Annotated in this window: 45 protein-coding genes, 1 tRNA gene and 5 pseudogenes (1 of these 51 running past the window's edge); 19 read left to right on the top strand and 32 right to left on the bottom strand. The window is 68.5% G+C overall.

Translation table 11 applies throughout. From position 1 onward, the window contains the following. Window positions 1–385: the 5' end (the start) of an LLM class F420-dependent oxidoreductase gene (locus AB0B76_RS31540; RefSeq protein ID WP_360382297.1), read on the bottom strand. The gene continues 665 nt to the left of window position 1, outside the view; only the first 385 of its 1,050 coding nucleotides appear in the window; the start codon lies at window positions 383–385; the stop codon falls past the left edge of the window. Window positions 386–502: 117 nt separating this feature from the next. On the opposite strand from AB0B76_RS31540, the gene AB0B76_RS31535 reads away from it, so the two are divergent. The 6 genes from AB0B76_RS31535 (at window position 503) to AB0B76_RS31510 (ending at window position 4,242) form a co-directional block, all read left to right on the top strand. Further along, entirely contained in the window at window positions 503–1,474 is a 972-nt protein-coding gene (locus tag AB0B76_RS31535) for an aldo/keto reductase (RefSeq protein ID WP_360382296.1), read from the top strand. Window positions 1,475–1,486: 12 nt separating this feature from the next. Continuing rightward, window positions 1,487–2,434 (top strand): hypothetical protein, encoded by a 948-nt coding sequence (locus tag AB0B76_RS31530; protein WP_360382295.1) that lies wholly within the window; start codon window positions 1,487–1,489, stop codon window positions 2,432–2,434. Between the two features lie 12 nt (window positions 2,435–2,446). Next, on the top strand, window positions 2,447–2,638 hold the full coding sequence (locus tag AB0B76_RS31525; protein WP_360382294.1) for a DUF5703 family protein: 192 nt from the start codon (window positions 2,447–2,449) through the stop codon (window positions 2,636–2,638). 103 nt (window positions 2,639–2,741) lie between these two features. After that, entirely contained in the window at window positions 2,742–3,296 is a 555-nt protein-coding gene (locus tag AB0B76_RS31520) for a hypothetical protein (protein ID WP_360382292.1), read from the top strand. Beyond that, on the top strand, window positions 3,293–4,072 hold the full coding sequence (locus AB0B76_RS31515; RefSeq protein WP_360382290.1) for a GGDEF domain-containing phosphodiesterase: 780 nt from the start codon (window positions 3,293–3,295) through the stop codon (window positions 4,070–4,072). Before AB0B76_RS31520 ends, AB0B76_RS31515 begins: the two co-directional genes overlap by 4 nt. Then, complete coding sequence (locus AB0B76_RS31510; protein WP_360382289.1) at window positions 4,054–4,242, top strand: EAL domain-containing protein; 189 nt, start codon at window positions 4,054–4,056, stop codon at window positions 4,240–4,242. Before AB0B76_RS31515 ends, AB0B76_RS31510 begins: the two co-directional genes overlap by 19 nt. A 23-nt stretch (window positions 4,243–4,265) precedes the next feature. On the opposite strand, the gene AB0B76_RS31505 is transcribed toward AB0B76_RS31510, so the two are convergent. Then, complete coding sequence (locus tag AB0B76_RS31505; RefSeq protein ID WP_360382287.1) at window positions 4,266–6,086, bottom strand: Hsp70 family protein; 1,821 nt, start codon at window positions 6,084–6,086, stop codon at window positions 4,266–4,268. 158 nt (window positions 6,087–6,244) lie between these two features. Between AB0B76_RS31505 and AB0B76_RS31500 the strand changes: the two genes are divergently transcribed. Further along, complete coding sequence (locus AB0B76_RS31500; protein WP_360382285.1) at window positions 6,245–7,378, top strand: cellulose binding domain-containing protein; 1,134 nt, start codon at window positions 6,245–6,247, stop codon at window positions 7,376–7,378. A gap of 6 nt (window positions 7,379–7,384) precedes the next feature. On the opposite strand, the pseudogene AB0B76_RS31495 reads toward AB0B76_RS31500, so the two are convergent. From AB0B76_RS31495 to AB0B76_RS31465, 7 genes and pseudogenes are all read right to left on the bottom strand, one after another. Then, window positions 7,385–7,528, bottom strand: a pseudogene (locus AB0B76_RS31495) (DUF3140 domain-containing protein); the annotation flags it as partial. A gap of 38 nt (window positions 7,529–7,566) precedes the next feature. Beyond that, window positions 7,567–8,355, bottom strand: coding sequence for a hypothetical protein (locus AB0B76_RS31490; protein ID WP_360382283.1), 789 nt, complete (start codon window positions 8,353–8,355; stop codon window positions 7,567–7,569). After that, a complete protein-coding gene (locus AB0B76_RS31485; RefSeq protein WP_360382282.1) occupies window positions 8,352–8,852 on the bottom strand; it encodes a SigE family RNA polymerase sigma factor in 501 nt (166 codons plus the stop codon). The genes AB0B76_RS31490 and AB0B76_RS31485 overlap by 4 nt, the downstream gene beginning before the upstream one ends. Further along, window positions 8,807–9,229, bottom strand: a pseudogene (locus AB0B76_RS31480) (FAD-binding protein); the annotation flags it as partial. The gene AB0B76_RS31485 and the pseudogene AB0B76_RS31480, both read right to left, overlap by 46 nt. 372 nt (window positions 9,230–9,601) lie before the next feature. Then, window positions 9,602–10,291 (bottom strand): hypothetical protein, encoded by a 690-nt coding sequence (locus AB0B76_RS31475; RefSeq protein WP_360382280.1) that lies wholly within the window; start codon window positions 10,289–10,291, stop codon window positions 9,602–9,604. A 31-nt stretch (window positions 10,292–10,322) separates the two neighbouring features. Next, entirely contained in the window at window positions 10,323–11,624 is a 1,302-nt protein-coding gene (locus AB0B76_RS31470; protein ID WP_360382278.1) for a M20/M25/M40 family metallo-hydrolase, read from the bottom strand. 85 nt (window positions 11,625–11,709) lie between these two features. Continuing rightward, window positions 11,710–12,555 carry an SGNH/GDSL hydrolase family protein gene (locus AB0B76_RS31465; protein ID WP_360382276.1) on the bottom strand — a complete coding sequence of 282 codons (846 nt, stop codon included), beginning with the start codon at window positions 12,553–12,555 and terminating at the stop codon, window positions 11,710–11,712. A 91-nt stretch (window positions 12,556–12,646) separates the two neighbouring features. On the opposite strand from AB0B76_RS31465, the gene AB0B76_RS31460 reads away from it, so the two are divergent. Then, window positions 12,647–13,234: a hemerythrin domain-containing protein gene (locus AB0B76_RS31460; protein WP_360382274.1), complete on the top strand. Its 588-nt coding sequence runs from the start codon at window positions 12,647–12,649 to the stop codon at window positions 13,232–13,234. Window positions 13,235–13,417: 183 nt separating this feature from the next. Beyond that, window positions 13,418–13,502 (top strand) — tRNA-Leu (locus AB0B76_RS31455). Here AB0B76_RS31455 and AB0B76_RS31450 read toward each other — a convergent pair. Then, window positions 13,467–15,155, bottom strand: a complete 1,689-nt coding sequence (locus tag AB0B76_RS31450; protein WP_360382273.1) for a recombinase family protein — start codon at window positions 15,153–15,155, stop codon at window positions 13,467–13,469. The genes AB0B76_RS31455 and AB0B76_RS31450 overlap by 36 nt on opposite strands. A gap of 409 nt (window positions 15,156–15,564) precedes the next feature. Here AB0B76_RS31450 and AB0B76_RS31445 point away from each other — a divergent pair, with 409 nt between their 5' ends. Further along, on the top strand, window positions 15,565–15,825 hold the full coding sequence (locus AB0B76_RS31445; protein WP_360382271.1) for a hypothetical protein: 261 nt from the start codon (window positions 15,565–15,567) through the stop codon (window positions 15,823–15,825). Between the two features lie 447 nt (window positions 15,826–16,272). Beyond that, a complete protein-coding gene (locus AB0B76_RS31440) occupies window positions 16,273–18,912 on the top strand; it encodes a DEAD/DEAH box helicase (protein ID WP_360382269.1) in 2,640 nt (879 codons plus the stop codon). Between the two features lie 541 nt (window positions 18,913–19,453). Here the strand turns inward: AB0B76_RS31440 and AB0B76_RS31435 are convergent. From AB0B76_RS31435 to AB0B76_RS31420, 4 genes and pseudogenes are all read right to left on the bottom strand, one after another. After that, entirely contained in the window at window positions 19,454–20,059 is a 606-nt protein-coding gene (locus AB0B76_RS31435) for a hypothetical protein (protein WP_360382267.1), read from the bottom strand. Between the two features lie 795 nt (window positions 20,060–20,854). Further along, window positions 20,855–22,003, bottom strand: coding sequence for an HNH endonuclease signature motif containing protein (locus AB0B76_RS31430; RefSeq protein ID WP_360382266.1), 1,149 nt, complete (start codon window positions 22,001–22,003; stop codon window positions 20,855–20,857). Window positions 22,004–22,422: 419 nt separating this feature from the next. Next, window positions 22,423–26,898 (bottom strand): annotated as a pseudogene (locus tag AB0B76_RS31425) (caspase family protein); the annotation flags it as partial. A gap of 112 nt (window positions 26,899–27,010) precedes the next feature. Further along, entirely contained in the window at window positions 27,011–27,358 is a 348-nt protein-coding gene (locus AB0B76_RS31420; protein ID WP_360382264.1) for a hypothetical protein, read from the bottom strand. Between the two features lie 1,605 nt (window positions 27,359–28,963). Between AB0B76_RS31420 and AB0B76_RS31415 the strand changes: the two genes are divergently transcribed. The 4 genes and pseudogenes from AB0B76_RS31415 to AB0B76_RS31400 form a co-directional block, all read left to right on the top strand. Next, on the top strand, window positions 28,964–32,602 hold the full coding sequence (locus AB0B76_RS31415) for a hypothetical protein (RefSeq protein WP_360382262.1): 3,639 nt from the start codon (window positions 28,964–28,966) through the stop codon (window positions 32,600–32,602). Window positions 32,603–32,900: 298 nt separating this feature from the next. Next, entirely contained in the window at window positions 32,901–33,233 is a 333-nt protein-coding gene (locus tag AB0B76_RS31410) for a transposase (protein WP_360382260.1), read from the top strand. Beyond that, complete coding sequence (locus tag AB0B76_RS31405; RefSeq protein ID WP_360382258.1) at window positions 33,230–33,844, top strand: IS3 family transposase; 615 nt, start codon at window positions 33,230–33,232, stop codon at window positions 33,842–33,844. The genes AB0B76_RS31410 and AB0B76_RS31405 overlap by 4 nt, the downstream gene beginning before the upstream one ends. Window positions 33,845–33,873: 29 nt before the next feature. Continuing rightward, window positions 33,874–34,257: pseudogene (locus tag AB0B76_RS31400) on the top strand (helix-turn-helix domain-containing protein); the annotation flags it as partial. 50 nt (window positions 34,258–34,307) lie between these two features. Here AB0B76_RS31400 and AB0B76_RS31395 read toward each other — a convergent pair. The 4 genes from AB0B76_RS31395 to AB0B76_RS31380 form a co-directional block, all read right to left on the bottom strand. After that, entirely contained in the window at window positions 34,308–35,165 is an 858-nt protein-coding gene (locus AB0B76_RS31395) for a LuxR family transcriptional regulator (protein WP_360382256.1), read from the bottom strand. 932 nt (window positions 35,166–36,097) lie between these two features. Then, a complete protein-coding gene (locus tag AB0B76_RS31390; protein WP_360382254.1) occupies window positions 36,098–37,543 on the bottom strand; it encodes a hypothetical protein in 1,446 nt (481 codons plus the stop codon). Between the two features lie 241 nt (window positions 37,544–37,784). Next, window positions 37,785–38,423 carry a hypothetical protein gene (locus AB0B76_RS31385; protein WP_360382252.1) on the bottom strand — a complete coding sequence of 213 codons (639 nt, stop codon included), beginning with the start codon at window positions 38,421–38,423 and terminating at the stop codon, window positions 37,785–37,787. Between the two features lie 823 nt (window positions 38,424–39,246). Further along, window positions 39,247–39,456, bottom strand: a complete 210-nt coding sequence (locus tag AB0B76_RS31380; RefSeq protein WP_360382250.1) for a hypothetical protein — start codon at window positions 39,454–39,456, stop codon at window positions 39,247–39,249. 603 nt (window positions 39,457–40,059) lie between these two features. Here AB0B76_RS31380 and AB0B76_RS31375 point away from each other — a divergent pair. Both AB0B76_RS31375 and AB0B76_RS31370 read left to right on the top strand, forming a co-directional pair. After that, entirely contained in the window at window positions 40,060–40,338 is a 279-nt protein-coding gene (locus AB0B76_RS31375; RefSeq protein WP_360382248.1) for a hypothetical protein, read from the top strand. Beyond that, on the top strand, window positions 40,331–40,675 hold the full coding sequence (locus AB0B76_RS31370; RefSeq protein WP_360382247.1) for a CopG family transcriptional regulator: 345 nt from the start codon (window positions 40,331–40,333) through the stop codon (window positions 40,673–40,675). Before AB0B76_RS31375 ends, AB0B76_RS31370 begins: the two co-directional genes overlap by 8 nt. 433 nt (window positions 40,676–41,108) lie before the next feature. Here the strand turns inward: AB0B76_RS31370 and AB0B76_RS31365 are convergent, their stop codons facing one another. From AB0B76_RS31365 to AB0B76_RS31300, 14 genes are all read right to left on the bottom strand, one after another. Then, window positions 41,109–41,780 carry a 3'-5' exonuclease gene (locus AB0B76_RS31365; protein ID WP_360382245.1) on the bottom strand — a complete coding sequence of 224 codons (672 nt, stop codon included), beginning with the start codon at window positions 41,778–41,780 and terminating at the stop codon, window positions 41,109–41,111. Between the two features lie 27 nt (window positions 41,781–41,807). Beyond that, window positions 41,808–43,067: a hypothetical protein gene (locus AB0B76_RS31360; RefSeq protein WP_360382244.1), complete on the bottom strand. Its 1,260-nt coding sequence runs from the start codon at window positions 43,065–43,067 to the stop codon at window positions 41,808–41,810. Then, entirely contained in the window at window positions 43,064–43,660 is a 597-nt protein-coding gene (locus tag AB0B76_RS31355) for a nucleoside-diphosphate kinase (RefSeq protein ID WP_360382243.1), read from the bottom strand. The genes AB0B76_RS31360 and AB0B76_RS31355 overlap by 4 nt, the downstream gene beginning before the upstream one ends. After that, entirely contained in the window at window positions 43,657–44,679 is a 1,023-nt protein-coding gene (locus AB0B76_RS31350) for a thymidylate synthase (protein WP_360382242.1), read from the bottom strand. Before AB0B76_RS31350 ends, AB0B76_RS31355 begins: the two co-directional genes overlap by 4 nt. Before the next feature lie 2 nt (window positions 44,680–44,681). After that, window positions 44,682–45,758, bottom strand: a complete 1,077-nt coding sequence (locus AB0B76_RS31345) for a hypothetical protein (RefSeq protein WP_360382453.1) — start codon at window positions 45,756–45,758, stop codon at window positions 44,682–44,684. Window positions 45,759–45,917: 159 nt separating this feature from the next. After that, window positions 45,918–46,883 (bottom strand): hypothetical protein, encoded by a 966-nt coding sequence (locus tag AB0B76_RS31340; RefSeq protein ID WP_360382240.1) that lies wholly within the window; start codon window positions 46,881–46,883, stop codon window positions 45,918–45,920. 286 nt (window positions 46,884–47,169) lie between these two features. Then, window positions 47,170–48,156, bottom strand: a complete 987-nt coding sequence (locus AB0B76_RS31335) for an SAM-dependent methyltransferase (RefSeq protein ID WP_360382238.1) — start codon at window positions 48,154–48,156, stop codon at window positions 47,170–47,172. A gap of 705 nt (window positions 48,157–48,861) precedes the next feature. Further along, on the bottom strand, window positions 48,862–49,545 hold the full coding sequence (locus tag AB0B76_RS31330) for a GNAT family N-acetyltransferase (RefSeq protein ID WP_360382236.1): 684 nt from the start codon (window positions 49,543–49,545) through the stop codon (window positions 48,862–48,864). Next, a complete protein-coding gene (locus tag AB0B76_RS31325; protein WP_360382235.1) occupies window positions 49,542–51,095 on the bottom strand; it encodes an APC family permease in 1,554 nt (517 codons plus the stop codon). Before AB0B76_RS31325 ends, AB0B76_RS31330 begins: the two co-directional genes overlap by 4 nt. A gap of 113 nt (window positions 51,096–51,208) precedes the next feature. Next, entirely contained in the window at window positions 51,209–51,856 is a 648-nt protein-coding gene (locus AB0B76_RS31320; RefSeq protein ID WP_360382233.1) for a GPP34 family phosphoprotein, read from the bottom strand. 390 nt (window positions 51,857–52,246) lie between these two features. Then, a complete protein-coding gene (locus AB0B76_RS31315) occupies window positions 52,247–53,107 on the bottom strand; it encodes a helix-turn-helix transcriptional regulator (protein ID WP_360382231.1) in 861 nt (286 codons plus the stop codon). 22 nt (window positions 53,108–53,129) lie between these two features. Continuing rightward, window positions 53,130–53,645, bottom strand: a complete 516-nt coding sequence (locus AB0B76_RS31310; protein ID WP_360382229.1) for a DUF6879 family protein — start codon at window positions 53,643–53,645, stop codon at window positions 53,130–53,132. Beyond that, window positions 53,626–53,850, bottom strand: coding sequence for a hypothetical protein (locus AB0B76_RS31305; RefSeq protein ID WP_360382228.1), 225 nt, complete (start codon window positions 53,848–53,850; stop codon window positions 53,626–53,628). The genes AB0B76_RS31310 and AB0B76_RS31305 overlap by 20 nt, the downstream gene beginning before the upstream one ends. A 226-nt stretch (window positions 53,851–54,076) precedes the next feature. After that, window positions 54,077–54,370: a hypothetical protein gene (locus tag AB0B76_RS31300; protein ID WP_360382226.1), complete on the bottom strand. Its 294-nt coding sequence runs from the start codon at window positions 54,368–54,370 to the stop codon at window positions 54,077–54,079. Between the two features lie 320 nt (window positions 54,371–54,690). Here AB0B76_RS31300 and AB0B76_RS31295 point away from each other — a divergent pair. After that, window positions 54,691–55,176 (top strand): annotated as a pseudogene (locus AB0B76_RS31295) (transposase); the annotation flags it as partial. Between the two features lie 465 nt (window positions 55,177–55,641). Next, on the top strand, window positions 55,642–57,513 hold the full coding sequence (locus AB0B76_RS31290; protein ID WP_360382224.1) for a DUF262 domain-containing protein: 1,872 nt from the start codon (window positions 55,642–55,644) through the stop codon (window positions 57,511–57,513). The last annotated feature ends 158 nt before the right edge of the window (window positions 57,514–57,671 follow it).

Here is a 57,671-nt window from a genome sequence, read left to right as displayed (position 1 = left end):
TCAGCGCGAGGTTCACGATGTCGATGTACTCGCGGGTGCGCTTGAGCGGCTTGGCGAACCGCACGCCGTGCCAGCCCTCGGAGACCTGCGGGCCCGACACGCCGAGGCCCAGGCGGAACCGGCCGCCGGAGAGCTTGTCGATGGTGGCGGCGGTCATCGCGGTCATGGCGGGGGTGCGGGCCGGGATCTGGAAGACCGCGGAGCCCAGCTCGATCCGCTCGGTCTGCCCGGCGATCCAGGCGAGCATGCTCGGCGCGTCGGAGCCGTACGCCTCCGCCACCCATACGCAGGAGAAACCGAGCCGGTCCGCCTCCTGGGCGATCGCCAGGTGGCCCGCCTCGTCGTTCCATGACGACAGGTAACCGAGGTTCAACGCAAGCCGCACAACTGCCTCCCGGAGGTCCCCCGTGCGACCCTGCACGGTGCGGCACCAGGGTAGCCTGCGCCGCTGACAGGCCACGCCTACCGTACGAAGGCGCCATCCGGCCGTATCGTTCCATGCATGCAGCAGCGACCGCTCGGCCGTAGCGGGCTGGCGGTATCCCGGCTGGCCCTCGGCACGATGACGTGGGGCCGTGACACCGACGCCGACGACGCGGCCGCCCAGCTCAAGACGTTCCGCGACGCCGGCGGGACGCTGCTGGACACCGCGGACGTCTACGCCGACGGCGAGGCCGAGTCGGTCATCGGCGCGCTGGTCGGCCGGCTGGTACCGCGCGAGGAGCTGGTCATCGCGACCAAGGCCGGCCTGCGCCCGGGGATGGCCCGCCGGCGCGACGGCTCCCGCGGCCACCTCCTGTCCGCCCTGGACACGTCCCTGCAGCGGCTCGGGACCGACCACGTGGACCTGTGGCAGGTGCACGGGTACGACCCCGACTCGCCGCCGGAGGAGACCCTCTCGGCGATCGACACCGCGGTGAGCACCGGCCGCGCCCGCTACGCCGGTGTGTCGAACTTCTCCGGCTGGCAGACCGCCCGCGCCGCCACCTGGCAGGCGGCCTGGCCGGGCCGGGCCCCGCTGGTCTCCACGCAGGTCGAGTACTCGCTGCTGGAGCGCGGCATCGAGCGCGAGGTCGTGCCGGCCTGCGCGGCCCTGGGCATCGGCATCCTGCCCTGGTCGCCGCTGGGCCGCGGGGTGCTGACCGGCAAGTACCGCACCGGCGTGCCGGCCGACTCCCGGGCCGCGTCGCCGCACTTCGAGCGGTTCGTGGCGCCGTACCTCGACGACCGCTGCGCCGGGATCGTCGAGGCGGTCGCGACCGCGGCCGGCGGCCTCGGCGTGTCGCCGCTGGAGGTGGCCCTGGCCTGGGTCCGCGACCGGCCCGGCGTGGTCGCGCCGGTGCTCGGCGCCCGCACCGTCGGGCAGCTGCTCGGGGCGCTGCAGACCGAGGAGATCGTGCTGCCGCGGGAGATCCGGTCCGCGCTCGACGACGTGTCGGCGCCCACGTCCGGCTACCCGGAGCGGCAAACGTAGTCTTGGGCGACCATGCGCCGACTGCTTTTCCTGGCCGGCGTGCTCGCGCTCACCGCGTGTGACGCCGGCGCGCCCGTCAGCCACCCCGACGCCACGATGCCCACCCCGACGTGGGCCCCCGCGCCGTCCGTCGCACCGGCCGGCACCACGACGCCGGTGCCGGAGCGCCCGACCGGGGTCGCGATCGGCCCGCAGATTGCCGCAATTTCCGAAAAATCCGCGTTTGTACTCCCTGAAGCCACCCGATCCGCAACAGCCGGACCGCCGCGCAGCATCGTCGCCGTCGCCGGCGGGTTCCGGGTCGTGGCCGGGTCCGCGGTACAGAACCTCCCGGGTGGCCCGGCCTGGACCCTGCCGGCCGAGGGCGGCGCGATCGCCGTGCCCCGCGACGCCGACTGGACCGCCGTCGCCCTGCCCGCCCGCGGCGACGTGATCATCCTCTCCCCCACGGGCGCGACGCTGCGGACCATCCACACCGGCGGCCGGCCGAGCGCCCTGGCCGCCGACAAGTCCCGCATCGCCGTCGTGGACGCGTCCGAGTCCTCGATCACGGTCTTCGACGCGGCCACCGGCGCGCGCCAGGAGGCCCTGCGGGCCGGCGACGGCGCCGTGACCGTCGCCGCGGCCGGTGGAGGCCGCTTCGCGGTGATCGACGCGCGCGACGGCGAGCTGCTCGTCTTCGACACGGGGCCGCTGATCCTGCGCCAGCGCCACCCGGTGCCGGGCGGGGCGTGGGCGGCCGCGTACGACGCGGGGCGGGGCGTGTTGTGGGTGACGCTCACGCAACGCAATGAGGTGGTGGGCTTCGACCTGGGCGGCGGGGCGCCGCGCGAGGCCGGCCGGCACCCGACGGTACAGCTGCCGCTGGCTGTTGCGGTTGATCCTGCGACCGGAGCGCTGGCCGTCGCCGGGTCGGGTGGCACCGGGTTACAAGGGCTGGTGCAGCGCATTGCGGCGTAGCACTATCGGTGCATGGACTACGAATACGTGCCGCTGCGGTTGCCGTCGAATGTCGACCGGATGACCGCTAACGCACAGCTGACGATCCAGGCCGAGTACGGCGGCTGGGAGCTGGCGCGGGTCCGGCTGTATCCGGACGGCACCCGCCAGGTGGTGCTCCGCCGCCGGGTCACGAACGCCACTCTGCCCGGGCTCAGCACGTAGCCCAGCGGCACGGATATTGAACCCGGACGTTCCAGATCGCCACAACGGAACGTAGCCTCGTCAATGCTTGCCGCATTGTTCGAGGTGCGCCAGACTCAGCCTCGTGCTGCTGGTGCCGGTCACGCTCAGCGCCGCCGCGCTGGTCGCGGCCCTCGCCGGGCTGATGCCCGCCGGGCTTGCCCTCGCCGTCGCGGGGCTCGTCGCCGCCGCGCGTGCCGCGACCCTGCTCCGGCCGGCCGACGGGTCCGCCGCCTGGCACCGCCCGGTCAGCGCCGGCCTCGGCTTCTGCGGCGTGTCGACCGCCGCCGCCGGCATCGCCTCCGTCGTGGCCCCCGATGCCCGGCTCACCGACGTACCGCTCGCCGCCGAGCTGCCGCTCATCGGCCTGTTCTTCGTCGCCGGCACGCTGCTCGCGGGCCTGTTCCACCTGCCCGGCCAGGCCGCCACCTACATCGGGCGGGTCCGCCGGCTCCTCGACGGCGTCGGCATCGGCGTCTTCCTGTTCTTCATCGCCTGGCTCGTCGTCTTCGAGGCCGCCGGGCTCGAGGGCGCCGCCCTCACCGCCGTACTCGTGGCCAGCGTCGCCGTCGGCGCCACCGTCGTGGGCACCATGCGTTCGCGGTCCTCACCTCCGGCGGCGCCGTGCACGCCCAGATGACCGCGAGCCGCCTGCTGACGCTGCTGTCCGACCCGTACCCGGTGCTGGGCATCGCCTCCCACCTGTCCGCGTCGGCCGGCCTGGCCGAGCACACCGACGGCAGCGGCAACGCCCTGAGCCGCGCCGAGCTCGCCCTCCAGCGGGCCCGCCGGCTCGGCCCCGCGCAGCCGCCGCAGTGGTACGACGAGGCGACCGCCACCCTGCTGCGCCGCCGCCTCACCATCGAGCAGGACCTGCCGGGCGCCCTCCTGCGCGGCGAGCTCGACCTGCTCTTCCAGCCCGTCGTCGAGCTCCCGTCGGGCCGGGTGGCCGGCGTGGAGGTCCGCCCCCGCTGGCGCCGCGCGGGCCTGGGCGCCGTGACCGACACCGAGTTCCTGCCCGTGGCCGACCAGCTGAGCCTGCACCACGAGCTGGGCGCCTGGCTGCTGGCGGCGGCCGGCCGCCAGTTAGCCCGCTGGGACGGCACCCCGCCGCTCTGGCTGGCCGTGACCGTCTCCCCCGCCCTGCTGACCTCGGACGGCTTCGTGGACCTCGTGGCCGCGACGGGCTTCCCGCCGTCGCGCCTGGTCGTGCAGTTCACCGTGCCGGAGCCGCCGCTGCCGGACCTCGTGGACCGCCTGACCGCCGTACGCACCCTGGGCGCGCGGACGGCCCTGAACGGCTTCGGCATCCAGGCGACGTCGCTGAGCCTGCTGCGCCGCCTGCCCCTCGACCTCGTCCGCGTCGACCGGCGCACGTTCGCGGGGCGGAGACGGCGGTGGTCGCGGCGGTGGTGAACCTGGCGCGGCAGCTGGGGGTCGAGGTCGCCGTGGACGGCGTCGAGGCGGACACGGAGCTGACAACCATCACGGCGGCGGGCTGCCGCCTGGCCCAGGGCGCCCTGTTCTGCGCGTCGGCGGTGCCGGAGCGGCTGGAGGCGTACCTCGACGCCCAGCGCTGTATCTGAGGCTCGCGGCGGGGGAGCCGCGATCAGGTCACGGCCGCCGTCAGGGTCGGGAGGGTTGCTCTCGTCGCGGTGACGAGCCGTGCGCGGAGGTCGGTCAGTTCGGCCGCCGTCCAGCCCTTGCCGTCGGTCCGGGTCGCGGTCATCCGTAGCTGCCACGTGAGGTTGTGCTCGCGTACGCCGAGGATCAGGGTCAGGTCCGTCGCCGCGCGTTTGCTCGAGTCCTTCAGGCGGTACACCACGGCTTCCTCGCCCAGGTTCTCGACCGGCTCCGGGGTGTCGTTGACGCGGGCGTCCTCGGCGACCATGAGGCGGTAGTCCGCCTGGGTGAGCTGCTGGTCGGGGCGGATCGTGACGGTGCCCGCGAACAGCGCGAGGACCGCGGGCTTCTGGTGGGACCGGCGCGTGGTGCAGTTGGCGGTGCCGGCCTGGCCCGTCAGGTTGCGGGACGGGCGGGGCGGCTCCTCCTCCGTCTCGTACACGGTGCGGAAGGCGGTCAGGTCGAGCTGGGCGCACAGGTCGTCGGGGGCCTTGGTGAGGTCGTACTTCGGGGCGGCCGGGGTGCTCGCGGACGTCTGCGGGTCGTCCGGTTCGTTGGTGGACAAGGTTTTGTACGTCGCGAAAGCCCCGAAGGCCACGATCGCGCCCGCGGCGGCCAGGGCCACGCGCAGACCCCGGCGGCCACGGCGCGCGGGATACAAGGGCGGCGCGGGCGAGGCCGGGACCGGGGCCGGGGCCGGGGCCGGCGAAACCGGGGCCGAGGCCGGAGGGGCAGCAGGCTCGGCCAAAATCGGGGCCGGTGCGGTCAGGAGCGGGGCCGACTCGGTCAGGAGCAGCGCGCCCTCGGCCACCACCAGCTCCGGCTGCTCCGCCACGATCGGGGCCAGGCCCAGCGCCTCGTGCAGCATCGTCGCCACCAGCGGGGTCCGGCTCGCCCCGCCGACCAGGAACAGGCCGGCCACGTCGGACGGGCGGACGCCCTCGGCCCGCAGCAGCGCGCCGGTCATCGCCACCGTCGGATGCAGGACCGGGCGGGCCAGCTCCTGCAGCTGCTCGCGGCCCAGCGGGATCTCGCGGCCCGGGGCCGGCAGGAGGACCACCGTGCCGCTCGCGCGGGACAGCATCTCCTTGGCCGAGCGGACGTCGTCCCAGAGCCGGCGGCGCTCGGCGGGGGTCGTCCACAATGGACCGTACGACCGCTGCAGGGACGCGACGAGGGCCGCGTCGATGTCGAGGCCGCCGATGTCGCCGAGGCCCTCGGAGGCGACCGGGGCGAAGCCGGCGGGGCCGCGGCGCAGCAGCGTCACGTCGCAGGTGCCGGCGCCGAGGTCGTAGACGAGCAGGTGCGCGCCGGCCGGCAGGGCGGCGCCGTGGCGGTCGGTGAAGACGGCGGCCGCGGCGAGCGGCTCGGCGACCAGGGTCACGGGGCCGAGGCCGGCGCGGATCGCGGCCTCGCGCAGCCGGGCGCGGCGGGACGAGCCCCAGTCGGCCGGGTGGGTGAGCACCGCCTCGCGGGCCGGGCCGAGGGGGCCGAGCACGCGGTCGGCCTCGGCGACCACGCGGGCGAGGACGGCGGCGACGAGGTCCGCCACGGGCACCTCGGCGTCGGCCAGCAGTACCGCGCCCTCGTCGATGCGGCGCTTCGGGTTGGGCTCGAGCCGCTCGGGCGCGCTGCGGGCGAGGTGGGCGGCGTCGCGGCCGGTGTGCAGGCGGCCGTCGGGGCCGAGCAGCACCGCCGAGGGCAGCAGCGGCGAGCCGTCGAAGATCAGCTGCTGGAGCCGGCCGTCGGGGCGGTGCAGGACCGCCACGGTCGTGGAGGTGCCGAAGTCGATACCCAGCCGCGTCATGGCGGGAGTGTAGGGATCCGGGTCCGGCCGGTAATTTTCACGCGTTTGCGTCGGGTTCGACGGGTCTGTGACGGCACACATTGACCGGCTTCAGTGCCGGGGCTAGCTTCGCGACTGTCGAAGCGCATCGACAACGGTCAGTTAGGAGTCGTACCGCCATGCGAAGTCGCACTCTTGCGCTCTCCCTCGGTGCCGTGGTCGCCGTCGGCGCGGCCGGTGCCGTGGCCATCGCCCTGCCCGCCTCCGCCGCCGCCGGGTGCCGGGTCGGGTACCAGATCAGCAGTCAGTGGCCCGGCGGGTTCGGGGCCAACGTCACGGTCACGAACCTCGGGGACCCGATCTCGAACTGGACGGTCGTCTGGTCGTACTCGGCCGGGCAGACGGTCACCCAGGCCTGGAACGCCACCGTCACCCAGAGCGGCTCGACGGTGACGGCGAAGAACGCCGGGTACAACGGCTCGATCGCCACCGGCGCGAACGCGTCGTTCGGCTTCAACGGCTCGTGGACCGGCAGCAACCCGGTGCCGACGAGCTTCACGCTGAACGGCACGGCCTGCACCGGTACCGTCACCAACTCCCCGACGCCGACGCCGTCGCGCACCACGGGCTCCCCGACGCCGACCTCGGGCACTCCCGGCGGCGTGCCCTCCGACGCGGCCTGGGTCGCGACGGGCGCCTGGGACCAGTGGACGAACAACGGGTACACCGTGATCAATGACGTCTGGGGCGGCGGCGCCGGGCCACAGACGATCTGGGCGCGCACCGGCATGAACTGGGGCGTCGTCGCCAACCACCCGCGCACCAGCGGGGTGAAGTCGTACCCGCACACCGGCAAGACCCTCAACCGCACCCTCAGCTCGCTGGCGTCGGTGAAGAGCACGTTCAACGTGTCCGTGCCGGCCGACGGCGACTGGGAGAGCGCCTACGACATCTGGGCGAACAACAACGCCTACGAGGTCATGATCTGGGCCAACCAGCACGGCGCGGTCGGCCCGATCGCGGGGTCCTACGACTCCAACGGCGCGGTGCCCGACGCCCGCAACGTGAGCGTGGGCGGGCACACCTGGAATGTGTACCGCGGATCGAACGGCTCCAATGCCGTGTTCTCGTTCGTGCGGACCGGGAACACGAACTCCGGCTCGGTGGACGTGCTGGCCGTGATGAACTGGCTGCGCACCAACAACTGGTGGGGCGACGTCACCGTCGGGCAGGTCCAGTTCGGATTCGAACTGAGCGGTACCGCCGGGCAGTCGAACTTCGTCTGCAACAACTTCACGCTCGACTACAGCTGACGCCCACGATCGTCGCCACCGGGCCTCGCGCACGTCTCCGGACGGGCGCGGGGCCAGGTGGCGGTGCACGTATCCGACCACCTTGCGCATGTGGGCCTGGTCGGCGGCGGTGAGGTCGGCCTTCTTCGTGTGCGGGATGTCGACGATTCTCCCGCAGCTCACAACCGCACACGTGCCGTTGGCGCGAATCAGACGGTCAGGCGCGGGTCCAGGGCGATCGACACCAGCGTCTCGAAGGGCAGCACCGGTTCGGCCTGCCGGCCCGGGGACGAGTCGGTCTGGCCGCCCTGGTTGGCCGCGACGATGAAGATCGTGATGCCGTCCGGGCGGTCGACGATCACGTAGTTGTCGGCGATGCCGTTCTCGTGGATGACCCGGCGCAGGATGTGCGTACCGTCGGCCTCGGTCGTGTCGGAGCACGTCCCCGTCTCCGCGCCGGTGCAGGGGTTCATCGGGTTGAACTGGGTGCTCCGGCGCCCCACGTTTATCGCGACGTTGCCCTCGCCGGTCGGGCCGTGCAGGTTCGCCGAGCCGTAGTAGCTGTCGTTGCCCGGGTCGTACAGGTACCGCATCTTGAACGCCGGCCCGTCCGCGCCCGCCGACAGCGTGTACCCGGGAGCCTTCTGCCGGACCACGTCGCGGACCACCGGGGCCAGCCGTGCCTCGGTGCTGCGGGCCTCGCCGGGCGGCGTCGACCCGGTGCCGGCCGGCACCGGCCGCGGGGCCGCCGACGCCGGCGCGGCCGACGGCGGGGCCACGGAGGGCCTCTCCCCGACCATCTGCGCGCCCCCGCCGGGCGCGCCCCCGGCGCCGAACGCGACCGCCACGCCGACGGCCACGGCCGCCGCCCCGCCGCCCGCGCCCGCCCCGGCCAGCCGCCGCACCAGCGCGCGGCGCCGCCCCCGGACGATCAGCCGGTCCACATCGATCGGCGACGCCGGCACGACGCCCATCGCCGTGTCGAACTCTGTCTTCATGACTGCACCCCTTGCACGTTGGAGATGGCCGCTCGCAACGTCTCCAGCCCGCGCGCGGTCTGGCTCTTGACGGTGCCGGTGGAGATGCCCAGCATCTCCGCGGTCTCCTCGACCGAGTGGTCGAGGTAGAAGCGCAGGACGAGCACGGCGCGCCGCTTCTTCGGCAGGGCGCGCACCAGCGCGAGCAGATCCCCGTGCTCGCCCGGCGCGGGCGGCGCGACCTCCGCCAGATCGGGCAGCCGGTCCGTCGACACCTCCCGCCGCCAGGGCCGGCGGCGCTCGTCGAGGTAGGCGTTGACCAGCATCGCCCGCACGTACGCGTCGAGATGGTCCGCCTGCCGGGCCCGGCCCCACCGGTCGTAGAGCCGCGCCAGCGTCGTGGCCACCAGATCGTCCGCACTGTGCCAGTCGTGGCACAGCAGGTAGGCGGTCCGCCGCAGGACGTCCATCCTCAGCGTGACGTACTCGCGGTACGCCGCCTCATCACTTCGCTGCACGCCGGTACCCTTCCGTCGCCTCTACTCGCGGGACGGAACGAGACGCCGATCGGGTTGCTTTTCCGCTCAGGCACCAGCCCCGGGATGGCGAGGCGAACCGGTTGGCCGGGTCGTACCAGCGCTTCGCGCCGAGCCCGCACCGCCCGGCCAGCGGCCCGTACCCGCCGCCGGTGGTGAACCCCGACCATCCCGACCGCACGCTCGACCCCGGTCACGGCCGCGAGCCCGAACGGCGCCGCGGCCGCGAGCACGTCCCCGGCGGTCGCACCGCCCTGCACCGTCGCCGTCCCGGCCCCGACGTCGACGGCCACGCCCCGCAGGCCGGTGAGGTCGACGACGAGCCCACCCTCGACCCGCGCCCGCCCGGCCCAGTCGCGCCCACCGCCCCGCCTCCCCGGCTACCCGAACGGCGAGCGCTACCTCCCCCGTGTCCCGGCACCGGGCGATCACGGCCGGCCGCTTGGCGACGGCGGCGTTCCAAACCCGCCGGGCCAGGGCGTATCCGTCGTCCTCCGGCCCGAGGAGCCGCTCCCCGAGCCGCGGTCGCAGCGCCCGGACGGCACCCTCGATGCCGGTTCCAGCACTGGTGGCGGTCCTGAGGCCTCCTCGAACGCGCGGGTCAGGTGCCGCGACCGTACCCGCCCGATCACCCTCCGCGCGATCGCGGACACGAACCGTCACCACTGCACCGCGAGACACGAAGGCCCCGCGATGCACGGGGCATCGCGGGGCCTTCGGACGTCGATGGGCTACTCGGCCGGGGTCTTCTCCGAGGGCTCCTCGTCCTCTTCCTCGGTGAGGTCCTCCTCGAGCTCGGCGAACGCGTGCTCGTCGAGCCGGTCGACCACGCGGTCGCCCGCGGCCAGAGCGAACGGGCCGACGCCGTCGTTGTCCTCGTACGTCTCCGGGTCGAGCGGGGTCTCGACCTCGGCGACGATGACCACCCCGTCGAGGGACTCGAGCTCCGGGATGTCCAGCGCGCCCAGCGAGCCGTCGCCGGCCTGCATGAGCTCCAGGACGGCCTCGCCCACGGTCTCCACCGCGGCGCCGTCGCCGTCGCCCGGGTTGGCGCGGCGGGCCGCCTCGGCCACGGCCAGCAGGGCGCCGACGCTCGGGATGCGGTAGTCACGGCGCTGGCGGACCGAGATCACCCGCGGGTGCGGGTCCTCGGCCTCGGCGCCGTCCACGATGCCGACGCCGAACTGCCGGTCGGCCTCCTCCGGGTCGATCGCCTCGACGTCCCACGGGGTGACCTCGCCGAACTCGTCGAGCAGCAGCTCGTCGTAGCTGTTCGAGGCGTTGTTGAGCTCCACGTAGGCGCGCCACACCTCGTCGTCGTCGGCCCGCCCGTTGGCGGCCTTGACCGCGGCGAGATGCTCGCGCGCCGCCGCGACCACCCGCTCCAGCGCGGCGTCAAGCTCCGCGTGCCGGTCGGTCATGATGGGATCCCCCTGAGAAAAAAGATGAAGTTTAGGACTGCTGCAGGAACCGGTCGAGCACTCGCACGCCGAACTGTAGTCCCTCGACGGGTACGCGCTCGTCAATGCCGTGGAACAACGCGCCGAAGTTCAGGTCCGCGGGCAGGCGCACCGGCGAGAAGCCGAAGCAGCGAATGCCCAGCTTGGCGAACTGCTTGGCGTCGGTACCGCCGCTGAGCATGTACGGCACCGCGATCGCCCCCGGGTCCTCCGCCCGCAGTGCCGAGGACATCGCCGCGACCAGCGGCCCGTCGAACGTGGTCTCCAGCGCCGGCTGGCGGTGGATGTACTCCAGCTCGATGTCGGGCCCGACGATGCGCCGCAGCTCCTCCTCGAACAGCTCCGACTGCCCGGGCAGCGTGCGGCAGTCGATCGTGGCCGAGGCGCGGCCGGGGATGACGTTGTCCTTGTACCCCGCGGCGAGCCGGGTCGGGTTCGCCGTGTTGCGCAGCGTCGCGCCGATGATCATCGCGATCGGCCCGATCTTGCCGACCGCCTGCTCGGGGTCGTCGAGGTCGAGCTCGATGCCCAGGATCTGCGAGACCTGCTCCAGGAACGCGCGCACGGTCGGGGTCAGCACGACCGGGAAGCGGTGCGTGCCGACCCGGGCGACGGCCTCGGCGAGGGCCGTGACCGCGTTGTCGTCGTTGATCATCGAGCCGTGGCCGGGCCGGCCCTTGGCGTGCAGGCGGAGCCAGTCGATGCCCTTCTGGGCGGTCTCGATGAGGTACAGCCGCTGGTCCCCGCCGACACTGACCGAGAACCCGCCGACCTCGCCGATCGCCTCGGTGACGCCCTCGAAGTGCCGGGCGTGGTGGTCGACCAGGTACTGCGCGCCGTACGTGCTCCCGGCCTCCTCGTCGGCGACGAACGCCAGCACGACATCGCGGGGCGGTTTGCGGCCTTCGCGCTTCATCTGCCGGACCAGCGCCAGCACCATCGCGTCGAAGTCCTTCATGTCGACGGCGCCCCGCCCCCACAGGTAGCCGTCCTTGATCTCGCCGCCGAACGGGTCGACCGTCCACTCCGAGGCGTCGGCCGGCACCACGTCGAGATGGCCGTGGATCAGCAGGGCGTCGCGCGACGGGTCCTCGCCCTCGAAACGCGCCACGACGCTCGCCCGGCCCGGTTCGCTCTCGAAGATCTCGGACTGGAGGCCGACCTCGGCGAGCTTCTCCGCAACGTACTCGGCGGCGACCCGTTCCCCGACGCTCGTGGCGAGGTCGCCGGTGTTGGTGGTGTCGATGCGCAGCAGGTCGCGGCAGATTTCGATGACCTCGTCGGTGGCGTCCATGAGGAAGTCTTATCAGGCCGCTGTGACATTTCTTCGAGTGGTCCGGCGACGACTACACAGTGTCGTCGCCGGATCACCCTGAGATTCACCAGCCGTAGCCGGCCGCGTAGCTGAGCGAGGCGAGCACCGCCTGTCCCGACGTGTTGGGATGGAAGTAATCCCAGGTCGAGACCTGCGATAGGTTGAACTGGTAGCCGAAGACGGCCCCGCCGTCGTACTTGCAACTCTCGCCATAAGCTGCACAGGCGGCGGCGAGCTGCGCGTTGAAGTCGACCACGCGCTGGCGCACCCGGTCCCGCCGGGCGCTGTCGGCGGCCGAGGTCGAGGCGGGGTTGGCCAGCATCGACTGGCATACGCCGAAGAGCGACCAGACGGTACGCGCCGAGGAGCTGGCGCTGCCGACCTGCCACAGGCGTTTGATGTCGGGGATGCTGATGAGCAGGACCTTCGCGTTCGGCAGCCCGCTCTTGAGCGTGCCCAGCGCCGAGTCGAGGGACGCGCGGAACGCCGTCACACTCGTCATCGACGACTCCGAGCTGGTACAGGCGTCGTTGGCGCCGATCAGGATGGTGACGTACGCCGCACCCTGACTCACCGCGGAGGCGGCCTGCCCGGGCATGTCGGCGACCTTCGCACCGGACTTCGCGTCGTTGAGGTTGTGGCCGTTGATCGCCGCGTTGACGGCCTTGATGCGCAGGTAGTGGCTGTTGACGGCGGAGTCGGTGCCGGTACTGAAGGATCGGCTCGGGCAGTCGACGTACCACCCGCAGGCATTGAAGCCCCGGCTGATCGAGTCGCCCATCGAGGCGATGGAGCCGGGCGGCGGGCCCGGGGCCGCGGCGGCCGGGGCGGCGGTGCCCAGCTGCGCGGCGGTGATCACGGCGGCGGTGAGGGCGGCGAGGGTGGCGGACCCCCGCCAGGTCAGTGACATGGCGGCCCCTTCTATTGAAATGTGTGTATGCGATGGTACTGGCGGGTAACCTGCCGTTTCAAGGCTTCGCCGCCCGGGTAACCGCCAGCCCGTGAGCGGACTCCCCCTGCCGCCCCTCCCGGGCGCGCCCGACGAAGAGCACGACGCCACCGGCCGCAGCATGATCGACCTGCTGGACGAGGAGCACGAGCAACTCGACCGCCTCTGCGCGCGCGCCGCGACGGAGCCGGCCGCGTCCGACGTGCTCGTGGCCACCCTGGCCCGGCACCTGTCGGCCGAGGAGCAATACTTGCTGCCTGCGGTTTCGGCGGTACTCCCGGAAGGCCCCGACATCGCCACCCGCGAACTGGCCGCCGACGCGGAGCTCCTGGTGGCCCTCCGCCGCCTGCACACGAACGCGGACCGCGCCGCCCTGCGCACCGTCACCGAACACGTGCGCTCGCACAACCACCGCACCGCCGCCGAGCTGTTCCCGGCCCTGCGCTCGCGGTGCACCCAGAACGAACTGGTACGCCTGGGCAACCGCGTCGAGATCGCCCGCTCGGCCGCCCCGACCCGCCCCCACCCCGCAACGCCGTCCACACCCCCGCTGAACAAGCTCGTGGACCCGGCCCTGGGCGTGGTGGACAAGGTGCGCGACGCCCTGACCCGCCGTACGACCTGGGAAGAAGATCTTTGAAAACCAACGTTTATCGATCACGCCCCCGGGGGTAACCCGGGACAGGACGCGGGGCGGCCGGCTCCCCCTCCGGCCGCCTCCGCGCGTCGACCCCCCGATTCGTCAAGATCGCCGGTGACCGTGTAATGTATCGCGTGGCCGTTGGCACGGGGTCGAGAGACGCCGAGTACAATGGTTCAGCCGGTCGAAGTGGCGGAATGGCAGACGCGCTAGCTTGAGGTGCTAGTGCCCTTTATCGGGCGTGGGGGTTCAAGTCCCCCCTTCGACACGAACCTTCGTACATGATCGCCGTAGGCTTTGCCTCGGCGATCACGTTGTTTGCGCCTGGTTGATAGGTGAGCTGGAGGCCGAGTCCGCGATAGATCTCGGCCTTGTCGGCGGGGTCTGCGTCGCGCAGGACGGTCAAGAGGTTGCCGAGGCTGGCTACCACGGCGTTGATCTCCTCGGTGGTCATGCGGCTGGGTTTGGCGCCGGCAGCGTCCCGGAGCTGGGCTTGGGCGGCGGCGCGGGTGACGGTGACCTCGGCCGTCCACTGGGCGACGAGTGTCGGGTCGGTGCCGGCTTCTAGGGCAGCACGGTACCGCGCCAGGCGCTGGTCACAGTCGGCGATCACCCGCCGAGCCTCGGCGGCGCGGGCGGCCAGCTCGCTGTCGCGCCCGTGGTCCTGGGCGTCGGCCAGCGCGGCGAGGGTGCCGGGCAGCCGCTCCGGCGCGAACGCGCGCAGCAACCACCGGTCCAAGGCTGGTACGAGTTGCTCCTCACGCAGGTAGACACTGCGGGGGTGGGTGGTGTGGTTGGCCAGGCCGTACTCGGTCGGGTAGATGCACCGGTAGTGCGGCTTGTCATTGTTCCAGCTGCCCTGCATCCGGCGCTGGCACAGGCCACAAAACAGCAGCCCACGCAGCTGGTACGGGTGCCGGGTCCGCTTGACCGTGGTGACTGCGCTCTGGCGGTGCCGCCGGCCGGCCAGCAGGGCCTGGACCTTGGCGAAGTCCTCGTCGGTGACCAGCGGCTCCTGCACGACCTCGGCGGACCAGATCCACGCCTGCTGGTCGTTCCAGCGCATCTTCGTCTCATGCCCCAGGGCGACGTCGTCGACGTCGATGAGGACCTCGTCCTTGCGCTGCTTGTTCCACACCTGCCGGCCGGTGTACCGCGGGTTGGTCAACACCACCCGCACCGCACTTTTCGACCAGGCCACTCCCCTACGATGTCGGTTGCGGGCCCGGTCGTGCGCGGACGGGCTGAGGATGCCGTCCGCAGTGAGCGCCTCAGCGATCGCGAAGAGCCCGTGCCCGGCCAGATACTGCCCGAAGATGCGCTGCACGACCGGTGCGGTGACCGGGTCGGGTTCCAGCCGGTGCAGTCGCCGCCCGTCGAGGGCCTTGCTCGGGTTGGGGTGCGGGCCGGCGTCGGCCAGCCGGTATCCGTATGGTGGCCGGCCGCCGAGGAAGCGGCCTTCGGTGGCGGCTTGGGCGGCCATCGCCGACCGGACGCGGATCTTGATCCGGTTGCGTTCGCCTTTGCTCATTCCGCCGTACAGCGACATGACCAAGTCGTGGGCGTCGCTACCCGGATCGATCGCGCCGCCGACCTCGGGCACCCACAACTGCACGCCATAGTGCTCGAACAGCGGGAACGTCAAACCGAACTGATTGCCGTAGAACGCCCGCTGCGGCTCACCGATCACGACGGCGTCGAACCCGCGACCACGATCGCGCAACGCCGTCAGCAGGCGGGCGGCATGCGGCCGGCGCCGCCACGGCAGCGACCGGGACATGCCGACATCGAAGTACTCACGGACGATCTCACCCCCGATCGATTCGATCAGCGCACGGGCCCGTGCCAGCTGCCAGGCCCGCGAGGCTTCCGGGTCCTGCTGGTCTTCGGTCGATACTCGACCGTAGAAGGCAAAATGCATGGTTTCTCCTGATGTTGAAACGGGTTGGTGTGCCCGGCGTTGGCCAGGCGGCCAGAACTGCCGTCCGGGCGACGGGTTGCGGGATGGTACGGCGACTCGCCGTTGCGTATCCGGCGCGACGGGTCAATTTGCAAATCGAAATCTGCCGCTGTCTGTCGACGGCGGCCTGAGACAGGCCGCCGTCGACAGCGTTCACCCGATCGAGTGGACGCCTACTCGAAACCGGGTAAGAGGTCTCCCACCAACTACAGTGGAGCGCGAAAGACCGGCTCGCAGCAGTAGGACTCCCACTCACAGAGGACTTCCTCTTGCTGCCTTCGTCGTGTGCTCTTTCGGTGTACATGGATCCGATAGCTCTGCGGCGCTACGTGCGCACGCTTCATCCTGCGTTCGACCTGAAGGATGCTGCGTGAGCCTTGCCGACTTTGCGCTCTACATCCCCGCCGTGCTCTCAGCCGTCGGTAGTGCAGCCGTGGGTGCGTTCGCCAGGACATGGGTCAAGGAGCATTACCTGACCAGGCGGGCCAAGATCGAGGCCGACAAGGAAGTCCAACTGGCACTTCTGAACGGACCGCGGCCACAGCCTGAACCTAAGGCCCTTCCTCAGACCCACGATGAGCTAGAACCGCGTCGGCCTGACACCCCCAAGAAGAAGCCGAGCGCGGCCTGACGTTGGCCTGGACGGGCCGACTGATGCCTAAGGCTCGTGAGCCCTGCTGATGTCCTGCCACTGCATCCCCGGATCGCGGTGGCGGGCAGCCTCCTCACCGACGTGCCACAGCTCATCGAAGACGGCACGAGCAGACCGGCCCTCGGCGCCTCCCGCTCGGAGCTCCAACTGGAACCGCTGGCCGTCAGTGCGCACGAACGCGTCTCGCCGGCCCATGCGTCCATAGGAGCCGCTCCACCAGTGCCTGACGACGGTGCGGTATATGACGGGATCGCACACATGTTCGATCGATAAGGATCGTGATCGGACCATCTGACGCGCCGCAGGCATCCACGAACTAGGTCGCAAGCAGAATCTCGGTTTAGATCGGGCGGTAGCCTGCTGTACGGTCAGATCTCACCGTTCGAGTTCGCGCGGTCGCGCGCGGCGATCATCGTGGAGTCCTGCGTGGCATTCAAGCGAGCTCAAGATACCGGCTCAGTGCCGCAGTCACCTTTGGCGCTGTTTGCGGATCTTCCGCGCATGGGAACTGCGGTGCCGAACCTGTGGGGTCACCAGACCGGCGTGCTCAGCCAGTATGCCGACACGCACACGAAGACGCCTGATCTGGCTATCGAACTGCCCACCGGTACCGGTAAGACGGTTCCTGGCTTGCTGATCGCGGACTGGCGGCGCAGGAAGCTTGCTGAGCAGATTGCTTACGCGTGCCCGACGGTGCAACTGGCGCACCAGGCGGCTCGTGTTGCCCAGCGTGAGGGCATCCCTGCGGTCACCTTGGTTGGAAGCCATACATCGTGGCCGCTGTCGGAGGTCACCCGATACGATGCCGCCGAAGCCATCGCAATCACGACTTACAGCTCCGTGTTCAATGCCTCACCGAAGCTCGGAAGCCCGGGAGCGCTGTTGTTCGACGATGCCCACGCCGGCGAGCAGTTCGTCGCCGAGGCGTGGAGTGCCGACATCTCCCGCTTCCGTGATCTTCAGTTGTACTCCGCGGTTGTTGATGTGCTTCGGCCAGCGCTCGACGGCATCTTCCTTCAGCGGTTGAGTGAGGCAGACCCAGATCCGCTTGCGCGGAATGATGTCCGGCTCGTTGTGCCATCGCGTTGGGGTTTGGTCAAGGCACTGGACGACGCGCTGTCGACCGCCGGCGGGGACCTTTATTGGCGGTACACCATGATCCGCGCCGGACTGCCGTCGTGCATGGTCTACGTGTCGTGGGCTGGTGTTCTGGTCCGCCCGTTCGTTCCGCCCACGTTCGAGAATCAGCCGTTTACCGCCGCGAATCAGCGTCTGTACTTGTCCGCCACCCTCGGTCAGGGTGGTGAGTTGGAACGTGCGTTCGGTCGAACGCCGATCACTCGACTGGCGTTGTCGCCTGGTGCTGGAACCCCCCGAAACGGCCGGCGATTCTTCGTGTTTGCCGGCCTTGCGCAGGACGAAGACCCTGAGCTGGTCGCCCGCGATGTAGTCGGCGCTGCGGGCAAAGCGTTGGTACTCGCACCAACATCGGAGAAGGCGGTTACGACGGCCCGCGCGCTGAATCCTGCGCAATGGCCCGTCTTGGACAAGCAGGCGGTTGCCACTGGCCTCGAGCCGTTCGGCGGCGCCAAGCACGCCTTGCTCGCCCTGGCAAGGTATGACGGCATGGACCTGCCAGACGCGTGGTGCCGACTCGTAGTGCTTGACGGCAAACCGGACGCCGCTCACCTGCAGGAGCGCTACCTAGCCGACCAGCTCCGGGCGCGGATGGCGCTGGAGGAACGCATTCGTACTCGGGTGGTGCAGGGTGCAGGACGATGCACGCGTGGACCGGCCGACCACGCCGTCGTGGTCATTCTCGGCGACACGCTATCAAGGTACTTGTCTGAGACGGGTGTCCGCACGGCGCTCAGCGCCGACTTGCAGGCGGAAATCGCGTTCGGCCGAGACAACTCTCGCGCATCGGTGGCAGCAATCATCGCCAACGTGAAGTCGTTTCTTTCCCAGGGCGACGACTGGCGCGACAACGCGGAGCCCGAGATTGCTGGGCTGCGGCGTAAGGCGATACAGACCCCGCTGCCCGGCACGGAACAGCTAGCCAAGTCGGCTCCCCATGAGCTTGAGGCATGCCGGTTGGCGTGGGACGCCTGTTGGGTTGACGCCGCGATGCATGCAGAGAAGGCAGCCGATGCTCTCAGCGGCAACGACGACGTCCGCCACTACCGTGCGCTGTGGCTGTACCTTGCCGCCATCTGGTTCCATGCCGCCGCTGATGCTGGACATCCAACCGCACGATCCACCGCTGAAGCTCTGGTCAAGCGGGCGAATGAAGCATCACGGGGCACCACCTGGTTGCGCGACGTCGAGCCTGCAAACAACTACGACCTGCAGATCAGCGCCGACGATAGCCCCGCCGTGAACAGGATTGCCAACCGACTAACGAAGGGCGTCAAGCGCACCACCCACGACAAGGTGCTTGCCTCGATGAAAGACGGTCTAGTCGCCGCCGAGCCCGGGAAATTCGAGCCCGCGTTGTCCTGCCTGGGTGAACTGCTCGGTAGCGAGGCGTTCAAGCCGCAGGGCCAGGGCCGCTGCGACTCGGCGTGGTGCTGGGATGAGCGTATCTGGCTCGCCATCGAAGCCAAGAGCGGCCAGGACTCCGCTAAGCCCGTTCCGCTACGGGACGTCCGGCAAGCTAACACCCAGCTCAGACAGCTCGCCGCCGATCGAGGCCTTGCCGCGCCGCCCGAACAAAGCGCCTCGATCATCGTTGCTCCGCGCACGACCGTTGATCCAGAGGCCGTCGATGGCGCCGACCACAACGTGCACCTCGCCCAACCAACACAGTTCATCGCCCTTGCAAACGACATTGCTGCCGTCTGGGAGTCGCTGCTCGCGCAGGCGCCCGGGCAGCACACGACCGACCTGCACCGGCTCGTCCGCCAAACGCTGGCCGAACACCGAGTCCTGCCAACCCAGGTTCTGACCCGCTTGACCGCAACCCCGCTCAACGGGCTGCGCCTCTCTACAAGCCAGACGAGCGTGGTCTACGGCGAGAGCCCAGGCGTTCTCGATCACTCCGCGGTTGAGGCCACGACAACTTGAACCGACGACGACCTGATCTGGCGCCCTCAATCGGGGCTTGTCAGGAATTGTCAACCTCTTCTTACCGAATGTCACGATCTTGAACCTGTCATCGTTCGTCAGTATGCAGCGTTGAGCTGCGCAAATGCCGTCGGGCACTAGTCGTTACCTGTAGCTGATTGTCAACGCTTGCCGGGGGTTTTCGGGGGGTAAACGGGGGAATTGCCGACGCGCCGGGTTGCTGCCGCTGAACCCTGCCGTGGCGTGCAATAGGACAATGCCGCTGGTAGCGGGCTTGGCTGTCGGGTCTGACCGGCACGGGTTGCGGAGCCGCGTGCGAGCGGCCAGCGAGTTGCTCGGGGTGGCCGTGGCCGCCGCCCGTCAACCTCGGCGATCGCCAGCAGGGCGGTCGACCTGCTGCAGGAGCCTACACGGACCCGTCAGTACACCCGCGTGCCGCGCTGGTAGGCATCGGTGGCCCAGACACAGATCTCTAGGTCTTAGGGCCAACTCGACCTCACGCCTGCCCGCACCCGGGTCGCCGCCGAGGTTCTGCGGGCCGTCAGCGCGCCCACTGAGCCGGATCCGGCGCCCCGTCAGCGATCGTGACCAGGAATCCGAGAGACAAAAGATGCGGTCCCCCGTCGTCGACATTGACGCTGAACCCTCGGTTGGGACTTCCCCCGGTCGCGTCATAGGCTCGACCGGAATACCAGACGACATCCCACTCGGCGACTCCCCCAGCGGAGGCGTGAGCAGTCCCCCGGGACATCACATTGTTGTCGTTCGTATTTACCGAGACGTTCCAATTGATCGTCGCATTCGGTACTGCATTGTGAATCGACGCGTGCAGTGTGTACGCCCCACCCGAACTCGTGATGAATTCCGGACGGATCGTTCCGGCGAGGTCGTCGGCCGTCGTGTTGGGGTCGTCACCGCTCGTGCCGACTTTGCCCGCCTTGGTTGGCGTCGGCGACGCCGCCTTTTTCGTCGCGGCGGGCCGCTCCGAATGATTGGCGGCGGTAGGTCCATTCGCCGCGACGCTCTGCGGCAGCGCGGCACCGCCCGGCGCGGAGGTGCTCGCACCATCCGGCGTTGCGCCGCCGATAATATCGGGAAGGTTCTTTCCCGTGATAAACGACGTCAAACCCGACAGGTCGGCGGCCACCCCGATCACTGCAGTCACCGCAAGGAACGCCGAGATGACCGTTATCTTTCTATTGACGGTGTTTGCACTGGACCCCGACACTAATATCCCCTCGTCCGTGGTTCGAGGATCTCCGTTCAGCATAGAGTGCCGACATCAACCTGTTGCCGCTCTTCGACACCTTCATCTACGCCTACTTCGGCAGCCCCGATGCGCTCGTTGAACTGCTGTCGGACGCTGATACGGTGGACAACGCGCCATGACCGAGGAGCTGGCACCGCGCCAAGTCGTCGAGCGAGGGGGACTACGCGGGCTACTCGTTCGAAGCTGGACCCTGCTGCATGGGGTGGTATCGCCGCAGGACAGGGTGAAGTCCCGGTACGACTGCTTACCGGTCAGCTCGTCAACGGTGTAGCTCTCACGGCCGAGCCGGGTGCCGACGAGATCAGTGCCGGTGAGGGTTCCGACAGCGTCGAGGAACGCGCGGTACATCGCTCGATCGGCGATGAGCAGCGCCTCGAGGAGGTTGTTGGTGGTCAGCTCGGGCGTTCCGGTGGCGCGGATGAGGTACCGCAGCGACTGATGCGGAACGGTGGCCGTCATGGTCAGGGCTCGCCCTTCGCGGAAGTTCCGACAAGGCAGGCGTCGATCCTGGCTGATCACCGGACCGTGGAGCATCGTGCGGTCAGGCGGTATGGCTCACCGACCGGCGGAGTGTGTTCCGCGATTCGCATCGCGGCGAGGGCAGCGGGTCATGACCGTAGGCCTCGTCAGCCGAGCGAGCAGCAACTTGAACCGACGACAACCTGCTCACGTTCACGTACCCATTCCGGTTCCTATGCCGAGCACCTCTGGCCGCGCCGCCCACACCAGGGCTTTGAAGTGGTCCCAGCCAGTGATTTCGATGATGCAGGTCTGCGGGCTCCCAGCCCCTGCGGTCAGATCCCAGCCGCAGTTGATCCATAGCTGACCGGCCGTCCCGACTTCGCCATTCCACCTTCCCGAGTGACCAGACAGGGTATGGCGCACCACCGAGCCTCCGAACCCAGACCTGAAGCGACCAGCGAAGTTGGCGGAAAGGATCGCGCCCTCGCGTCCGACGTCCACCGTTTCGATAGTCAGCCACAGATATGTGCAGTTCAGATCAGCGACGCTCAGTGCTCCACCCTCGGCCACCGGCGCGCCGAAACACACCACCTCGACGTCGGGGTTTTCCAACCCGGCTCGGGCGCGGCTGCGGATCTGCACGGCCAGGCCGTCCACGGCAGGTCCCAAGGCGGCTGCGAGCGTGCACCCACCGATCTCCTCGATGATGACCGCGCTGGTGCGGCCCCGGGCGTCGAGAATCAGGTCTGCGCCGAGGTCGTGGTCGCTTAGATCCATATCGACACTGCTGGAGATGTCGAGGCTGCGGGTGACTAGGTAGTCGGCCTTGCTCTCGTCCAGCAACGCCAACTCCTGCACGACGGCGGGCGCGTGTTGTTCGAACGCGGCCCGGGCCGCGGGATCGCTGAGATCGACCGTCCGGAGCACCCGCAGGCTACGACCGACCGCGTGGGTAGTGGCGAAACCCTGCACGGCGGCAATGACCTCGGACTCATAAGTAGCGGCCTTCCGGAGCCGGATGTCGAGCAGCCCGGGGCCGGGGACGTAGGTCCCCTTTTGTCCGTTGCAGTCCCCGCAGGCCGGAGCGAGGTTGGCCGGGGCGTGGAGGTTGAAGTCGTCGGGCAGGCCATGCTGCTGCTTCAACCGCTGTAGGTCTGCGGCGGTTGTCGTGCGCGCGATGAGATGGTCGATTTGGATTTCCTGGAATGCCTTAGGCCGCCGGCATACGTGGCATCTGCGTCCCCAGACCTCGTACAGGGCATCGCGCAGCACGGTGTTGTCGCCGTTGGGTAGGTACCGCACGGTCGCCGAGGCAGTGGTGGGGATGCGGCTGAATCGACGGGATGCCGAGCCGATCACCCGCGGCCTTCCTCTGGTTGGGCGCCAGCCTTGATGATCGGCGGCCGATCCCCTGAGCTCTGGCGCGGTCGTCCCTCTCCAGCCGGCCCGCGGTCACCGACCACGGACACCACTCGGTTGTTCCGAACGCGGAACGCGTTGCAGGTACGAACGAGCAACAGACGAGCATCGGCTCTGCTGCAAACGGTCATCGCCAGCCCTTCAAGCCAGACACCCGCCTCGGCCTACAAGGCTACAGCCAACCGGCAATCGCCCGGCCCGGGATTTATCGATGCCAGGTGATGCGAATACGCCGGGTCAGCCGGAGGCGTCTGTCTAGACGTCCGGGCTGTCGCTCTCGCGTGGAGTTGCGAGCGGCAGTCTGAAAGTCTTGGCAGCGTCTGGTCTCCGGCGACGTATGAGCGGGTCTGGATCGCTGGTCAGAGCGCGTCCGGCCAGCTGACGTCGAGCACGTAGACGCTGACCGCGTATTGCGGGGCTACGTCGGCGGCCCATTGCTGCATGTCGTTGAGCAGTTGATGCTTGTCGGGATATGCCGTGCGTGATCCGGAGATTCGCTGTTTGGGCGGGAGCCAGTACACCAGGTAGATACCGTGTCGCTGGCCGGTCGCTGCAAGGTATCGGTCGACGAGTTGTTGTTGCAGCGCGGTGGGTACTTCGTCGTTGCTGACTAGCTTCGCTTCGATGATCGTTCCGGCAACTCCGGACGGTGCGGTGTTGGTCGGAGCATCGATGGTCAGGTCGATGCGTGTACCCAGGCCCCGAACCGCGAGGCGCTCGACCTGGGTTTCTCGGGCGAGCAGGACGCGACCTCGGCCGAGCCGATCGGCCAGGCGACGGCGTACCCAATCAGTGATGTCGTCCTCGGTACCGAGGCGCTTGCGATCGGGTGACCACACGTCCCGAAAGCCGTTGTTGCGCGCGAGCTCATGTTGGAGTTCGTCGAGGTGGTCCAGCACGGCCTTGGTGAGATCCCCGGCGTTGCGGATGAGCCGGAGATCCGAGCGGCCGAGGAGGTCGAGCAAGTCGGTTGGCGTCAGGTGGATCTGCGCGGTGTCGGCCGCTGCCCGTCTGGCCTGCCCAAGGTAATGTCGGATGAGCGCCTGGTCGAGCGGGGGGCGGCCGTCCGCGAGCGTCAGCAGCTCGGCGACCTGGCCGCGCATGGCCATCAACGCAACCATGCGGTTGCGGATCTGGGCTCCGCGTCGTGCAGGGGTGTCCCGCCAGCCCTCGGTCTCCCTCGGGTCGTCGTCGACAAATGGGTATCGATCGAACAGAAGGCGGCTCAGGGCACCCAGACGGTGGTCGTCGACTCCTTCCAAACTCAGGCTCTCCAGCAGTTCCAGAAATATCTCGGATTCAAGGGTCTCGTTCAGCAGACGGTCGACTGTGTCGTTGCTGTCGACGCTGGCCAGGTAGCGGTTCGCTGCCCGGGACAGCTGAGAACCGTCACCCGTTGCCGCCGATCTGGCCGCGTGGACGGCCGCGTCCTCGTCATGCTTGATCAAGAAGGCGAGCACGTCAGTATTCTCGTCATCGGAGTAGCGACGTTGCTGGACGGACGTCACCAGGGCCGGCGTGAGATCGCGGGCGAAGTGCTCGTAGAGGGGCTTGCGTTGCCAGGTGCCACGATCGTCGAGTACGGCACGTACTGCGGCCCGGACGTCGGTCATCGCCTCGGCGGGAGCGAGGCCGACGAGGGTCCTGAGGAGGTCTTCGTTGTCGTAGGCCCAGGCGCTTGCTATCGCCGGCGCCCACCGCTCCCACACGATTGTCGGCAGCTCGCCGATGCGTTCCGGGTGATAACGAGCGACCGTCGTCATCAGGTAGACCCCCGACCAAGCGCGGACGACGTCCCTTTTGATCGTGGATGCGTTAAGGCGCAGACCTGGATCGGGCGAACAGTTGATCACGTAGTCGATGCCTCGGTCGAGCACCTCGTCCTGCTCGTCGGCAGTCAGAAGCGACCAGCCTCGACGCGCCGTGAGATCGCATGAGAACAACGCATCGAGGTCGTCAGCTGGCGTCGTTAGGGCCAAAGGAATGTCGGCCCACAGGTCGAGATCGCGCTGGGCGGCGGCTACCGCGGCTCGCAGCGGGGAGGGATCGGGCTGGTCGGCAGGTTCCTCATCAAGGTCCGGCTCGGCAACCGCAACAGCGGCCAGCCGCTGGAAGCAGTGCGCCAGGACGTCACGGCCAAGTACGTTCTCGTCCGAGATGACGTCCAGAAGCCATTCGACGTCGTCGGCCGTGACGAGCCTGCGTTGGAGCAGGATCGGCCACCGTTGTCCGTCGAGTTTTGCCGCGGCGGCAAGGGCCAACTGACGTCGCTGGGCGGCATCCTGGGCCCATGGCCGGCTGTCGCCGCTATGCGCGGACATGTCGATCACAAACTCCGACAGCGGCACCAGCACGTTGGAGTCGTCGGATTCTGCGAGGGCTCGCGCGACGGTCCGATCGACTGCGTCGCGCAGCCATGAGCGGGACTCGATAGAGACCTGTGCTCGGCTGGTCGTATGCATCCAGGAGAGCATCTCGGGAAGATCAGCTGTTGGAACCCGACCGGCGAGGTCTCGCAAGAACTTCCGGTATGCCCCGATGAAGTTGAACCGTCGCGGCCGAGTAAGCAACGGCAGTAGACGAGTGGTGGTCATGTACTGCGGGTACAGCCCATCAAGCAACGCCGCCCGTACCTCGTCGTCCGGGTCCTCGTCCGCGTCGAGGTTCAGGGCCTCGAGCAAGGCCGACCGTTCCGACGTCGCGCCTAGGTCACATACCACGTTGATTGCCACCCGACGAGCCCAGGAAGGAGCCCGATGGTCAAGGGCGGTCGCGAGCGCGGCCGGAGTAACTGCCGCCACCCGGCCGGCCAGTGCGAGGCGGAAGAGCCACCATCCCTCGAAGGGCGACTCGAACCCGGCCTCTATCCGGTCGGTGAGTTGCCGCTCCAGGCCGGGATGGGCAGCGAGCGACAGGTCCAGGGACCAATGCGGCGGCGCATCGTTCTCACGCGCGTCGGCGAGCAACGCGTCCACGACCACCGCCCGCGCGGCCGGCGGCAGCTCGACCTCAGATTCGATAAGGGTGGCCGCATTGGCGGGCGCAATCAGGTCGGCGATCTCCGGACGGAGAGCCACCATCCACGCAGCGACCGCCGCCCGGGAGCGCGGCAACACACCGTCGGTCAGGCCGAGGAGTCCGGCGATCTGTGATCGCACGGGAGCCCGGTCCACCACATACTTCCCGCTGAGGTAGTCGACGTACTCCTGATGCCGGAAGGCGACGGTGTCCCCAGAGGCGGTGTCGAACAGCGCGCTGCCGAGTACCTCTTCGTAGATGTCCCGTCCAACGACGATGTCTGGACGGTCTGGCTCAGGGCCGGTCGGCAAGTCGGCGATCGCGACGCCAGCCTGGTCCGCACTGGTCCGGAATGCGTACCGACCGATCCCGCCAAACGCAGCAAAGAACGCCAGCCGCCCGGCCGCCCGGCGCCGCACATCCCCGCCGGTCCGCAACGGCGGGCGAACGTCCTCCCGCTCAGCCAGCAGCCGTTGCACTTCTGACTCCAACACATCCGTACGTCGATGGGTAAAGCGACCGTCGATCTGCCACTGCCTGGCCGCTGCGATGAAGTGCAACAGTGAGGCGCTCAATCGGCTCTGTCCGGCTGTGACCACCGCGTCCAGGAAACCCTCGTCGACACCGAGTGAGGCGAGTAGGCGGTGAGCAGCCCCGCGGGTTAGCGGAAGCAGACGGAGTCGGTCGAGGTCGGCGACACCGCTTACAAATGCACTCGTCCAAGCCGAAGGGCGACACGCGAGCCGCCATTTTACGCCGTCGGTTCCCGCCCCAGTGATCGCACGGTTTACCAGCCGGGCCAGCGCGGGCTCGGTGAGCAGGGCCTCATCCAGGGAATCGAGATAGACCGGCCTGCCTGAAACGACGCCCGCGCGGACAGCCGCGCTGATATCGGCACCCCTTTGTCCGACGAGGTCGACCTCGAAGCCGTTCTCGAGACGCCTGAGCTCGCCGAGGACCTCGGACTTGCCGACCCCGCCAGGCCCAATCAGGACAAAACTCTTAGGCCAGCCAGCAAGATTGGCGGCCGACATGAGGTCGGTCGCTGAATCGAGGTCAAGAAATCCGTCGCCATCCAGCAGCGAGGGCTGTTCCTCATCCGCGGGTCGTACGGGTTGGACATGGCGTTCGACAGCCTCGCTGCCCACCGCCCCTCCATCCCGGTTGCGAAGTACCGCGACCGCTTCCTGCCCGGCCCGGTTTGGCAGCCCGTCACCCGCCACCAGAGCCAGCCCGGCCGCGGTGTTGGTGCTGTGCTGTTGCGGTTCCGGCAGCCCAGCCGCCCGCATCCGCCGCCGCACCCCCTCGAACGTCCTCGCTAGCGGCACCGCTTCGTCGGCGCCGCCCGGCTCGGCGGTGAGTTCCTCCAGCAGTGCTCCCGTAAACGCGGTGAACGTCGAGTCCGGCGACGCGTACGACAGACGGGTTGCCGTGGTCGACGTGATCACGTAGACGCCCTCGATCTCTACCTGCTCCAGCGCTTGCGCGTCGATCCCCATTGGGGTGAGCGGCACTCCGATCGCGCGCCCGCTGTAGCAGCAGTCCAGGATTACCACCTTCACCGCCGCGGCACTGTCTCGGACCAGGTCGGCCACATGCGTGTATGGCACCGCTGTCCATGGCTTCTCGGGGTTGCTGCCACCGACTGCCAGATGCAGGTCCCGCCGACTCCCGGGCAGCAGACCGTGGCCGGCGAAATAGACCAGCAACACATCCTCGGCCTCACGCGCCGCCGTCCCCACCGGATCTAGCACCGCCGCCACATCGTCGGGGTCGACCACCGTGACGCACCCCATGGCGACTAGCGCTTGGCCGAGTGCCTCGACGTTCCGCGTGACGGGGCGGGTAGGTCGTACAGGCTTGCATCGGCGTAAACGCTGGCACCGACCAGCACAGCCCTAGACCGCGCCGGGTCCGGCAGCCGCACCATCACGAGCCGCCGAGCTCACGACCCAACCGGCGGGCAATCTCGTCCGCCTTCGCCACATCAGCGGTGTCGATCTCCACCTCGACCTCGCCCAGCTTCACCCGAATCTTCGTCCGCCGAGTCGTTGCCCGCGCCGACAACCAGCCAGCCACACCCGTAACCAACATGCCTAGCAGCTCCTTTGACAGCACCGCCGTCTCCAGCGCTGCGACCACACCACCACTCATCTCGCCAGGACCGATCGCCCCGCGCACCCGCTCAACCCGCAGCCCAGGCGCATCACCGCGCAACCACACCCGCAGGTCCTCCAGCACATCACCCGCCGGGTCATCCATCACCTCGACAAGCACACCACCACTCGTAGGCATGGCCGCACACTAAGGCATCACCACCACCGGAACTACCACCAAACCAGCCGCACGTGCCAACCTGTCAACGGCGGGTTAGAACTGACCCCCTCCCGGGCGGGCGGGTTCCCGCCGAGACCGCCAGAGGGTCAGTCTCAAGCCGCCGTCGACACAACCACTCTCAGCAACCTAGCGCAGCGTCATGATCGGGTGCGCTCATCGGCTACTTGTGCGGAAACGTGATCAAGCGCTGTAGTGGCATGCTCCGGCTTCGTACGGTCCACGGCCGGTGACGCTGGCCTGGTGCCGCCCGGTGCCCGTCGCTGCCTATAGTTCCCGGAGCCCGGGCTAGCCGAAGTGGTCCAGGCGACCGTACGCTTCGTGGCGGTCTCGCAGCCGGATGCGAGACAATTCGAACCGACGACAAGGGGTCGTGGGTTCGAATCCCGCTGTCCCGACACGGAAGATGGCTTGAGCTGCAGGAATGAGCTCAAGCCATCAGTGTCTTTGGATGGTTTAGAAGTGCGCCCCCCGTAAACCCCCACTTTCGCGTCACCACCCACGCCAGCGGGTCAGGAACGGCAGACCCCAGCAAACCCAAAGTGATCTCAGGCAGGGTGCAGGTTGAAGCCTGCCGGGGCACTCAGAACATCCCGCCCGCACGACGGCGCCATGAGCGTCGACCCTTCGCCGCACACGCAACCAGCGAATACGGCGCTTCGGTCCGCGATCCGTATGCAAGCCGTCCGGCTCCTGGTCTCGGATGTCCGTCAAATCGGGATTAGGCCCAGTGGCCATGACGGCGGGTCCGTTGCCGGGCCGGGCTTGATGTGCAAGTTCCAGCCGCTCAGAGGTTGCAAGGTGCGACATCGGGCGCGACGAGGGTCGGGGTGCTCACGGCCGACAGCAGATCACGGCTGTCAAAGAAGGTCAGAGCCTCACAGCAGGTGGCGTAGCCGGCGACAGACGTGTCGCGCAACATCGCATCGCCAGCAGGTCATCGGCGGCCACGGCGGCAAAGTTGGCGAAGGCAGGGATACACCACCGGCTGCGGGTCACTTCGAGCAGCCAGGCGATGCCGTCCGCGCGGATCCAGTCGGCCCGTTCGTGCCAAGCGTGTGGGGCCGCTCGAAACGGACCGCCCACATCACGGCGTCCTCTACAATGCACTGACCCTGGATCGCCTCGGGAGGACGACATGTCCGGTCGGATGGTCGCATGGGGAGCTGGCGCGGGCGTCGTCCTCAGCTCGATATCAGGCGCCCTGATCAACGAGCTGCATGGTGGCTGGCCGTGGTGGATAGCCGCCGGAATTGCATCGCTAATCGGCGCGCTTCTCGCTGGCCGTGTCGCCGCTGCCGCGACGGAAGAATCCGGCGTTCATCCCCTCGTTGTAGAAGCCGGCGGCGTCTACGCAAATCGGGACATCGCAGGCGAGATCAGAACTGCACCTCCTCCATCGTCCGAGGCCCCGCGCCGCCATGGTGTGATGCGGTGGATCGGGCCAGGTGCCGTTGCGGCCGGAGGCGACATCACCGGCACCGCCCGGATTGACACCAGCGGAAAGAGCGAACGGACTCCCCCCGAAGACGAGCAGGCTAAGCGGCAGTGAGCATTTACGCATGGCAACTGGCGCCGGGATCCGTGGCAGCGGCGCACGACATCAATGGCACGATCATTACCGGGCCCATGTACATCCAGATTGTCCCCGGCAAGTTTGATCGCGTTCGCGATGCAATCTTTGATCCGATCGAACTGTATGACCAGCTGGATCTATCGCGTTTCCAGGGTCGTGCTGGCCTGATCCACGAGATCGACCGGAGTATCGCTGGTCACGATCGAGGATACGTAGTCGTCCGTGGTGAGGCCGGCGTAGGAAAAAGCGCGCTGGCAGCGCACCTCGCGTGGACACGGCCCTGCGCCTATCACTTCACCCGTCTGGGCGGGGGCGCGCGGAACCCGGTCGAGGCCCGAAAAAGTCTCGCTGCGCAGCTCTTGGGCGGGTGGAGTCTAGGTGACCGGTTCGCTCCGCATGACGTGTTCCCCACAGCGGCGGATCGGCCGGATTGGCTCGCCAAGGTCCTCCGTGCCGCTGCGGCCGAGCGGGATCGGCTGACTGGAGCTCGTCACCCCCTTGTCCTGGTCATCGACGGCCTGGACGAGGCTGAGCCCGACGCGCCCGGTATGGAAACCGGCATACCTCTGGGCCTGCCTGCTCCGGACGCTCTTCCGCCTGGCGTCTTCATCATTGCGACCAGCCGATACGGTCTCCCGCTTGCCGCCCTGCAGGACCCACAACGGGTTGGCTGGACGCAGATCACCGTTGAGGGAGCCGACAACCTCGGCGACATGGGCGCCTTCCTCTACCACGCCGTCCACGGCCCTGCGCCAGACAGCGCACTTACAACGGCTCTGGCCCGCCACCACGTCGATCCCGACTGGTTCGCGGCGACGCTACTGGAGCGATGCCGTGGAGTTTGGATCTATTTGCGATACGTTCTCGATGACATCCGATCCGGAATCCGCGAACCAGCAGCAGTGTCCGATCTGCCCGACCGCCTTCGAGGCTACTATCTACAGCAGGTCGACCGTTGGGCTCTGTCGCCAGCTTGGACATCATTACACCGACCAGCGCTGGCCGCGCTGACTGCGCTGCAGCGTCCCGTCACGGCCAGCGAACTTGCGCATGTCCTCCCGGATGGTCAAGCGGAACCAGTCAAGGACCAGCTGGCTGCCTGGTTGGACGGACCGGCGCGAGCCTTCCTGGACGTCACCCGTGATACCGCCCGGCGTCGCTCCTACGGAGTCCGTCATCAGAGCCTGCGTGACCTGTTCGCGCGCGACGCAATAGCTCAGACGGACTACCCAGACGACGAACCGCCGGAAGCCGGCGTGGGAGGCCAGCTACACGCCGCTTGGATCGACGCCAACCGGGCGATAACGGAAAGTCTCACGCCTGCCGCAATCCTCGACAGTCGAGATTGGGCGAGCATCGACGACTACGCGAGAGTAATGTTCACCAGCCACGCCGCGGCGGGAGGCGTCCTAGACGAGTTGATGCTCGACCCCGCATTCCTGCTCACGTTCCCGCCAGGTGACATCCTCCGCCACCGCCATAAGCTCGGCTCCCGCGAGGCGATCGCAGCCGCGGCAGCCCTGGAGGCGGCCACCAACGAATGGGCGGAGCAACCCGACGTCCAGCAGACCTGGTGGCTGCATGTCTGGGCCCGGAAGACCGGCGCAAATGCCCTCGCCGATGCCTTGGCCGAACGTGAACCTGATTGGCACCACACGGTCCAGGCAGCGTTCTGGACCGGCACGACACACCGTATCCGTCCAGGCCACGCCGGGCCTGTCTGGTCAGTGGCCACACTGCCACGACCCGACGGTTACAGCCTGCTGATCAGCGGCGATGGCGACGGAGCGCACGACGGATGTGTCCGGATCTGGGATGCCGACAACGGTGTCCAACTCCAGATGCTGACCGGTCACAGCGGACGCGTGCGAGCAGTAGCGGCACTTCCCCGTCGCGACGGACGTGCATTTATTGTCAGCGGCGGAGACGACAGCACAGTTCGCATTTGGGATCCGGACACCGGGCTGCAACTCCGGCAACTCAACGGACACACCGGCTGGGTACGGTCGATTGCGGTCCTCCCCGGCCCGCATGGACGCACACTCATCCTCAGTGCGGGCAACGACCACACGGTCCGCGTATGGGACCCCGACACGGGGAACCAGGTCCACGCGCTGACCGGACATCTCGGCCCAGTGGAGTCGGTTGCAGCCCTCGTTCCGCAGGGCGGCGGAGCCCTAATCATCAGCGCTGACGGCTATCTCTCTGGCGCCGCGCCAATTCGAATCTGGGACCCGGACACCGGTTTGCAGCTATTGACGCTTACCGGCCATACCAGTGCCGTGCTGTCCGTGACCACTTTGAGGAACCCTGACGGCCGGACGTTGATCGTGAGCGGGAGCGACGACCGAACTATCCGAGTGTGGGACTCCGCAACGGGCACCCTCGTCAACACAATCCCCACCCCTGTCGGCGCCGCATGGTCAATCGCCGAATTGCGTCGCCCCAACGGTCAAAGCCTGATCATCAGCAGCCACGGCTACACACACGACGCCGGAATCGTCCGTGTGTGGGAACCGATCTCCGGCCAAGAGGTCTACCACCTGAGCGGCCACACCGAACGAGTTCGCTCGGTCACCGCTTTGCCTCGCAGCGACGGGCCGCCCATGATCGTCAGCGGCGGCTACGACGAGACAATACGGCTGTGGGATCCGGACACCCGAACCCAGCTGCACAAACTGACCGGCCACACCGGGACGATCCAAACCGTCGCCGCGGTAGCAGACGAAAAAGGCCGCCTGCTCATCATCAGCGGCGGAAACGACCAGACGGTGCGCCTATGGGACCCGGACCGCCGCGAACAGATCCACGAACTACATTCGGATGTTGCGGTCGAGGCCGTGACCGCACTCCTCCAAGCGAACGGTAGCTGCCTCATCGTCGGCAGTAGCGGCCCGGCAATACGAGTCTGGACCTCCGACGGGGCGCATCTCAGCGATCTGATCGGCCACACAGGCCCGGTGACGTCTATCGCGGCGCTGTTGACGCCGGATGGCCGAACATCGATCATCACCGGCGGATTCGACCGAACGGTGTGTTTATGGAATCCAGAGACCGGTGACCGGTACCGGACGTTATTGGGACACCGCGGCTCGGTGTTGTCGGTGGCTGTGCTGCCCCGAGCGGACGGCGCCAATCTCATCGTCAGTGGCGGTAGTGAGCGAACGATCCGTTTGTGGGATTCCGGCACAGGCACGCAACTACACGAGCTGAAGGGCCACACCGGTTCCGTGGCCTCGGTGGCCCCGCTGCCGCGACCGGACGGCAATGCCCTGATCGTCAGCGGCGGGTATGACAACACGATCCGAGTGTGGGACCCCGAGACCGGCAAGCAGCTAAACGAGCTGATCGGCCACACAGGACCGGTAGCCTCAGTGGCCCCACTACCCCGGCCCGACGGCTACTCCGTAATCGTCAGCGGCGGCTACGACCGCACAATACGGCTTTGGGATGCAGACACAGGTGCGCAGTTGGATGAACTGGCCGGTCACGGCGGCCCCGTGACAGCGGTGACGGCAGCTCTGCAGAACCACGAAGCCATAGTGGTCAGCGCCAGCACAGATCGGACCCTTCTCGTGTGGCGTATACGGCAAATGGGCCGCTCGCGCTGAGCCAAGGCGCTGTCGAGCAATACGACACTCTGTCGCCTTCCAGGGGTCGTCACCACCACGCCGCATGCGCGGTGCCTGTCGCTGCGCGCGGCCGTTGCGGCGCAGGCCAGCGACGCAATTGCTCGAAGTACGGGGATCGGGTGGCGTTTCGTCGGTTGCTGCGGCGCGCCGAGGTGATCCTTGCGGCTGTATCGGTCCAGCATGCTGCTGTCCGACCCGTGGGCCTGGCCCGTTTTGGCGGACATCTGAGATCAGGGGGCCTGTGGGCTCCGGGAGGATGTCCAGCATCATGGAGAGTATGGGCAAGCAGCGGCCTCGGCCTCGTCGTGCGTTCACGGCGGAGTTCAAGGCCGAGATCGTGGAGATGTGTCAGCGTGGGGATCGTTCGGTCGGGCAGGTGTGCCGGGATTTCGATCTGACCGAGACCGCGGTGCGGGGCTGGGTCAAGCAGGCTGAGATTGACGCCGGCGCCGGTGCCGGTGCGGGCTCGGGGGGTGGGCCGGTTTCTGGTGGGTTGACGTCGGACGAGCGGGCGGAGCTGGCGCGGCTGCGGCGGGAGAACCGCCGGTTGCAGGAGGACAACGACATCCTGAAGCGGGCGACGGCTTTCTTCGCGAGGGAGATCCGGTGAACGTGTACCCGTTCATCGAGGCGGAGCAGGCCGGCCGGCGCAACGTCAAGCGTGCGTGTGTGCTGCTGCAGGTCTCCCGGTCCGCCTACTACACCCGCAACGAGCACAGCCTTTGGGCTCGTGCCGACGAGCAGCTCACCGCCAGGATCCGTGAGGTGCACGCAGCGTCGAACGGCACCTACGGCGCGCCGCGTATCTACGCCGAGCTCGCCGCTGCCGGGCTGCGGCACGGCCGCAAACGCATCGCCCGCCGGATGCGCGCCGCCGCGATCCGGGGTAGAAACGCCCGTCGCTGGCAGGTGACGACCGTGCCCGATCCGGACGCGGCACGGCGGCCGGACTTGATCCGCCGCGACTTCGCCGTGTACCCGGCCGCGATCAACATGCGCTGGTGCGGCGACATCACCTACATCAACACCTGGGAAGGCTGGCTGTATCTGGCCACAGTCATCGACCTCGCCTCCCGCCGCGTGGTGGGCTGGGCCGTCGCCGATCACCTCAAAACCGACCTGATCGACGCCGCCCTGACTGACGCATTACAGCGCCGCCGGCCCGGCAACGGCCTGGTCTTTCACTCCGACCGCGGCTGCCAGGGCGAATTTCAGCGGTGATCGCAACACCTCGATTTTTGGAGGTGGAGATGGGACGGTCGCGGGGTTGGGCGACATCGGTGACGGGCAGGCCGGCGATGCGGTCGCCGGGTCGTCCGCCTGTTTGGCGGCGTGAGCACCGGCGGGGGTTCTGGGACCTGATCGCTCAAGGGCGTTCCAGCGAGGAGGCTGCACTGCAGGTGGGCGTGTCGCAGCCGGTCGGCTCGCGGTGGTTCCGTGACGCTGGCGGGGTGCGAAGTGTCAGTAGTGCGCCGCTTTCCGGCCGTTTCCTGTCGTTTGAGGAACGGGAGGAGATCGCACTGCTCAGAGCGCAGAAGGTCGGTGTCCGGCAGATCGCCCAGGCCCTGGGCAGATCACCGTCGACGATCTCGCGCGAGCTGCGTCGCAACGCGGCCACTCGTGGCGGCCAGCTGCGAGATCGACGTCAGCTCATAGCCTTGTCGTTTTGTCATCGGTGAGAGGGTTACTCGGCATCGCCACTCGAGGGTGGCGTGTCCAGTTGCCGGGCGATTTCCGCGAGCTCAACGCGGGAGCTGATTCCCAATTTACGGAAAATCTGGCGCAAATGATAGTTCACAGTGTGCGTCGACCGTCCGGTTCTTGTTGCAATCTGCCGGTTGGTCAGACCTCGTCCGATTAACCTGACGAGCTCGTGCTCCCGGTCAGTTAGGAGATCTTTCGGGTTCACGGAGGCAGCGCCCGCCGGGGGGTTCATAAAGGAACCGCCGACAAACACCTGGCCCTCGAGTGTCGTCCGTACGAGGTCGACGCGGTTACTCACCCCGAGTCGGGCGTAAATGGCCTGAAGGTGCCCTTCGACGGTTCGGGGTGAGAGCTCGAGTCGGTCACCGATCTGCTGCGCCGTAAGTCCGTGTACCGCAAGATCCAGGATTTCCCGCCCACGAGAACCCAGCGGCGGTCCAAGACCAGGAAATGCAGACGGGTTCGGAGCGGGAATTGCAACCGATTGGCCAGCATGTGTTCTGACCAGTGCATCGAGGAGCGTGTCTCGAGGCGTGTGTTTTGTGACATAACTTGTTGCGCCAGCAGCAAGTGCCGCAGAGACGATCTCGGTGGTTTCATAAACGGAAAACATAACGACACGAGCGTTTGGATTACATTCGACGATGCGGCGCGTGGCTTCAATGCCGGTAATGCCCGGCGGCATCAGAATGTCCATCACAATAAGGTCCGGGCTCAATGCCGCAGCAGCTTCCACCGCGGCCTCGCCGCTCGACGCCTCAGTGACCTCGAAGTCGGCGTCCCGGAGGACAGCGGTCAGTGCGAGGCGTACGTATGGATCGTCGTCGACGATGAGCACCGACGGGGTCCCCGCGCTAACCAAGGTCGGACTCCGCTTGACGGCGCGCGCACATCCACAGCTGCCTGAATTCATCGACTTCGCCTTCAAGTACCTCGACGACGAGCTCGAGCGCACCCCAACTCGGCACCGTGGCGCCAACCAACAGTCTGTGCACTGTGTCGTGGCTAACTCCCCTCGCGGCCCGGGCAACGCGTCGAAGACTCGGCTGCCCCGCTCGCAGATGCAGCTCGCGAAGGGCGCGAACCAGGTCGTCGTGGGCCCCAGAAGGAAGCTGAGCACGCCGAACGTGCGGCATTCGACTCACTCCGTTCAATGCTGTCAGAAGTTGTCCGACGCTGTCAGTGGGACAGTAGCAGCGCCTACGATGAATAGGTAGTACTACCTACTCAATTTTCTGGGGGCCAGATGTCATCCCACTCCCGCACAACTCGGTCGCGCCGCGGTCCTGCCGCCGAGAGTGTGCTTGCGGCCGTCGTCGCGGGAGGCGCGATTGGCACCATACTGGTCGTCATCCTGGTGGCAATCGCGTCGCCGACCGCCGTAGGTCCAATCGCTGAGGTCGCGATCATCACCATCGGATCGACCGCCGGGTCAGCGATCGGTGTACTCGCCGTCGCTGTACATCGCACGTCATCGAACCGGCATTGACCATACTCAGCCAGCGCAGGCGCGAGCAGGGGCGCAGCCGGCATAGCCGAGATGGACCGCTGGGGTTTGCTGGCTCACCAGCCGCACGGATGAAGCCCGATAGCCGGATGGCGCTACGTGGCATGGGACCGGGCCTTGCTGGCCATCCTCCGAGACTCGCCGACGACGACCAGACTTGTCCAGCCTTGTAACGCGTACATCATAAGCGGGCCGGTGGTGGCGTTATGGTGCTTGCGCGCCGTCACCTGGTAGAGCGCAGCGGCCCCGTACGCGCCGCGGCGTCAGGGTAGCGTCGTCGTGCTGGCGGCGCTCACGGCCAGGTAGGTGTCCGGTGTGGCGGCCTCGAGATAGCCGATCGGCGGCTCCACCTGTAGCGGCGGATCCCCGCCGACGAGCTCGGCCCACTCGGCTGTGCTGCCGCGGCGGAAGCCGGCCACGGCGCGCTTGGCCAGGTATCGACGCTCCTGGCGTTCGCGCAGCCGGAGCAACGCCTCGCGCTCCTGGCGCCGCTCATCGACGAACCGCAGGTCGGACTCGATGTCGGCCGGTGCCATCGGCAGCGGCAGCTCGACGTCGATGCTGAGCGCCAGGCGCATCTGCTCCGCGGCGAGCTGCTCGCACGCCGCGTACAGCCGGCGGGACAGCCCGACGATGAGATCGGTGCCCGGTACCCGGGCGGTGATCATCTCCGCGCGGTGCTGCGGCGGCCGGCGCCGATACTGTGCGAGGTTGCGGGCCGCGGCCCGTTCCACCACCGTCGACGGGTCTGCCTCGAGCAGCTGTGCCAGCGCGGCGCCACGGCCCATACGGTACGAGCCGAGATCAGCCCCGATCGGCGTCACACGCAGGCGATCCGGCGGCAGGGCGTGCAGCGCAAGGTAGAACAGCATCCGAGAGCGGGCCAGGTCGAGGATCGTCTCGGGATCGGCGTCGTCCGGGCCGGGATTGGCTGCCGTGATGACCCCGCCGCCGTCAACCACTTCGAGGTCGAGGGTGACGAAGACCCGGTGCTCGAGGCTGGTGCCGCACAGCAGGCGCACATGCGGGCCGGCCATCAGTCCGGCCCGGCTCAGCTGGTGGGCGCCTTTACGGAGCACCGTCAGTCCCGCGCGTCGGCCTCCCTTGGCCTCGATGAGCCACGGATGTGGGCTGGCCGGATGGTGGGCAAGGAGGTCCGGCAAACCGTCCTGCGGGGTCCAGCCGAGTCCGGCGGCGACTGGTGCGGCGACGCTTTCCGCGTGATCGGTCGGTCCGGTGCCGAGCAGGCCACGGCTTGCCCACTCTGCCATGGTCATGCCCATCCGGTAGCCGAAGCCGACCTGGGCGCTGACTTCGGTGCCGTACTGGTAGATGACGTTCGGCTCCAGGTGGTACACGGCCGCGCCCGGGATGATGTCATGCCGGGTCCGACCGAGATACGCCATCAAGGGTGACCGCCGCGCGACCAGCTCCGCCCATGCCAGTGTCGGGGTCGCGGCCAGCCACGCGGTCGGGTCACGTCCGACTGTGACAGCCGCGTCGATGATCTCGCGCCAGGTTGTCCGGACCAGATATTGCCCATCAGGCGGCTCTGTGCCGGTGGGCCAGGGGGGTGCGGTGGCGTCGATGCGCTCGGCGCGCGGCCGGCGTTGCGGCGTGAGCGGGGCGCTGCGGCGCAGGAATACGGGGATGTCGACGGCGTCGGCCGGTGCCAGCAGCGAGCCAGCGGCGCCGTGCGGCGGATACATTCAGGCAGGGTGGCACACGTGAACGGTCCGCCGCACTCCCGTAGCCGTCCGCGTCGATGTCGCGCCCTGCTCGGTCTGCCCCACCCAAGCAGGCTCGCTGCTCTCGCCAATAAAGTCCGGACGTTCAAGGACCTCCCACAGCGGAGACCACCGATCTGATCTCCATACCGAAGACGTGGCGCCCCGTACCTTCAACGGAGCGCCTGGTGACGGCGGTGCCAGCGCACGATCGTCGCGGTCCTCACGGTTGCAGCGCCGTTTCGAGTGCGACCCATCGAAATCTGCCGTTCGTCCCAGGCAGGTTCGAATAGTCATGCCACCGGATCTGGTAGCTGCCAGCCAAAGTGCGCTCGTTCGGCACGTGGTAGTCCGGCCCAACGCCCCAGCGCAGGGTGCCTACAAGTTGCCGGCCTTCATGAATGCGGAACGCGGCGTCGCGGGTCCCACCCCTTGTCGGCTTGCTCCACAGCGTCCGGTCGTTGGTCAGCATGATGGCGATGCCTGACATGGGCGCCGGAGCTTCGCGGCAAAACCGCTCCAGACGGACAATGTCGTGGACGAAGCTGTGGCGAGCGACGTCCGCTGCGGCCTGTGTACGGAGGCGGAAGACTTCCTCGTTTGGCTCGCACATGCCGTTCCAGGCCGCGGTGAAGTACTTGAATTCGATGGCTTTCCGTCCAATTGCACTGCGGCACAACAGATCCAGGTACTCACGATTGCCCTGCGGTACCTCGAGCCGGGCCCCGACCGCCGCGTCGGTCTGTTGCACCACCTGCGCAAAGGCGTGTTGGAAGTCGGCCTCAGAGTGGAACACGGGCCGCGTCTTCCCCAAAACGCTCATGACTGCAGCGAGGTCAACCGTGCCTGCTATCTTCTGCACCCCTGTAGCTTCGCCCACATCAGGCCAGGTCCGACATACCTTAAGCGGCCACGGACCGCCCCGACCGATCGGCGACGGGTGCGATAACAGCCCTTATGTCAGCCTCCTGAACTTCGGTGTCTCGGGCACGTCTCCGCCGTCTCCGCAACCCGCGTGATCGCTGCGGCCGGCGCGAGGACGAACCGGTGCGCGCAGTGCGCCTGGAGAGCAGGCCCCGACGAGCGGCGGCAGACGGCGTCATCCAACCCTGGGAAGCGGTTGGAATCCGGTCACGGCACGGCACATCGACAACTTCAGGCCGGTCGGTGAGGGTGAGGACAGCGGCGAGGCGTTCGGACATCCGCGTCAGACCGGCAACAGTCCCGACATTTCGCGGGTGGGCTGCGACGGATAAGCCAAAATCGTACATGCGTTCGACTAGGGTGTCGGACATGTCTATCGCGATTGAGTGCTGCCCGGCGACCAGAACCACGACAACGGCCACTGGCGACGTCGAGATCCGCTGCACCAAAATCTTGCGACATGTCGCTCAGGGTGACCGGGTGCACGAGGCGCGCTTGGGTGCGTTCCCGATCAGGTGGGCGGATCAGCCGGAGGGCCGGTAGCCGCCGCCGGGAGCTCCGACCCAGTGCGCTTGGCCGCTTTCGCCAGCAGGCAGGTATCCGAGACCCGTCGCAAGCTGATCTTCGAAATGATCGACGTTCCATCGCTCGGGAGTTCCAGCACCCGGCATCTGCGGCGGTTCCGCGGGAGGGCGAACAGTTGACCGAACACCACTGCTGTAGTTCGCCTCGCACCGTTGAGCAGCGGAAATGCTGGGCGATCATGGTCGTATGGGTGTCGTATTGCACGCGAAAGGCTGGCGGGTCCGCCGGGCGGCTTCCCAGTCGGCCGCCCACCGCCGGGCTTCGTGCACGTCGGTGGGCGGCCGGCACAGGTGCAACTGCGGCGCCCCAGCAAGCAGCACCTCGAGCCGGGCCCGCCGTTCACGCAACGGCAGGTCGAACAGCGGGCCGCCCGGGTCGGCGAGCACGTCGACGACGACGTAGTGGGCGGGCTGGTCCCGGGCCTCGAGCGGCAGCCGGCGCCCCGGCGACGATCCGCCGCTGCAGGGCGACGACGTTGGTCCGCCTCCGTCTTAGATGACGAGCTCACTGTCGAACACCACAACCGGGTCCAGGCCGCGCAACAGGTAGGTGACGTCCGGGCGTACCGGGTGCAGTCCCGCCGGTGCCGCGAGTGCAGGGACACCCGGTCCGGCTGGAAAAACGCCATGCACCGTTAGCCGTCGCATTCGGCTCGCACACGGCCCCGGCCGGGAATTCCGTGGCGGGCACGGCGCGTATCGGCTCGACCGGTGGCCGCACGAGACGCCCCCCATGAGCAGCGGCAACAATGATCACGCTCCCCGGATAGAGCCGACACGTTCGCCGAAGCCTGAAATCAGCTGGATGCGGTCAGCGGTCCTTGCCGAGTTGCACGATGAGCGCCACCAGGCCGCCCACGACGGCGACCAGCACCACGCCGCAAAGGCAGCAGCAGCAGCAGCAGCAGAATGCTGCGTCAGCGCCGAACGCCCAAGATTTCCCCTCTGCATCAGCTGACCTGCACGTATACGCCGGTGTACGATCCAGTTGTGGGTTACGAGTGGATGCCCGGCATTCTTGCGTTCCTCCTCGGCGTCGAACCGCACGAAGTCCTGGAAGCACTCGAAAACCCGCACCGCTGGCCACGCCAGGTCCGCGGACCGCACGGCATCAACTACATCGCCATCCACTCGCGCACCACCACCGGCCGGCCGATCACCGTCGTCGTACGCCACCTCGGCGGACACGACGCGATGATCGTCGGCGCGCGAGGCATGACCCCCGCCGATATCGCCCTATTCGAGCAGTGGGAGCACGACCATGCATGACGAGCAGGCACAGCTCGCAGCCGACCAGGAATTCGCGGCAGCCGTCGCCGGCGGCGCGCCCTTCGACTACGACGACACTGCCGTCGTCCCTGACCTGCCGCCGCCCGGCGCCCCGGTCATGGTTGTCCGGCCGGTACGCCTGCCCAGCGACCTCGACGCCGCCGTCAAGGACCTCGCCGCCCGCCAAGGCGTCACACCGTCAGCGCTGATCCGCGGCTGGGTCGAGGCAGCAGTCGACGACACCACCGACCCGGTCACCGAACTCCGCCGGTCCCTCGACGCCGCCCAGCGGGCCGCCAACGAACTCACCGCAGACCGGCACCGCGACGCCGCCTGATCTCGTTCGTCGATCAGACGCGCAGCGGAGGCGATGACCTCGTCTGCGCGGCGCTGAAGCTTTTCGGTTTTCTCCGGGATCACCTCAGGGTGATCACGCTGCAGCCGGGCCCGGCCTGCGCCGGGCGTCCACGGCCCCCGGCTCGGTTCGTACCGCGTGCCGCACGCCTGCGCCGACTCGACGTCAGCCATGCGTCCACCCTCGCAGCGACGTCTGGCCGTGTCCAGCCTGACGTATCACCTGCTCTACACAAGTGGCCGCTGACGTGCCGATCCGCTGCCGGGCAACAGCCAGCATGGCAGCGAGTAACCAGACGCGGTCCACGCCATTCCCGCGCGAGCCCCGCAACCCCCACAAACGCCTACCGGCGCAGCGCCGCCAATGGCAACCCACGTCGGTCTTCAACATCAGGGGGTGCTCCTGCCAGGGCACGCTAGAACAGGGTCGGGCCGTCGGGGCCGTCGTCGGCGGCCGGGGGTCGGGGGTGCAGGGGCTGGCCGGCAGCTGCGAGCAGGGTCGACAGGGCGGGTTCGGTTGGCCAGCCGCGGCTGACGAGCGCGGTGAGGAGCAGGGCGGTTGCTGTGGTGTCCCAGAGGGCCCGGTGCGGTCGGCTGCCCGGCGCGGCGATGTCGGCTGCAGCGGTCAGCCCGAGGGTGTCGATCAGGCTGCTGAGGTTTCGGGAGCCTGTGCTGATGAGTGTCCGGGCGAGTTTGTGGGTGTCGAGTAGCGCGGCTGGTGCGATCGTGGGGCAGCGGCGGTGGAGCAGGCGCCAGTCGACGCCGATGTTGTGTCCGACGAGGATGCGGTCATTGAGCCGGGCGGCGAGTTCCGGTTCGACGGTGGCGAGTGTGGGGGCGCTGCTGAGTGCGGTTCCGGACAGGCCTGGGGAGATCCAGGGGCGGGGTGGGATCGGCCGGCCGGGGTTGATCAGCGTGGTGTAGGCGGTGGCGGTGTCGGGTTTGCCGTGCAGCAGGCGGACGGCGGCGATCTCGAGGATCGCTTCCCGGTCGTGGTCTTGTGCGCCGCTGCCTTCGAGGTCGATCGCGACGAGCGGCGTGATGTGCCAGGGTTTCGTCGACCAGGTCTGGATCGTTGGGTGCAGCACGCTGATCTCCCGGAGTGGCTGGGGTGGTCAGTCGTCTTCGATGCGGGCGGCCAGGGTCAGTTCCGCTGTCGCGGCCTCGACGGCGGCGAGGTCTATTGGGTTGATGGTATGGCCGTGCGGGGATCGGCCGTGTGCCCCGGTGAAGTGTGGCGAGTCGACGTTCCAGATCTGGTACTGCAGCAGGTGCTGGATCGGGTAGCGGTCCATCTCGGTGAGCCCGGCGACCCAGACGTGGCCGTTGTCGATGCGGTAGGGCACGCCGGTGTGCCCGAGCCGGTCGAGTACGGCATCCATCTTCGTGGTGGTTGGTGTGGTGTGGGCTGTGGCGCAGCGTTGCTGCTGCTGGGCGGGGCAGATGTCACACAGGCCGGGCACGCCCCAGTGGCCGTTGTAGTCGGCGGCATGGTGGGTGTAGGCGACGCCGCAGCTGGTTTTGCGGAACAGTGGCGTGCGGATGCCGGAGGCGCGCCAGGCCGCGACGACGGTCGCGTCGAGCTCGTCGGACATGGTTTTGCGCCGGTGGTAGTCGTCGGGGCTGAACGGCACCTCGACGCCGAGGGAGCGCAGGTAGGTGTCGTTGGTCTGCTGGTGGTAGTAGCCGGTGTAGACGATGGCGTCGGCGTCGCGGCCGGCGTGCAGGACGTGGGCCATGGTGGCCGGGTCGGTGTTCCAGCCGGGCACGATCGGCCGCCAGTACAGCACCAGGCCGGTGCGCTGTTTGTGGGTGGCGGCGGTCCGCAGCGAGGTGAGGGTGATGGTGGACTTGGCGATCGGTTCGATCCGCTCGTCGCGGATGCCGCTGTAGGTCAGCAGCAGCGTCACCCGCAGGTGCCGCAGCGACTCCAGGACGGCCATGTCCCCCGGGGTGATCGTGAAGCGGGTGATCACCAGGACGTGGTTGGTGTAGCCGCGCGCATCGAGGGCGGTGAGGACCTGGAACAGGTGCGGTTTGACGCCGGGCAGGAACGGGTCGGTGGCTTTGTTGAACAGCTGGATCGGGGTCAGGTGTGGTTCGAAGCCGGGGTGGGTGGTGAGCATGTCGATGGCCTGTGCGGTGGGGACGAGCAGGTGTGGGGTCTTGTCGTCGAAGTTGCCCCAGAAGTGCCGGACGCAGTAGCCGCAGTCCAGCGGGCAGCCGATGATGTGGTTGAGCGACAGCCCGGATTTGCGGTAGCCGACGATCGTGGCCATGTAGGGGTCCAGGCCGGCCTGGTCGTCGGCGGGCATGATCGGCAGCTGTTTGGCGGTGCGTCCGATGCCGGGGATGCCGAGGTCGACGAGGGTCATATGGTGCCTCCTGAAGAGTTGGGCAGCGGTGCGGGTTCGGGGTGCAGCAGGTGGGTGCAGGCCGTGCCGTACCAGATACGGAAGTCGCGTTCGACTACCCCGCCGTGATCGGAGGTGTGGATGAGGTTGTCGACGAGCCGCCCGTCGGCCACGGCGCGGCGGAGCGTGTCGTCGGCGAATCGGCCGCGAATGGTGGAGGGCGGCGCGGCTGCCGGGTCGGTCGGCCCGACCATGGCCCGCACCCGGACGGTGGCGTCCGGGCCGTGGCCGAGGGCGATGACGACGGTATGGCCGACGAAGATGCGCAGCAGTTCAGCCGGTACGTTCCTGCGCAGCTGCTGCGACAGCGGCAGCATGTCGTCGTAGTGGGCGAAGATCTGCGCCATCGCCGGCTGCACGGGGCGCACGTCGACGAGCCGGACGGCTTGTTCGATCCAGGTCAGTACCGGGTCGGTGAGGCCGCGGCGGACGCAGTCCGGTTTGAGCAGCACGACGGTCCAGTCCGCCCACACCACCGGCGGTAGATCGTACCGGCCGGCGTCGGGTGTCGGGACGGCTGCGGTGGCCCGGGCGGTGGCGGGTTCGGCGCTCATCGGGGCTGGCCGGCCGTGGCCGGGACGCGGTCCGGCCAGCGTTGGGTGAGCAGCCACCGGTGTCCGGGGTGCAGCGCGTCGAGCACGTCTGCGGTGACCGGGCCGGTGGTGTGCTGGATCTGCCGGTACGCCTCCAGCAGCAGCACGATCCGCTGCCAGTACGGGGCGAGCGGCATGCCGGAGACGTCGGCCGGTGGCATCGGCAAGCGGTTTGCGCGGAGCGCTTCCTCGGCGTGCAGGACCAGGTCGATGACCGGCCAGTCGGTGTCGGCCGGCATCGGATCGGGTGGGAACGGGCCGGCGGCGGGTGCTGTGTCGGCTTCGGTGAGGATGGCCCGGACCTGGTCGAGGTCGAGGGTGTTGATGTGCATCGACCCGACGTGGTGGGTGTAGGTGCCGACCGGGACGCGGAGCAGCCGGGCGGCGAATTCGAGGATCATCGTGAACGAGTACACGTCGCACAGCAGCCCGATTTTGGCGTCGTTGCCGCGCATGTAGCCGGTCATGTGCAGCCGGCCGCCGCGCAGCATCAGCTGCAGCGCGAGCGTGCACGCCACGTCCGGGTGGTGCGGGTCTTCGAGCTCGTCGGGTCGCATGATGAGCATGGCGGCGCGTTTGCTGTCGGGTTCATGCACGGTGAGGTCCAGGGCGCGTTCGAACTGGCTGCGCCGGTCAGTGCCGCCGGGGGTGAACAGCCGCGGCCCGTAGGCGGTGCCGGTCAGCCGGGTGCCGTCCGGGGACAGCTGCCGCAGCCGCGGCGCGTAGTAGCCGATCATGTCGATGTCGTCGCGGCCGGCGACGTACCAGAGGAACTCGGCGATGTTGAACACCGGGTTGGCGCGGCGGGCGGCCAGATACGGGGTCCGGGCGGTCGGGTCGGTCAGCCGGAAACTGACGTTGGGGACTTCCCAGGCGTCTTTCCCGCGGCCCGCGGTGACGGCGTGCGGCTCGTCGACGATCGTGCGCAGGACGGCGAGATAGGCGTCGGTGAAGGTGGTGAACGTCGCCGGGGTCAGCATGGTCAACTCCTCGTCGTTGGTCTACAGGCCGGCCGGATCATGTCGCCGGCCTGTGCCGGGGTGGGGATCGCGCGCAGCAGCTGGTCCAGGGCGGCGGCGTGCCGGGAGGCCCGGAACGGCTCGAGCCGGTGCAGGCACTGCGCCAGGACCGCGGCGTGTTCGGCCGTGCCCTGGATGCCGCGCAGCCACCGCACCCGGTCGACCACGTCCGCGGCGTCGGTGACGTGCAGCTGCGGCGGGACGAACACGTCCGCCATGGCCAGTTCCGCGGTGGCCAGCGGCAGACAGCCGGCGGTCACGGCTTCGAACAGCCGCGAGCTCATCGCACCGACCGAGGCGTAGCGGTCCGGCATGAGCAGCACCGTCGCCACCGACCGCCGGTGGATCGTCACGACCTGCGGATAGGGCACCCGGCCGGTGAACCGCACCTGCGGCCACCGCCCGGCACCGGCCCACTTCCCGGCCACCTCATGCACCAGGTTCCGCGCCGCCGGCACGAAATACCTGTCGAAAGCCGCGTCCCGCTCGTAGCGGTTACCGACGTACACCAGGTCGGTCGGCCGGTCCAGCGCGACCAGCGCGGCCGGGTCGGCCGCGTCGAGGAGCACGTCAGGGACCGGGCAGGGCAGGGACACCACACCCGGTACCTGCCGCAACGCGAAGTCGGCCACGACGACGTTCGGCAAGCCGCGGACCGGATCGTCGGGCTGCAGCTGCCGGTCCAAATCCCACACCAGCGTCGGTGTCCCGGCCGCCCGCGTGTAGTGCTCCAGCAGCTCGACCTGCCGGTGCAGGTCGCAGGTGTGCCCCGCCGAGCCGCACGGTGTGTCGTTGCGGCCCGGGAGCCGCCACCGCCACTCGAACACCAGAGCGTCCAGGGGCGGCAGCCCGTCGTCCCACCGGAAACCGGGCACCAGATCGCCCGCTTCGACCCGGTCCCGGTCCTGCTGCAGGAACACCACCTGGTGCCCGGCGCCGCGGAGCCCGTCGACGACGGCGCGGCGGTAGCTGCGCGCACCGTCGGGGGTGTCGAGGACCCCCGGGCCGAGAAACCCCCACATGCTGTAGCCGATCCGCATCCTCATGCCCCTGCCTTCCTCAACGCCGCGCGTGCCGACGGCGCATGACGGGGGTGATGCCACCGGCATCACCGTTGACGGGTCGGCGAGCGGAAGACTCGCGCCACCGTGACGTGCGGCGGCGAGCGCACGCCGGGAACTGCGTGGCCGGTGCGGTCATCAGGAACACCCGACCGTCGGGGTGTGCACGTCTGGGGTGTACGTGCTGGTCACCATCAGCAGATACGTCTCGTTGCCGCCGGTCGGATCCGATGGTGGTGTCGCGCCGGGCCGCCGCTGTGTGCGGCTGTGGCTGGCCAGCAGCCGCCCAGATGCCGCATCGAAGATCAAGGTCTTGGCGACGGTGAAGGGCATCGGCGGCTTATACATCCAGGTAACGCCGACGCCGATGCGTCCAGCACGGTCGGTGAGCTGCGGTTGCACGCTGACGCCAGGTTGGCGGGCCAGCATCCGCAGGATGCCCTGCCGGGTGGCCAGCGGCACGAACCGCTGGCTGTACAGTCCGGCGACCTGTCCCCAGACGTCCGGGACGGCGCCGGGAGCTACGGGTTCGTGCAGGATCTGCCGGCGGACGGCGTCCGGGTCGCTGGACATCGGCCCGTCGAAGGGTCCGAGTTCGTTGCCGGTCTGTTCGGCGATGAGCCGGCAGCCGTGGGTCTCGTCGAGTTCGACGGTGCGGCTATCGGCACGGCCGGTGGTCCACAGCTGGGTGCGCCGGACCGCCGGCCCGGCACCGTCCGGGGACGCGGCGCTCGGCGCGGCGGCCGGGTCCCAGATCCGCGCGCTAATGTATTCGAACCGGTCTCGGACCGGGTCGGCCGGGCCGTGGATCAGGTCGTCGGCGAACCGTTCCAGCAGGTCCCTCGAGTCGGCGGCACCGGCGGACTCGGTGAGGCCGAGCGCCGCAGTGGGAGCCGGCCCGGCGAGCTGCGTCGTAGCGTGGTTGCCGATCCGCCCGGCGACGGCAGCGCCAGTGGCGACGATGGCAACGACAGCCGCTGCAGTGGCGGCGACGGTGACCGCTCGGCGCGGTGCACGAGCCAGCCGCTTGCTGCCGGTGGTCGGATCAGTGCCCCCGATCGGGGCGGTGGTGTGATCGCGTCGCTCGACGTCGTCGTGGTCCATCGGTCTCCTCGTGGACTGCACTCGGGCTCGTCCCGGCCGGGTACCGGTCGGTCATTCAGGGCTGGAAGCGGTGCGGGCGGATGCGGCGGCCGCGTGGGTTGCCGGACTGCCTTGGGCCGGGGCCGGGGCCGGTGTGGGTCGGCGCGGTCGCGTCCTTGGAACCGGCCAGGGTTCGCGGGTCGCCGAGGCGAACCAAGGCAAGTCGGCGACGGCGCTTCCTGGCCGCCGGTACACGCGCCGGGTCTTCCCATGCACGACGACGGCGCCGATCCGATGCGGTGCACCATCACGGGTGCACGCCGTCCTGACTGGCCGGCCTCGCCGGCCGTGACGAGAACAGCGCCGAACCGGTCGGCGCGGAACCGGGCTGCGGCACGGGCCCGGCGATGTGGGCGACCAGGCCGTAGCAGGCCACCTCGTCGTCGCGCAGGTCCTGCCCGTCGTCGCGGTCGGGTCGCCACCGGACGACCGGCACCAGCCGCGCGCCGGGCTGGCCGGTCGGTGTGGTGGTACCCGCCGCGGGGGCCGGTGTGGCCGGGGCGGGGTCGACGAGGTGCAGACCGGCGACGAAGCCGGCGATCTGCTCACGGGACCGGGGCCGGTACGGCGTCTCGGAGCCGCGTTGCAGCTGCGGCACCTGGGCTGCGGTGTCGGCGGTCCAGAAGTCGGTGGTGCCGTGGCTGAGCGCAACGTAGCTGCCCGGGGCGAGCGCGTCAAGGAGTGTGGCGACGGCTCGGGTTGCCTGCTCGTCGGTGAGGAAATGCAGGACGGCGATCAGCAGCAACCCGACCGGCTGGGCCAGGTCGATGGTGCGGTGCACGTCCGGGTGGCGCAGGATCGACACCGGGTCGCGCAGGTCGGCGTCGACGTAGGCCGTCGCGCCGTGGGGGTGGCTGGTGAGCAGGGCCCGGGCGTGGGTGAGCACGATCGGGTCGTTGTCGACGTACACGACCCGGCAGCTCGGGGCGATGCGCTGGGCGATGTCGTGGGTGTTCGGCGGCAGCGGGATACCGACGCCGACGTCGAGGAACTGCCGAATCCCGGCGGTACCGGCCAGGTAGGCGACCGTGCGGTGCAGAAACCGGCGGTTCTCCAGCGCGGCGGTGCGCACCGCCGGGAACACGTTCGCGATGGCGTCGCCGGATGCGCGGTCGGCAGCGAAATGGTCTTTGCCGCCCAGCCAGTAGTTGTACCGGCGGGCTGGGTGCGCCACTGAGGTGTCAATCCGGTGGAACGGATCGGCAGTGTCGTCTGGTTGTACGGAAGCGGTCATCACAGTCCTGGGTGGGAGCGGGTAGCTGCCGGATACCTTCCAGCGCTGCAGGAACGAGTGCCGTCGCCCGCAGCAGCGCCACGTACGTTTCGGGTAACGCCGCCACGTGTGGGCCTCCGCCGCAGCAACGGTGGTGTCCCGCGGCTGCTCCCCGAATGGCTGGGCCGACCGGTTGACGTCACTGCGGTGCGCCGCCACGTGCCTGTGTGACGACCACGGGTGTGCCGGTGCCGGTGGCGGCCGGTCCCGTGGTGCCGGAGGTGGCCTCCGCCTGGCACGGACGGAGGCCACCGCGGCGGCGCGGGTGCAACGTCTGAGACGTCGCCGCCGCCATGGCCGGGTGCTGTCCGGTGGACCCGGCCCGTCGCGCCGGACCCGGTTACGCCATCAAGGCGCAGCCCACCCCGGGTCCGGCGCGCCGTCACGTGACCGATCCCCGGTCCCGACCGCGACCGATGCCGGACGTGTGCCGGCGTTCGTCGTCGAAGACGCGGACGGACACGTGCCGGCTGTTCACCACATCGGGCCGGTGCCGCGTCTCGTCCGCGCCGAGCTGCGTCCAAACGGCCTCGAGCGGGAATGCCGTCAACGAAGGCCGTTGGTCGGCTGGGCTGGACCGGCGAGGCGAACCCGCCGAACGTGCCGGCCGCTCCGGGTTCGGGTGTTCGGACGGTTGTGTGTCGGGCCGGTGTGCGGGATCTGGGGTCACTGTGGGCACTCCGCTCGGCTGCCGCGGGAGGCGCCGGCGGGGTCGCCGTCGCTGGGGCTGGGCGTGGGTTGCGGGGTCCGCCACATCGGCCACAGCTGCGGCCCGTGGTCGGGTAGGTGGATCGGCTGGCCGTGGTCGGTGTAGCCGTGGCGCAGGTACAACGCGCGGCTGTGCCGGCTGGACGCCTCCAGATACGCAGGTATCCCGGTCCGGTCGAGGCGGCTGTGGTACTCGGTGAGCAGCGCCGAGCCCAGACCACAGGACCGCCGGTCTGGGTGTACGGCCAGGGCCGCGAGGTGATGATGGGCCGCGGTCGGGTGGCGGGCCGCGAACGCGTCGTCCAGCGCGGTGAACCGACCCGTGTACCGGCCGCAGGCCAGCCACACCCGCCGCGCGTAGTCGCCGATCTCCGGCACCGGCGTGTCCGGGGTGCGGGGCAGCCACACGGCCACCCCACCCTGGTTGCCGGTGATCCACACCTCGCCATGGGCGATGGCGTGCTCGACCACAATCCGGAAATCGGCGTACAGCGCCCGCAACCGCTCGTCCGGGTCCGCCACAAGCCAGGCCGCCACCTCCAAGGGCTGGAACGCGGTCGCGATCAGATCCGCGACCAGGTGCGCGTCGCCGGGCCCAGCGGCGGTGAACAGCAGCGGGACCCGCATCTGCGGGCGGGTCATCGGACCGGCCCGCCCGCCACACCAGTACCCGCGGTCCAGCCGGCGTCGGTCGCGGGCCGCGGGCCGGGCGCGGTCAGGCCGAGCCCGGCGGTGGCAGCCTTGGCGCCGAGGCCGATGGTCGCGTACACGTCCGGGCGTGTGGTCTTGAGGATCATCGCCCAGCCGACGCCGACGAGCGCGACGGCCACGTACCCGGCCGGGATGACCCAGCGCAGCGGTGAGTCGGCCGCGACGTTGAGGAGGACGTCGAACTTCACGGTCGCGAGGGCGGTGATGATCAGCAGCGCGATCGCGGCGAGGGTCGGGGCGACCAGCCGCCGCCACACCGTGTCGAAGGTCCGGTGCCGGGCGAAGTAGACGATCACCGCGAGGGCGGTGGTCGTGATCAGCAGCAGCACGCCGTAGCCGCCGCTGGTGCCGACCAGGAAGAACAGATGGCTGACGGGGTCCCAGCCGGCCGCCACGTAGATGATGATCACGGTCAGGGCGATCGTGCTTTGCAGCATCGACCCGAGCTGCGGCGCGCCGGAGTGCGAGGTGGTGCCCAGCCAGCCGGGCAACACATGCTCCCGGCCTAACGCGAAGGTGTATCGGGCGATGAGGTTGTGGAACGAGATCAGCGCCGCCAGCGCCGAGGTGACGAGTAGCACGTGGCCGACGTCCGCGGCCGGGCCGCCGAGCTGCGCGGCGGCCAGGTTGAACACCACCTCCGGACCCTGCTCCCGCGACGCGGCGACGATCTGATCCGGGCCGGCCGCGACCGACATCGCCCACGCCGACAATGCGTACAGGCCGGCGATCAGCCCCACCGAGATGTAGGTGGCCACCCGCACCGTCCTACGCGGGTCCTTGCACTCCTCGGCGAAGGCCACCGACGACTCGAACCCTACGAACCCGAGATACCCCAGCACGAACACTGCCCCGACCGCCGATACGAACAGGCTGCTCGGTTTGAGGGTGTCGAACGTGACCGTGCCGCCCGCCGGGTGCAGCAGATCGGCGATGTCGAACACCACCATGACGGCGATCTCGGCCAGCAGCAGCAAGGCGAGGACCTTGCCGTTGACGTCGACCCGCAGCATGCCCAGGACCGCGACCACCGACCACGCGATCAGCGCTACCGCCCACCACGGCACGTTGATGCCGGCCCAGTCGCTGAGGAGCGGTTTCACCGCGGCGCCGATCAGCCCGTACAACGCCACCTGCAACCCGTTGTAGGCCACCAGCGCCAGCCACGCCGCCGCGACCCCGAACGGGCGACCCAGACCCTGGGTGACGTAGGCGTAGAACGCGCCCGCATTGGCGACGCGCCGCGCCATGGCCACATACCCGACGGAGAACAGCGCCAGAACCGCCCCCACTACGAGGAACGCGAGGGGGATACCGGTCACGCCGGTCACCGCGAACCCGGTCGTCACCAGGCCCGCCACCACGGTCAGCGGCGCGGCAGCCGACATCACGAAGAACACCACCGCCGGCACGCCAAGGCGATCCCGGGCCAGCGTCCGGGCTACAACATCAACTCGCGGCAACACGCCAGGTTGCATCATCACAGCACTCCGGGGGGAATTGAGGAAGCAGCCGACCGGGGGGGTCGGCACAGGAAGGGCATGGCCAGCGGCGAATGCTGGGTTACGGGCTGTGGCCACGGGGGCGGGGCAGGTCAGTGCGGGGCGAGCACCGTGTCACCGACCGCGGCCTCGACATGCGCCAGCAGGTTGTGCAACGGCGGGGGCAGACCCGCAACCGCCTTGGACAATGCGGTCGTCCCGGCATTGCGAAGTTCCGGCTGCCACAACACCACGCCGGTCAGACCGGTGACGCCGACCAGCCCGGCCAGCATCGCGTCGGGCACGTCGAGTCTTTCCGGCGATTTCAACCGGCCGGCCAGCCGGACCGGCCGCCACGCCATGGCGTTCTTGGCGTTCACGTCGGCCGGCAGATACGACACCCGTCGGAGGCCGAGCCGGCGGTGTTCCTCCCGCCCCAGGACCCGGCCGGTGACCAGCCGGCGCACCACCGCATCCGGTGCCGTCCGAGCCAGAAACGCGAGCCAGGTCCGCACATCACGGTGCTGCACGTAGGTCGTCACGTGCGCGAGAGTGGCGTGCGCGAGCGGGTCCGACGGCGGGCGGCGGTCGATGATGGTGAGGATGCCGCAGTCGATGGTCACCCGCCCGAACAGCACCAGTTCGCCCAGCAACGCACCCGCCAGCCCGAATCCCAGCACCCGAGGATGCAGCCGAGAACGGCCGGTCCGGTCGTCGTACGCCACGCAATAGAAGTCATCAGCCAGCAACACGCCCCACATCTCCCTTGCGTGGTAAGGATTCCTGCAACTTGCAGGTGTGTTCAGACATGCGCGGCGTACCGCCACAGTTCCGGCTGGGCCGACCTGCTACACGCCAACCAATTTGGGCCGCGCTGTTCGACCGCGGTCCCGAGATCCATACGTCGCGCCTAATAGCTGGATGGGGGCGGCCAGCGACAGCCAGCGCAGCATCAGCCGCCCCCGGTCTTTGGGTGCGCGGCGGGCGTGGCCCCTTGGCGGAGTGTTCAGCCGGGGCGACTGTGCTGCCGCCGACCTGCGCCCGCCGCGCTCCGGGTCGGTGGGAACTCGCCGTCCGCCATCGACCCTCGCAGGTGACGCTAGGGCTACGGAAAGCACGACCTCAATGAGTGTGCTCGAACTTGCTCCAACTCAGCCGCGGGAGTGGTCGACCGCCTCGATCGCGCGGGTGATCAACGCCCGAGCGTCGGCCCCGTAGGCTGCAAGGTCGGCCAGCCGGCGAAACGCGTCGGCGTACATCGCGATCTCGTGCGGCTGCGTGATCGTGAGGTGGCCTGAGACCAGTTCTGCGGTGACGGTCTCGTCGTCGAACATCCAGAACCCCTCGACCGGCCACATCGTCGACCGGTCCGCGTCGAGCGGGACGATGCCGAGCGACACCGACGGAAACGAGCTGGCCGTCAGCAGGTACCCTAGCTGGCCGGCCATCGTTTCGGGCCCGCCGATCGGGAAGCGCAGGACGCTCTCCTCCAGGAGGATCGCGAACCGGTGATCGCCCTCGTGGACGACACGCTGCTTGTCGAGGCGGACCTGAGTGGCGGCTTCGATGTCGTCGGGGATGCTGCGGCGGGCCGCGAGCCCGGTCAGCAGCGCTGCGATGTACGCGCGCGTCTGGACTGGCCCAGGTATCAGGCGGGGGTTGTAGATCCGGAACGAGCGGGTTCGCTCCCACAGCGGCACGACCTGCTGTTGCGCCTGACGCAGCCCGGTCCGTTCCATCCGCCGCCACTCGACGAACATGCCCTCGACGGCGTGCAGCGAGGCGATCAGCTCAGTTGCCTGCTCCGGCACGCCGCAGCGGGCGCACCAGGCGCGGATGTCGTCGGGGGTAGGCGTCGTCTTGCCGTGTTCGATCTTGCTGACCTTCGACTCGTGCCAGCCGACGTCGCCGCCCAGGCGCCGCCCCGTAATGTTCGCGTCGATTCGAATCTCACGGAGGCGACGCCCGAGCGCTTGAAGTGCTTCGCGGGCGCTCGACGATGGCGATGCCACGGGCCGACTCTGCTGCTCGACGTTACGCGGGCTGGTACTGCTCGTGCGGGATCGCGCGGTCCCACACGGCTTCGAACGCCAGGCTGCACAGCTTGATCACGTCGGGGTCAGTGACGATCTCGTGGCCGGTCGACTGCCCAATGCCGTTGAAGTGCCCCACCCGTAGGAGCGTGCCGTCGAGGAGCCAGAAGTCGTTGCCGGGAAGGGCCAGATCGGTGGTTTGCCTGCGAGGTAGCCAGCTGATCTGCTCGCCGGCGGCCACGTTGGTGAAGGTGCCGTCGTACTCGAACCGGATGTATTCGCTGATGGGCTCGGAGACGATCCTGGCCCGGCGGATTTCGACGCCCCGGCGGGTCGTCTCGGCGATCACGTCGAGCCAGGGCCGCCACCAGGAGGCGCGGTCAGCGGGGTCGTCCCGATGGCCGTCCTGCCAGGCGATGTACATCGGGTCGGTGGGGTCGTACCCGTCGCGCATTTCGAGGTGGACGGCGGTGTTCTCGCACCGGCGGAGCAGATCCTCAATGGCTGGCGCCGCCACCGTTCACCTCCGAAAAGAACTGCAACATGCGTGGCGGGAGCTCGATTACGGTCTCGTGCTCGGGCAGGTTGAGCTGGGCCAGCCGCACCGGATCTGTGACCTTCCACCCCTGGACGATGTAGTTGCCGGTCTCGTCGTCGCGGTAGACGGTCGGCGAGTCGCCGTTCGGGCTTTCGGGGTCCTTGCCGAGGAACAGTAGCGCCACCGGGGTCTCCTTTGCTCTGATTGTGCTCGAAGTTGCTTTGACAGTCTCTTCCGGGCCGATCGATATCACAAGATGTGCGCCGATCGTTGCTCGACGTTAGCGTCTTGTGGGGCCCGTCTTGACAGGCCGTGGCGCACTGGCGGGCAACGCGATGCTCATCGGCGTCGAGTCGCTCAACCCCGACACGCTGCATCGGCTCTACGCCAAACGCCAAGACCTCACGCATCTACGGAAGATTGTCACCGCCGCCGATGCGGCCGGGGTGACCGTGGTCGGCAGCTACATCCTCTGGCACCCCTGGCAGACCCTGCCCCGCCTGACCGCCGAAATCGTCGCGCTGAACGACTTCGGCCGCTACCGGGTGCCACAGTTCATGGCCCGCAGCCGTCTCCGCGTCATCCCGGGCACCGCCATCGAACGGCAGATCCGCACCGTCGGCCTGCTCGACGAAGGCCCGTTCCACCGCGCATTCCGCACCGCCGACCCCGCCGCAGCGGCCCTCGACACCGATCTGCGGCATTGGTTCACCACGCACGCCGCCCCCGTCATCGCCGGCCTCGACGAACAGCAGAGCGGCGCGTTCCGCCGGAGGCCACCTGGAAAGACCGGTCCGCCCGCAGCCGCCGGCCCCGGCTCAGTGGGGCCGTATCCGCAGGAAACAGAATGCGACCAGCAGCAGGCTGAGTGTCCCGAAGATGGCCGTCTCGTACGCTTGGAGCCGCCAGAACCGGTCCGCCGGATGGTAGGTCACGGCCTGCCGGTAGCCGGCGTCGGCGAGCCGTTGGAGGCATTGCTGCTGGGTGGCCTCCCCGGTGGGCCACAACGGACACCACCGCCCACCCCGACGGCACCCGCGTCATCGTCCGCCGCGAACTGCCCCACCCCGGCGCGCAACTGTCCCTGTTCGACCACACCGTCGGCTGGCGGCACCAGCTCGTCATCACCGATACCCCCTACGGCCACGGCCCGATCCAGTACCTCGAAGCCCGCCACCGCGCCCACGCCCGCGTCGAAGACCGTATCCGCTGTGGCAAACACCCCGGCCTGGGCCGCTTCCCCTCCCGCGAGTTCGCCATCAACGCGGCCTGGCTCGAACTTGCCCTGACCGCCATCGACCTGCTCGCCTGGACCAAAACCCTGCTCCTGCACCGCGATCTGGCCACAGCCGAACCGAAGAAAATGCGCTACCGGCTGCTCCACGTTGCCGCCAGGATCACCCGCAGCGGCCGCCGAACCCGGCTCCGTATCGCCGAAAACTGGCCCTGGGCAACAGATCTAGCCAACGCCTTCACCCGCCTGGCCGCACTCCCACAGCCGATCACCTGAACCACCACCCCAGTCCCATCAACCGAGGGCCACGGAGGAACCAGATACGCCACCCATCGACCACGGTCACGTCAACACGCCGTGCCAGCCTTGATCTAAACCTGACGATTCAATCTCTGTAATGACAGACCGCCCCGGCGATCGCCGACCACGGCAGCGGCCGGTTCAAGCTGCTCATGCTGCTGCACCGGCACCTGTCCCGGGAACTGGCGCGACATGCCGCGTACACGTGGGCCGCCCTGTCACAGGCCACCCATCACCACTGCTACGAGGAGGCGCCGTCCGTCAGTGAGTTGCGACGACTGCATGCGGCGACGACGTCGATCGCTGCGGAGCTGACGGGCGTGGCGGCGAACCGTCCAGCAGGCGCTCCCGATCGAACTTCCCGCGCGGCACATTCCCTTCCGCGTCGTTCGGGGACAGGATAGGACCTCCGTTCCGCAACACGGCAGACCTGGAGGATTGATGGGCGCGATCACGCCTCACTACCGGACCGTCGCCCAGCTGTTGCAGAGCCGAACGTTCTCGGTGGACGACTACCAGCGCGAGTACAAGTGGGACACGTCGAACATCGAGGAACTGCTGTCCGACCTGCTCGGCAGATTCCAGAACGCCTACCGTGACGGGGATGAGCCGAGCGCCGTGGCCGGCTACCCGACGTACTTCTTGGGCTCGATCATCGTGACCAGACGCGGGAACGTCGACTTCCTGGTCGACGGCCAGCAGCGCGTGACGTCGCTGACTCTGCTCCTGATCTACCTCTACCGTGAAGCGAAGCGGTGTGGCTACCCGGTGGCAGCCACGATCGAATCGCTGATCTTCTCCGACAACTACGGGCAGCCGAACTTCAACCTCAAGATCACGGATCGACTGCCGGCCATCCGTGCCCTCTTCCACGGCGAGGATTTCACCGCCGACGGCCGCGACGAGTCGACGCAGGCGATCATCCGCCGCTACCAGGACATCCACGAGTCAGGCGTCATCGAGGAGCTCAGCACGACGGTGCCGAACTTCATCTACTGGTTCATCAACAGCGTCGGCCTGATCGAAATCGTCGCGGATACCGACGCCGACGCATATGCGATCTTCGAGACGATGAACGACCGCGGCAAGCCGCTGAGCCCGGTTGACATGCTCAAGGCATACCTGCTTGCTCCGATCGAGGACCAGGATCAACGAGCCGCCGCCAACCAGACCTGGCGACGCACGGTCCGCACGCTGACCTCCTGGGAACCGGACCCCAACCCAGAACGCGACGCCGTCTTCATCAAGACGTGGCTACGGGCCCAATACTCCGAGACCATCCGTGATCGGAAGGCGGGCGCCACCGACAAGGACTGGGAACTGATCGGAACAACGTTCCACCGCTGGATCCGCGACCAGGCCACGCGGCTACGCGTCGGTGATGCCAAGAGCAACTTCCTGCTGATGACCGAGGAGTTCCCGTTCTTCGCTCGAGCCTATGAGCAGATCCTCGAGGCGGGCCGCCGGTACACCCCGGGATTGGAGGCCGTCTTCTACAATACCCACAACGACTTCACGTGGCAGAGTACTGTGCTGCTGGCACCCCTGGCGGTCGGTGACGACGACACGACGGTACGTCGGAAGATGGGGGTGACCGCCACCTACCTCGACATCTGGTTGATGCGCCGCGTGGTGAACTACATCCGGGTGTCCTACTCCAACGTCAGCTACACGATGTGGATGCTGTGCCGCGACATCCGCAACAAGCCGCTGGACGATCTCATCGACACGCTGCGAGACCGCCTGGCCGATGACGAGGCGACGTTCGAGGGCAACCCTTCACGCAACCGGGACGGCATCTCCGGGCTGGTGTTGAACCAGTTCACCCGGCGCTACATCTTCCACCTGTTAGCCCGGCTTACCGCCTACGTCGAGGCAGGGTCGGGCCGAGCCGACCAGTTCCCCCACTACGTCGACCGGACGGTCAAGAACCCGCAGGACATCGAGCACATCTGGGCAGCCGACTACGCACCTCATGCCCACGCGTTCCCGGACGAGGACGACTTCTGGTACTACCGCGGCCACGTCGGCGCACTCGTGCTGCTGCCCGCGGACGTCAACCGCAGCTACCAGGACCTGCCGTTCGCGGCGAAAGCACCGCACTACGCCAAGCAGAACCTCTACGCCGCCAGCCTGACTAATGCGGCGTATAAGCATCAACCACAGTTCCGTGCCTTCGCCAAACGCGAGGAACTGCCGTTCCGGCCGTTCGACTCCTTCGACCTCAGTGCGGTGCAGGAACGAATCCAGCTTGTGCATGCTTTGGCCAAGAAGATCTGGTCGCCGGATCGTCTGGAGGAATTTCGCGGCTGACGACGCCCACCCGGCAGCCAGCCATCAACGTTTCGCCCGATCGAGTGGCAACCATCCGGACCGACTAGGGCGTGTCCTGCCGATCATGTAGGTGGTGATCGGTGACGATGGGTTGGTGGTTCGTCGTGACAGTTTGACGGATGCGTCGTGGGCGGTGA

This window comes from Dactylosporangium sp. NPDC049140 (genome assembly GCF_040648435.1).
The sequence above is the reverse complement of the archived record's forward strand: the minus strand, read 5'-3'. Positions and strand labels throughout refer to the sequence as shown.

Coding starts and splice junctions, on each gene's coding strand:
- AB0B76_RS31355 (WP_360382243.1), bottom strand. CDS start 43,660: ATGAGCGCCGAACCCGCCACCGCCCGGGCCACCGCAGCCGTCCCGACA.
- AB0B76_RS31350 (WP_360382242.1), bottom strand. CDS start 44,679: ATGCTGACCCCGGCGACGTTCACCACCTTCACCGACGCCTATCTCGCC.
- AB0B76_RS31470 (WP_360382278.1), bottom strand. CDS start 11,624: ATGGACGCCACCGACGAGGTCATCGAAATCTGCCGCGACCTGCTGCGC.
- AB0B76_RS31345 (WP_360382453.1), bottom strand. CDS start 45,758: ATGCGGATCGGCTACAGCATGTGGGGGTTTCTCGGCCCGGGGGTCCTC.
- AB0B76_RS31450 (WP_360382273.1), bottom strand. CDS start 15,155: ATGCATTTTGCCTTCTACGGTCGAGTATCGACCGAAGACCAGCAGGAC.
- AB0B76_RS31475 (WP_360382280.1), bottom strand. CDS start 10,291: ATGACCGACCGGCACGCGGAGCTTGACGCCGCGCTGGAGCGGGTGGTC.
- AB0B76_RS31505 (WP_360382287.1), bottom strand. CDS start 6,086: ATGACGCGGCTGGGTATCGACTTCGGCACCTCCACGACCGTGGCGGTC.
- AB0B76_RS31410 (WP_360382260.1), top strand. CDS start 32,901: ATGGGCAAGCAGCGGCCTCGGCCTCGTCGTGCGTTCACGGCGGAGTTC.
- AB0B76_RS31290 (WP_360382224.1), top strand. CDS start 55,642: ATGGGCGCGATCACGCCTCACTACCGGACCGTCGCCCAGCTGTTGCAG.
- AB0B76_RS31530 (WP_360382295.1), top strand. CDS start 1,487: ATGCGCCGACTGCTTTTCCTGGCCGGCGTGCTCGCGCTCACCGCGTGT.
- AB0B76_RS31535 (WP_360382296.1), top strand. CDS start 503: ATGCAGCAGCGACCGCTCGGCCGTAGCGGGCTGGCGGTATCCCGGCTG.
- AB0B76_RS31370 (WP_360382247.1), top strand. CDS start 40,331: ATGCATGACGAGCAGGCACAGCTCGCAGCCGACCAGGAATTCGCGGCA.
- AB0B76_RS31515 (WP_360382290.1), top strand. CDS start 3,293: ATGACCGCGAGCCGCCTGCTGACGCTGCTGTCCGACCCGTACCCGGTG.
- AB0B76_RS31500 (WP_360382285.1), top strand. CDS start 6,245: ATGCGAAGTCGCACTCTTGCGCTCTCCCTCGGTGCCGTGGTCGCCGTC.
- AB0B76_RS31340 (WP_360382240.1), bottom strand. CDS start 46,883: ATGGACCACGACGACGTCGAGCGACGCGATCACACCACCGCCCCGATC.
- AB0B76_RS31320 (WP_360382233.1), bottom strand. CDS start 51,856: ATGTGGGGCGTGTTGCTGGCTGATGACTTCTATTGCGTGGCGTACGAC.
- AB0B76_RS31300 (WP_360382226.1), bottom strand. CDS start 54,370: ATGCCGCAGATCGGTGTCGAGGGCCGCTGCGGCGGGGTCGGCGGTGCG.
- AB0B76_RS31335 (WP_360382238.1), bottom strand. CDS start 48,156: ATGACCGCTTCCGTACAACCAGACGACACTGCCGATCCGTTCCACCGG.
- AB0B76_RS31360 (WP_360382244.1), bottom strand. CDS start 43,067: ATGACCCTCGTCGACCTCGGCATCCCCGGCATCGGACGCACCGCCAAA.
- AB0B76_RS31390 (WP_360382254.1), bottom strand. CDS start 37,543: ATGTATCCGCCGCACGGCGCCGCTGGCTCGCTGCTGGCACCGGCCGAC.
- AB0B76_RS31525 (WP_360382294.1), top strand. CDS start 2,447: ATGGACTACGAATACGTGCCGCTGCGGTTGCCGTCGAATGTCGACCGG.
- AB0B76_RS31325 (WP_360382235.1), bottom strand. CDS start 51,095: ATGATGCAACCTGGCGTGTTGCCGCGAGTTGATGTTGTAGCCCGGACG.
- AB0B76_RS31330 (WP_360382236.1), bottom strand. CDS start 49,545: ATGACCCGCCCGCAGATGCGGGTCCCGCTGCTGTTCACCGCCGCTGGG.
- AB0B76_RS31465 (WP_360382276.1), bottom strand. CDS start 12,555: ATGTCACTGACCTGGCGGGGGTCCGCCACCCTCGCCGCCCTCACCGCC.
- AB0B76_RS31490 (WP_360382283.1), bottom strand. CDS start 8,355: ATGAAGACAGAGTTCGACACGGCGATGGGCGTCGTGCCGGCGTCGCCG.